At 59.3% G+C, this 56,292-nt stretch carries 55 protein-coding genes, 2 tRNA genes and 2 pseudogenes (1 of these 59 only partly in view); 33 read left to right on the forward strand and 26 right to left on the reverse strand.

Annotated features, from left to right (window positions below; genetic code table 11):
• The first annotated feature begins 176 nt into the window (after positions 1–176).
• Both ACR3FE_RS08855 and ACR3FE_RS08860 read left to right on the forward strand, forming a co-directional pair.
• Positions 177–252: transfer RNA gene (locus tag ACR3FE_RS08855), tRNA-Cys, on the forward strand.
• Between the two features lie 408 nt (positions 253–660).
• Positions 661–1,842: an MFS transporter gene (locus ACR3FE_RS08860; protein ID WP_458206747.1), complete on the forward strand. Its 1,182-nt coding sequence runs from the start codon at positions 661–663 to the stop codon at positions 1,840–1,842.
• On the opposite strand, the gene ACR3FE_RS08865 is transcribed toward ACR3FE_RS08860, so the two are convergent.
• Entirely contained in the window at positions 1,839–2,804 is a 966-nt protein-coding gene (locus tag ACR3FE_RS08865; RefSeq protein WP_458206748.1) for a Gfo/Idh/MocA family protein, read from the reverse strand. The two genes, ACR3FE_RS08860 and ACR3FE_RS08865, sit on opposite strands and share 4 nt — an antisense overlap.
• Positions 2,805–2,895: 91 nt before the next feature.
• On the opposite strand from ACR3FE_RS08865, the gene ACR3FE_RS08870 reads away from it, so the two are divergent.
• Entirely contained in the window at positions 2,896–3,708 is an 813-nt protein-coding gene (locus tag ACR3FE_RS08870; RefSeq protein ID WP_458206749.1) for a hypothetical protein, read from the forward strand.
• Between the two features lie 14 nt (positions 3,709–3,722).
• Here the strand turns inward: ACR3FE_RS08870 and ACR3FE_RS08875 are convergent, their stop codons facing one another.
• The 3 genes from ACR3FE_RS08875 to ACR3FE_RS08885 form a co-directional block, all read right to left on the reverse strand.
• The gene (locus tag ACR3FE_RS08875) at positions 3,723–3,923 is read right to left on the reverse strand and encodes a DUF8123 family protein (protein WP_458206750.1); all 201 of its coding nucleotides are present in this window, start codon (positions 3,921–3,923) and stop codon (positions 3,723–3,725) included.
• Positions 3,924–4,153: 230 nt separating this feature from the next.
• Complete coding sequence (gene eif1A / locus ACR3FE_RS08880; RefSeq protein WP_458206751.1) at positions 4,154–4,438, reverse strand: translation initiation factor eIF-1A; 285 nt, start codon at positions 4,436–4,438, stop codon at positions 4,154–4,156.
• Positions 4,439–4,693: 255 nt separating this feature from the next.
• A tRNA-Lys gene (locus tag ACR3FE_RS08885) sits at positions 4,694–4,767 on the reverse strand.
• A 110-nt stretch (positions 4,768–4,877) separates the two neighbouring features.
• Here ACR3FE_RS08885 and ACR3FE_RS08890 point away from each other — a divergent pair.
• Complete coding sequence (locus ACR3FE_RS08890; protein ID WP_458206752.1) at positions 4,878–6,188, forward strand: M20/M25/M40 family metallo-hydrolase; 1,311 nt, start codon at positions 4,878–4,880, stop codon at positions 6,186–6,188.
• A gap of 6 nt (positions 6,189–6,194) precedes the next feature.
• On the opposite strand, the gene ACR3FE_RS08895 is transcribed toward ACR3FE_RS08890, so the two are convergent.
• Positions 6,195–6,893, reverse strand: a complete 699-nt coding sequence (locus ACR3FE_RS08895; RefSeq protein ID WP_458206753.1) for a DUF7119 family protein — start codon at positions 6,891–6,893, stop codon at positions 6,195–6,197.
• 232 nt (positions 6,894–7,125) lie between these two features.
• Between ACR3FE_RS08895 and ACR3FE_RS08900 the strand changes: the two genes are divergently transcribed.
• The 5 genes from ACR3FE_RS08900 (at position 7,126) to ACR3FE_RS08920 (ending at position 11,069) form a co-directional block, all read left to right on the forward strand.
• Positions 7,126–7,602: a DUF8215 family protein gene (locus ACR3FE_RS08900; protein WP_458206754.1), complete on the forward strand. Its 477-nt coding sequence runs from the start codon at positions 7,126–7,128 to the stop codon at positions 7,600–7,602.
• Between the two features lie 15 nt (positions 7,603–7,617).
• A complete protein-coding gene (locus ACR3FE_RS08905; protein ID WP_458206755.1) occupies positions 7,618–8,433 on the forward strand; it encodes a DUF7983 family protein in 816 nt (271 codons plus the stop codon).
• 354 nt (positions 8,434–8,787) lie between these two features.
• Positions 8,788–9,417: a VOC family protein gene (locus ACR3FE_RS08910; protein WP_458206756.1), complete on the forward strand. Its 630-nt coding sequence runs from the start codon at positions 8,788–8,790 to the stop codon at positions 9,415–9,417.
• 442 nt (positions 9,418–9,859) lie between these two features.
• Positions 9,860–10,243: a hypothetical protein gene (locus tag ACR3FE_RS08915; protein ID WP_458206757.1), complete on the forward strand. Its 384-nt coding sequence runs from the start codon at positions 9,860–9,862 to the stop codon at positions 10,241–10,243.
• Positions 10,236–11,069: a glycosyltransferase family 2 protein gene (locus ACR3FE_RS08920; RefSeq protein ID WP_458206758.1), complete on the forward strand. Its 834-nt coding sequence runs from the start codon at positions 10,236–10,238 to the stop codon at positions 11,067–11,069. The genes ACR3FE_RS08915 and ACR3FE_RS08920 overlap by 8 nt, the downstream gene beginning before the upstream one ends.
• A gap of 594 nt (positions 11,070–11,663) precedes the next feature.
• On the opposite strand, the gene ACR3FE_RS08925 is transcribed toward ACR3FE_RS08920, so the two are convergent.
• Positions 11,664–11,933: a HalOD1 output domain-containing protein gene (locus tag ACR3FE_RS08925; protein ID WP_458206759.1), complete on the reverse strand. Its 270-nt coding sequence runs from the start codon at positions 11,931–11,933 to the stop codon at positions 11,664–11,666.
• 394 nt (positions 11,934–12,327) lie between these two features.
• On the opposite strand from ACR3FE_RS08925, the gene ACR3FE_RS08930 reads away from it, so the two are divergent.
• The gene (locus tag ACR3FE_RS08930) at positions 12,328–12,705 is read left to right on the forward strand and encodes a DUF7344 domain-containing protein (protein WP_458206760.1); all 378 of its coding nucleotides are present in this window, start codon (positions 12,328–12,330) and stop codon (positions 12,703–12,705) included.
• A 41-nt stretch (positions 12,706–12,746) separates the two neighbouring features.
• On the opposite strand, the pseudogene ACR3FE_RS08935 reads toward ACR3FE_RS08930, so the two are convergent.
• Positions 12,747–13,594, reverse strand: a pseudogene (locus tag ACR3FE_RS08935) (IS5 family transposase).
• A 68-nt stretch (positions 13,595–13,662) separates the two neighbouring features.
• Positions 13,663–14,069: pseudogene (locus ACR3FE_RS08940) on the reverse strand (MBL fold metallo-hydrolase RNA specificity domain-containing protein); the annotation flags it as partial.
• A 142-nt stretch (positions 14,070–14,211) separates the two neighbouring features.
• On the opposite strand from ACR3FE_RS08940, the gene ACR3FE_RS08945 reads away from it, so the two are divergent.
• Positions 14,212–15,615 carry a DUF4397 domain-containing protein gene (locus ACR3FE_RS08945; RefSeq protein WP_458206761.1) on the forward strand — a complete coding sequence of 468 codons (1,404 nt, stop codon included), beginning with the start codon at positions 14,212–14,214 and terminating at the stop codon, positions 15,613–15,615.
• A gap of 80 nt (positions 15,616–15,695) precedes the next feature.
• Here ACR3FE_RS08945 and ACR3FE_RS08950 read toward each other — a convergent pair whose 3' ends face one another.
• Both ACR3FE_RS08950 and ACR3FE_RS08955 read right to left on the reverse strand, forming a co-directional pair.
• A complete protein-coding gene (locus ACR3FE_RS08950) occupies positions 15,696–16,931 on the reverse strand; it encodes an MBL fold metallo-hydrolase (protein ID WP_458206762.1) in 1,236 nt (411 codons plus the stop codon).
• Between the two features lie 9 nt (positions 16,932–16,940).
• The gene (locus ACR3FE_RS08955) at positions 16,941–17,252 is read right to left on the reverse strand and encodes a hypothetical protein (RefSeq protein WP_458206763.1); all 312 of its coding nucleotides are present in this window, start codon (positions 17,250–17,252) and stop codon (positions 16,941–16,943) included.
• A 548-nt stretch (positions 17,253–17,800) separates the two neighbouring features.
• Here ACR3FE_RS08955 and ACR3FE_RS08960 point away from each other — a divergent pair.
• From ACR3FE_RS08960 to ACR3FE_RS08970, 3 genes are all read left to right on the forward strand, one after another.
• Positions 17,801–17,926 (forward strand): hypothetical protein, encoded by a 126-nt coding sequence (locus ACR3FE_RS08960; protein WP_458206764.1) that lies wholly within the window; start codon positions 17,801–17,803, stop codon positions 17,924–17,926.
• A 62-nt stretch (positions 17,927–17,988) separates the two neighbouring features.
• The gene (locus ACR3FE_RS08965) at positions 17,989–18,153 is read left to right on the forward strand and encodes a hypothetical protein (protein ID WP_458206765.1); all 165 of its coding nucleotides are present in this window, start codon (positions 17,989–17,991) and stop codon (positions 18,151–18,153) included.
• A 111-nt stretch (positions 18,154–18,264) separates the two neighbouring features.
• Entirely contained in the window at positions 18,265–18,399 is a 135-nt protein-coding gene (locus ACR3FE_RS08970) for a DUF7503 family protein (RefSeq protein WP_458206766.1), read from the forward strand.
• 4 nt (positions 18,400–18,403) lie between these two features.
• Here the strand turns inward: ACR3FE_RS08970 and ACR3FE_RS08975 are convergent, their stop codons facing one another.
• The 4 genes from ACR3FE_RS08975 to ACR3FE_RS08990 all read right to left on the reverse strand — a co-directional run bounded on the left by ACR3FE_RS08975 (position 18,404) and on the right by ACR3FE_RS08990 (position 23,160).
• Positions 18,404–20,482, reverse strand: a complete 2,079-nt coding sequence (locus ACR3FE_RS08975) for a hypothetical protein (RefSeq protein WP_458206767.1) — start codon at positions 20,480–20,482, stop codon at positions 18,404–18,406.
• 27 nt (positions 20,483–20,509) lie between these two features.
• Positions 20,510–21,199: a DUF7504 family protein gene (locus ACR3FE_RS08980; protein WP_458206768.1), complete on the reverse strand. Its 690-nt coding sequence runs from the start codon at positions 21,197–21,199 to the stop codon at positions 20,510–20,512.
• A 107-nt stretch (positions 21,200–21,306) separates the two neighbouring features.
• Positions 21,307–22,131, reverse strand: coding sequence for an undecaprenyl-diphosphate phosphatase (locus tag ACR3FE_RS08985; RefSeq protein ID WP_458206769.1), 825 nt, complete (start codon positions 22,129–22,131; stop codon positions 21,307–21,309).
• Positions 22,132–22,251: 120 nt separating this feature from the next.
• The gene (locus ACR3FE_RS08990) at positions 22,252–23,160 is read right to left on the reverse strand and encodes an alkaline phosphatase family protein (RefSeq protein WP_458206770.1); all 909 of its coding nucleotides are present in this window, start codon (positions 23,158–23,160) and stop codon (positions 22,252–22,254) included.
• Between the two features lie 243 nt (positions 23,161–23,403).
• Here ACR3FE_RS08990 and ACR3FE_RS08995 point away from each other — a divergent pair, with 243 nt between their 5' ends.
• From ACR3FE_RS08995 to ACR3FE_RS09005, 3 genes are all read left to right on the forward strand, one after another.
• Positions 23,404–25,062, forward strand: coding sequence for an O-antigen ligase family protein (locus ACR3FE_RS08995; protein WP_458206771.1), 1,659 nt, complete (start codon positions 23,404–23,406; stop codon positions 25,060–25,062).
• A 495-nt stretch (positions 25,063–25,557) separates the two neighbouring features.
• The gene (locus ACR3FE_RS09000; protein WP_458206772.1) at positions 25,558–27,006 is read left to right on the forward strand and encodes a sugar transferase; all 1,449 of its coding nucleotides are present in this window, start codon (positions 25,558–25,560) and stop codon (positions 27,004–27,006) included.
• Between the two features lie 695 nt (positions 27,007–27,701).
• The gene (locus tag ACR3FE_RS09005) at positions 27,702–28,616 is read left to right on the forward strand and encodes an NAD-dependent epimerase/dehydratase family protein (RefSeq protein WP_458206773.1); all 915 of its coding nucleotides are present in this window, start codon (positions 27,702–27,704) and stop codon (positions 28,614–28,616) included.
• Positions 28,617–28,633: 17 nt separating this feature from the next.
• On the opposite strand, the gene ACR3FE_RS09010 is transcribed toward ACR3FE_RS09005, so the two are convergent.
• The 3 genes from ACR3FE_RS09010 to ACR3FE_RS09020 all read right to left on the reverse strand — a co-directional run bounded on the left by ACR3FE_RS09010 (position 28,634) and on the right by ACR3FE_RS09020 (position 32,215).
• Positions 28,634–29,785 carry a glycosyltransferase family 2 protein gene (locus ACR3FE_RS09010; protein WP_458206774.1) on the reverse strand — a complete coding sequence of 384 codons (1,152 nt, stop codon included), beginning with the start codon at positions 29,783–29,785 and terminating at the stop codon, positions 28,634–28,636.
• A 52-nt stretch (positions 29,786–29,837) separates the two neighbouring features.
• Entirely contained in the window at positions 29,838–30,980 is a 1,143-nt protein-coding gene (locus ACR3FE_RS09015; RefSeq protein ID WP_458206775.1) for a glycosyltransferase family 4 protein, read from the reverse strand.
• Positions 30,981–31,057: 77 nt separating this feature from the next.
• Entirely contained in the window at positions 31,058–32,215 is a 1,158-nt protein-coding gene (locus ACR3FE_RS09020) for a glycosyltransferase family 4 protein (RefSeq protein ID WP_458206776.1), read from the reverse strand.
• Positions 32,216–32,487: 272 nt separating this feature from the next.
• Between ACR3FE_RS09020 and ACR3FE_RS09025 the strand changes: the two genes are divergently transcribed.
• Genes ACR3FE_RS09025 through ACR3FE_RS09035 form a run of 3 tightly spaced genes read left to right on the forward strand, consistent with a single transcriptional unit; the run spans position 32,488 to position 36,179 of the window.
• Complete coding sequence (locus ACR3FE_RS09025; protein ID WP_458206777.1) at positions 32,488–33,270, forward strand: alkaline phosphatase family protein; 783 nt, start codon at positions 32,488–32,490, stop codon at positions 33,268–33,270.
• 15 nt (positions 33,271–33,285) lie between these two features.
• Positions 33,286–34,599, forward strand: coding sequence for a sulfatase-like hydrolase/transferase (locus tag ACR3FE_RS09030; RefSeq protein WP_458206778.1), 1,314 nt, complete (start codon positions 33,286–33,288; stop codon positions 34,597–34,599).
• A gap of 41 nt (positions 34,600–34,640) precedes the next feature.
• Complete coding sequence (locus tag ACR3FE_RS09035; protein WP_458206779.1) at positions 34,641–36,179, forward strand: flippase; 1,539 nt, start codon at positions 34,641–34,643, stop codon at positions 36,177–36,179.
• A 71-nt stretch (positions 36,180–36,250) separates the two neighbouring features.
• On the opposite strand, the gene ACR3FE_RS09040 is transcribed toward ACR3FE_RS09035, so the two are convergent.
• Together ACR3FE_RS09040 and ACR3FE_RS09045 are read right to left on the reverse strand one after the other, a co-directional pair.
• Complete coding sequence (locus tag ACR3FE_RS09040) at positions 36,251–37,693, reverse strand: O-antigen ligase family protein (protein ID WP_458206780.1); 1,443 nt, start codon at positions 37,691–37,693, stop codon at positions 36,251–36,253.
• Between the two features lie 375 nt (positions 37,694–38,068).
• Complete coding sequence (locus ACR3FE_RS09045; RefSeq protein WP_458207182.1) at positions 38,069–39,406, reverse strand: metallophosphoesterase; 1,338 nt, start codon at positions 39,404–39,406, stop codon at positions 38,069–38,071.
• Between the two features lie 105 nt (positions 39,407–39,511).
• Between ACR3FE_RS09045 and ACR3FE_RS09050 the strand changes: the two genes are divergently transcribed.
• The 5 genes from ACR3FE_RS09050 to ACR3FE_RS09070 all read left to right on the forward strand — a co-directional run bounded on the left by ACR3FE_RS09050 (position 39,512) and on the right by ACR3FE_RS09070 (position 42,109).
• Positions 39,512–39,916 carry a 30S ribosomal protein S6e gene (locus ACR3FE_RS09050; protein WP_458206781.1) on the forward strand — a complete coding sequence of 135 codons (405 nt, stop codon included), beginning with the start codon at positions 39,512–39,514 and terminating at the stop codon, positions 39,914–39,916.
• Between the two features lie 42 nt (positions 39,917–39,958).
• Positions 39,959–40,393, forward strand: coding sequence for a DUF7112 family protein (locus tag ACR3FE_RS09055; protein WP_458206782.1), 435 nt, complete (start codon positions 39,959–39,961; stop codon positions 40,391–40,393).
• On the forward strand, positions 40,393–40,806 hold the full coding sequence (locus ACR3FE_RS09060; protein WP_458206783.1) for a DUF5807 family protein: 414 nt from the start codon (positions 40,393–40,395) through the stop codon (positions 40,804–40,806). The genes ACR3FE_RS09055 and ACR3FE_RS09060 overlap by 1 nt, the downstream gene beginning before the upstream one ends.
• An 81-nt stretch (positions 40,807–40,887) precedes the next feature.
• Positions 40,888–41,151: a hypothetical protein gene (locus ACR3FE_RS09065; protein WP_458206784.1), complete on the forward strand. Its 264-nt coding sequence runs from the start codon at positions 40,888–40,890 to the stop codon at positions 41,149–41,151.
• A 37-nt stretch (positions 41,152–41,188) separates the two neighbouring features.
• The gene (locus ACR3FE_RS09070) at positions 41,189–42,109 is read left to right on the forward strand and encodes a carbohydrate kinase family protein (protein WP_458206785.1); all 921 of its coding nucleotides are present in this window, start codon (positions 41,189–41,191) and stop codon (positions 42,107–42,109) included.
• A gap of 138 nt (positions 42,110–42,247) precedes the next feature.
• Here the strand turns inward: ACR3FE_RS09070 and ACR3FE_RS09075 are convergent, their stop codons facing one another.
• Positions 42,248–43,039, reverse strand: coding sequence for a BtpA/SgcQ family protein (locus ACR3FE_RS09075; protein ID WP_458206786.1), 792 nt, complete (start codon positions 43,037–43,039; stop codon positions 42,248–42,250).
• A 136-nt stretch (positions 43,040–43,175) separates the two neighbouring features.
• Between ACR3FE_RS09075 and ACR3FE_RS09080 the strand changes: the two genes are divergently transcribed.
• The gene (locus ACR3FE_RS09080; protein ID WP_458206787.1) at positions 43,176–44,210 is read left to right on the forward strand and encodes a phosphotransferase family protein; all 1,035 of its coding nucleotides are present in this window, start codon (positions 43,176–43,178) and stop codon (positions 44,208–44,210) included.
• Between the two features lie 52 nt (positions 44,211–44,262).
• Here ACR3FE_RS09080 and ACR3FE_RS09085 read toward each other — a convergent pair whose 3' ends face one another.
• From ACR3FE_RS09085 to ACR3FE_RS09100, 4 genes are read right to left on the reverse strand one after another with little or no spacing between them, the layout of a single operon-like run.
• Entirely contained in the window at positions 44,263–45,348 is a 1,086-nt protein-coding gene (locus ACR3FE_RS09085) for a DHH family phosphoesterase (protein WP_458206788.1), read from the reverse strand.
• 36 nt (positions 45,349–45,384) lie between these two features.
• Positions 45,385–46,194, reverse strand: a complete 810-nt coding sequence (locus ACR3FE_RS09090) for an ABC transporter permease subunit (RefSeq protein WP_458206789.1) — start codon at positions 46,192–46,194, stop codon at positions 45,385–45,387.
• The gene (locus ACR3FE_RS09095) at positions 46,191–47,102 is read right to left on the reverse strand and encodes an ABC transporter ATP-binding protein (RefSeq protein WP_458206790.1); all 912 of its coding nucleotides are present in this window, start codon (positions 47,100–47,102) and stop codon (positions 46,191–46,193) included. Before ACR3FE_RS09095 ends, ACR3FE_RS09090 begins: the two co-directional genes overlap by 4 nt.
• A gap of 60 nt (positions 47,103–47,162) precedes the next feature.
• Complete coding sequence (locus ACR3FE_RS09100; RefSeq protein ID WP_458206791.1) at positions 47,163–47,597, reverse strand: universal stress protein; 435 nt, start codon at positions 47,595–47,597, stop codon at positions 47,163–47,165.
• 300 nt (positions 47,598–47,897) lie between these two features.
• On the opposite strand from ACR3FE_RS09100, the gene ACR3FE_RS09105 reads away from it, so the two are divergent.
• Positions 47,898–48,353 (forward strand): universal stress protein, encoded by a 456-nt coding sequence (locus ACR3FE_RS09105; protein WP_458206792.1) that lies wholly within the window; start codon positions 47,898–47,900, stop codon positions 48,351–48,353.
• Positions 48,354–48,384: 31 nt separating this feature from the next.
• Here ACR3FE_RS09105 and ACR3FE_RS09110 read toward each other — a convergent pair whose 3' ends face one another.
• Entirely contained in the window at positions 48,385–48,954 is a 570-nt protein-coding gene (locus ACR3FE_RS09110; protein WP_458206794.1) for a DUF8102 family protein, read from the reverse strand.
• 169 nt (positions 48,955–49,123) lie between these two features.
• On the opposite strand from ACR3FE_RS09110, the gene ACR3FE_RS09115 reads away from it, so the two are divergent.
• Positions 49,124–49,873, forward strand: a complete 750-nt coding sequence (locus ACR3FE_RS09115; protein ID WP_458207183.1) for a DNA polymerase sliding clamp — start codon at positions 49,124–49,126, stop codon at positions 49,871–49,873.
• Between the two features lie 91 nt (positions 49,874–49,964).
• Entirely contained in the window at positions 49,965–50,492 is a 528-nt protein-coding gene (locus ACR3FE_RS09120) for a DUF7529 family protein (RefSeq protein ID WP_458206795.1), read from the forward strand.
• On the opposite strand, the gene ACR3FE_RS09125 is transcribed toward ACR3FE_RS09120, so the two are convergent.
• The gene (locus ACR3FE_RS09125; protein ID WP_458206796.1) at positions 50,493–51,329 is read right to left on the reverse strand and encodes a DUF5806 family protein; all 837 of its coding nucleotides are present in this window, start codon (positions 51,327–51,329) and stop codon (positions 50,493–50,495) included.
• Positions 51,330–51,406: 77 nt separating this feature from the next.
• On the opposite strand from ACR3FE_RS09125, the gene ACR3FE_RS09130 reads away from it, so the two are divergent.
• From ACR3FE_RS09130 to ACR3FE_RS09145, 4 genes are all read left to right on the forward strand, one after another.
• Positions 51,407–51,775, forward strand: a complete 369-nt coding sequence (locus ACR3FE_RS09130) for a universal stress protein (RefSeq protein WP_458206797.1) — start codon at positions 51,407–51,409, stop codon at positions 51,773–51,775.
• The gene (locus tag ACR3FE_RS09135) at positions 51,772–52,293 is read left to right on the forward strand and encodes a GNAT family N-acetyltransferase (RefSeq protein WP_458206799.1); all 522 of its coding nucleotides are present in this window, start codon (positions 51,772–51,774) and stop codon (positions 52,291–52,293) included. Before ACR3FE_RS09130 ends, ACR3FE_RS09135 begins: the two co-directional genes overlap by 4 nt.
• An 86-nt stretch (positions 52,294–52,379) precedes the next feature.
• Complete coding sequence (locus ACR3FE_RS09140) at positions 52,380–54,836, forward strand: ABC transporter ATP-binding protein (RefSeq protein WP_458206800.1); 2,457 nt, start codon at positions 52,380–52,382, stop codon at positions 54,834–54,836.
• A gap of 130 nt (positions 54,837–54,966) precedes the next feature.
• Positions 54,967–56,292 carry the 5' portion of an ABC transporter substrate-binding protein gene (locus tag ACR3FE_RS09145; protein WP_458206801.1) on the forward strand. 345 nt of this gene lie beyond the right edge of the window, so 1,326 of the gene's 1,671 nt are visible here — the first part of the coding sequence; its start codon is at positions 54,967–54,969; its stop codon lies beyond the right edge, outside the window.

Below are 56,292 nucleotides of genomic sequence, written 5' to 3' on the forward strand. Positions count from 1 at the left end.
CCTGCCTGCGTTTCGGTCAGTACTGGAGTGCGCGAGCCTCTGGGAAATCCGATTCGCCGCCTCCATTCATACCTGAACCCCACGTAGAGCATTCGCTCCGCGTGGGGTTTCTCTATTTACGGCGATGTCCCCTACATCGCTATATTTAAAGCAACCGAACCCAAAGAGCAATCTGCGCCAAGGTGGCAGAGTCCGGCCGAACGCAGCGGCCTGCAGAGCCGCCCATCGCCGGTTCAAATCCGGCCCTTGGCTTTTCATCACTACTTCTCGAAGAGACGTTTCCGTACGTTCCGAAGCGGATTCGAACGATCAGTATCTACGTTCGAAGTTGTAACTGACGACTGACACTCCTCGACGATCTCGTAGTACTCACAGTAATACACCGCTCACACCATCCTTCCACAATACGACACTATCGACGAGAGTTTCTGACGGTTAGTTGTCGATTCTGGTGTTTCCATCCAAGAACGAGTATCGAGGTGTAACTTTCCTTGGCCGCATCGACGACCTTGCAGACCACGGTGCTGACCACACAGACGAGACTGTATCGTCGAGAGCAGTGATGCCTTATTGGTTCCCCGCTCTGTCGAAGATGATTCCATTTTGCGGCTGTTGAACCTCGAACGTGGATATATCCTCGTTCCCATCGAGTAAGCTGGCATGACGACCGCAGACGAACGCACTCGGGCGACCGTTCCGTGGCGGTCGACGACGGTTCGGGTCGTGCTCGCCAGCACGGCGCTGGCCCCGTTGGGTGTCCCGCTCGTCAGCCCTGCACTCCCGGTCATCCGCAATACGTTCGGGATCACCGACGCACAGGCGAGCCTGCTCATCTCGGTGTACTTTCTGACGGGCATCGTCCTCTCCCCGTTCATCGGTATCCTGGCCGACCGACTCGGCAGACGACACGTCCTCATCCCATCCCTGTTCGTGTTCAGCCTCGGTGGGGGTGCCCTCGCGCTGTCACCCGATTTCACGACCCTGCTGGTGATCCGTCTCGTCCAGGGAACCGCTGCCGCTGGCATCTTCATCACAACCGTCACACTCATTGGAGACGTATTCGACGGTGTCCAGCGAAACGCAGTCCTCGGTATGAACACGGCGGTGCTGTCGGCAGGTGCGGCACTCTACCCGCTCGTCGGCGGCGTACTCGTCGGCTACTCGTGGAACGCTCCGTTTCTGGCCTATCTCGCGGGACTCCCGGTTGCCCTGTTCGCCCTGCTATTGCTCGACGAACCGATAAGCGAGCGCGAATCTCGGAGCCTCGCGTACGTTAGAGGGGCACTCTCCGCGCTCACGGGGCGACGCACGGCCACCTTTTACGGCTCGGCGTTCTTCACCGAGGTGCTGCTGTTCGGATCGGTGTTCACCGCACTTCCCTTTCTGCTCACCGAGCAGTTCGCACTCTCGCCGGTACTCATCGGTCTCGTCGTGACCGTCGCGGAAGGGGTGTCGGTCGGCGCCGCCGCACAGAATGGTCGATTCGCCCGGTATCTCTCGAACGGTGCTATCGTCACGCTGGGGTTCGTCTCCTACGCCATCGGTCTGTTCGGCATCTGGCTCGCTCCGACCGTCCTTCTGGTCGGACTCAGTGTGATGTTCATCGGTGCTGGTGTCGGCCTGAGCATGCCGTCAGTAGACGCGGCTATCAGCGGCCTCGTCTTGCCGAAATTTCGCGCGGGTGCGCTGAGTATCCGCAACAGTACGACGTTCCTCGGTCGGGCGACCGGCCCGGTGCTGTTCGCGGGGCTCGCGGTAGCCACCGGGTATCGTCCACTGTTGTTCGCTGCGGGTGTAGTCGCACTGGCGTGGAGCGTCGTCGTCTTCGTTTCGACACGCTAGAGCGAGACGGGTCGCCCCTCACGAGCACTCTTGTACAGCGCGTCGATGACGGTCATCGTTCGCACTGCTTCGTCGGCGTCCGTGTCCGGTCGCGTATCGGATTCGACGCAATCGACGAAGTGCTCGACCTCGAGCGCGTACTGGTTCACCGGATCGAACTGTTCCGTGACCTGGCGGCCGTCGATCGCGTATTTGAGTTCGGTTCCCGCATCCCCTCGTGGGACGAACGCTTCCGGGGCTTCGAGCCACCCCTCCGTCGCTTCGACGCGGTAGGATTGCGTATCCATCGTCGTGAATCCCGAGGACAGCTCGGCTGTCGCACCGTCTTTGTATTCGAGTATCGCCGTCAGTTCGGTATCGACGCCACTGTCCATCGTATCTGCCGTCGTCGCGTACACTCGTTCGGGTTCGCCGAGGAACAGGCGCGCCGCGGTGACCGCGTAGCACCCGACATCCATCAAGCTCCCTCCCGCGAGCGATGGGTCGAGGCGCACGTTCTCCGTGTCGCGCATCGGGAACTGGAAGGTGGCTTTCACGGAGCGCACGTCCAGTTCGGTTGCGATCTCGACGGCCCGCCGCGTCCGAGGATGGTAGCGGTACATGAACGCCTCCATAAGGGTGACTCCCTGTCGGTCGCAGTACGTCCCCATCTCGCGGGCTTCGTCGGCATCGACTGCAAGCGGTTTCTCACAGAGAACGTGGAGTCCGTGGTCGGCGGCGCGTTTCGTCCACTCGGCGTGCAGTGCGTTCGGAAGTGGATTGTACACCGCGTCCACGGATTCGTCTTCGAACAACTCCTCGTAGTGGCCGTACGCCCGGGGAATTTCGAGTCGATCTGCGACGTCTTCGGCGCGCGCCTCGTCCCGTGACGCGATAGCGACGACGTCGTGCCCTGCATCTCGAATCGCGGGGACGACCACTTTCGTGCCGATGTTCGCGGTGCTGATAACGCCGAATCTCATACCTAGCGTTCATCTCCCCGTGTGAAGAAAGCGGGTGTCCTGCTATCGGCAAAAAGTAACCATTATACCCCACGCGAACTGGGGCTAGGATATGCAAGGACGAGCAGCGGGCATTTACATCGCCGTCTTTCTCGTTATCGCTGCCGGAGCGTACTCACTCATCGGAGTCGCTCAGGAACCGACGGTTTCGGTCGAGAACCCAGATAAGACCCTCTCCAAGCAGGGACAGAAGCTCAGCGTCGACGGGCGACAGTACAACGTCACCTCTCTGAGCGATGGCTCGGCGAAGGTCGCGTGGACACAGAAGTCCGCCACCTATTCGGCGGAGTTGCAGAACAACTCCACGGTCGAGCGCGGCAACAAGACGTTCCGCCTCCTCATCCCGAACCAGTCGAACCCGAATAAGGCGACGCTTCGTGAGGTGCAGAACCTGAGCAATGGCACGCAGACGGTCCAACAGAGCGGCCAGACCTACGTCGTGGTCAACGAGAGCGGCGGCAACAAATCGCTCGTTCCGGTCGAGCAGTACAAACGCCAGCAGTTCGGCCAACCCGAGACTCGAACTCTCAGAAAAGGCAACGACTTCCAGTACCAGAACAACTCCACGACGGTCTCGAACATCACGAAGGAGTCGGTGATGCTCCAGTGGAAGGGCCCGAAGACGACGGAAACATCCATCTCCGACGGTGGAACGGTCGATCTCGGCCCGAACAACAAGACGTTCGTGGCGCACAGTGAGGGTGGTAAAGTCCTCCTGTCGCAGGACGTGAAAGGCTACAACGAGCAGAAGCAGGAGATCGGACACTTCAACGAGCGCATCGCAGGTCTCTGGGGCGTCTCCATCCTCAGCTTCCTTGCGGCGGCACTGTTGGCGATGTTCGCCTACATGCCGTTCAAGGGATAACCGAAAAACTACTTTTACGTTCGTGCGAGCCACGCCAGAGCGCCGCCGATACCGACCGCAGCGAGCGCGCCGACTATCTGCCCGAGTGCGAGCACGGCGCTGCCGGATTTGTGCGACCACGGCATTCCGACGAGCGTTGCGATTCCGACGAGGACGAGGAATGCGCCGATAGCGATTCCGAGCGGTTCGAGTGAATCCGAGACGTAGCGGTTCATATCCGTGTTCTGTGTTCGGCTAACTTATAATGGCTACTGAACGACGGTGGCTGCCGCACCAGGTGATTACCGCACGGGCGACTGCCGCGCGTGGTGGCTGTCGAACGCGGTGGCTGTCGCACACAGTGGCTACTCGGTCGTACTGATCGATAGCAAATAGATGTCTCTGGACGTCGATCTCGGTACAAATCGATTTTTCGACGCTCGCGCCGTTTCCGGCGAAGCTGGGCTTACTGAATGTGGCCTTCGCGTCGAAGCTGGTCGGCGTCTTGTCCGGTGTAGCGCCACTCGATGTTGGCTTTCTCGTCCTGCCAGTCCCAGGGTTCGACGAGGACGACGTCCCCCTCGTTGATCCAGGTTCGGTATTTCATCCGGCCAGGAATGCGGCCCATCCGGTTCTCGCCGTCTTCACAGCGAACGCGGACGTGGTTCCCGCCATTGTGTTGGGTTACGACACCGAACATCTCGTCACTATTGGGCATCCGAAGGTTTCGACGCTCTGTTTCTTCACTCACGTGTCTTCTTTGGTGCGGACACGGTTAAATCATTGGAGACGCGAGGTATCATTTGACACGGGGTGCGGTTCAGCGAGCACACGCTTCGCGGTGCTCGCCGAGTTGTTCGCAGAAGTGGGCTGGAAGGGATTATGAACCACGCCAAGCGGTTCCTGCTCGTTCGCTCCTTATAGTCGCTCACTGCGCGGGCGTGCCTCTCGTCTAATTCAAATCCCTTCGTGCCGCTTCGCTCGTCTCCTTCGTTCCTCGCAGAAGCGGGCTGGAAGGGATTTGAACCCCTGGCCGTCTGGTTAAAAGCCAGACGCTCTGCCTAACTGAGCTACCAGCCCTCAACTGCTCTTGCGGGTGGTGACGGTTAAACGTTTACCATTCCGTCCCGGAACCTGACCGGGATTTCGATGTCAGCAAGGTTTACCATTCCCACCCCCACTGTCGAATCATGACCGAGTTCGCCGACGCACAGGGCGACGAATTGCGCGAGTTCACCGAACGACTCCTCGCATTCGACACGACCGGAGGGCAGGAAGGCCCCGCACAGGGATGGCTCGCCGACCGACTCACCGAGTTGGGATTCGAGACCTACGAGTGGACCGCCGACGCCCAGCAGTTGGCCGATCACCCCTCGTTTCCCGACGACCCTGCCGATATCGAACACACCGAAGCCAGTGCTGCCGGGCCGACGCTCGCCGAGCGCCCGAGCGTCGCAGGGGTGCTGGAGTTCGGCGACCCAGACGCTGGCCCGACGCTCGTCCTGAACGGCCACATGGACGTCGTGCCGGTGACCCGCGAATCGTGGGACACCGACCCCTTCGAACCGACGTGGGACGGCGACGACCTCACGGCCCGCGGCGCGGCGGACATGAAATCCGGGTTGGCGGCCTGTGTGTTCGCGGCGAAACACCTCGAGGAAGACCATGCCGCGGGCGGTGCCGCGATCGATGGCGGAGAACTGAACGGCAGGATCGTCGTCGAGAGCGTCGTCGGCGAGGAAGAGGGCGGACTGGGTGCGGCGGCGGCAGCCCTCTCGAATCCTTACCCCTTCGAGCGCGACGCGGCCATCGTCGCGGAGCCGACCGATCTCACGGCAGTCGTCGCCACCGAGGGGAGTGTGATGAAGCGCCTCCACCTCACCGGTCGCTCCGCGCACGCGGCCACGCGCTGGCGCGGGAAGAGCGTTCTCCCGCACTTCGAGCGAATCCGGCAGGCTGTCTTCGAACTCGAAGCCGAACGAAGCGAGTCGGTGACCCATCCTCTCTACGACGAGTTCGAGATCCCGTGGCCCGCCGTCGTCGGTACCGTCGAAGCAGGGACGTGGTCGTCTTCGGTTCCCGCGACGCTCACCGCCGAACTGCGTCTCGGCGTCGCCCCGGGAGAGACGGTGGCCGAAGTCGAAGCAGCCTACGAAGAACGACTCGCGGACGTGGTCGCCGAGAGCGAGTGGCTCAGCGAGCATCCCCCCGAGTTCGAGCGATTCTCCATCCAGTTCGAGCCTGCCGAAACCGATGCAGACGAACCTGTCGTGGGCGCGCTCCAGTCGGCGATGGCCGACCACGGACTCGACACTGCCCTCCGCGGCGAGACCTACGGCGCGGATTCGCGCCACTACGTCGCCGCCGGAATCCCGACCGCGCTGTTCGGGCCGGGCACCATCGAGCAGGCGCACTTCCCGAACGAGACGGTTCACTGGTCGGACGTAGAGACGGCAGGTGCAGTGCTGGTCGACGCGGCGCGCGGGTTTCTCGTCGAATGATTCCGCCTACTCGAACTCGCGTTCGAGCGCCCGAACGACCACGTCTTCCGGTTCCTCGCCCGCGAGCGCGGCCTCACGTCGGAGTTCGCGGTACACCTCAGGTGGGAGCGTGAGCGTCATTCGTCCGGGGGTGACACCGTGATTGCGGAGGGCGCGCTCGACGGGAGCTCCATTGTTGATCTCGCTGACGATCGCGCGAACCTCTCGGACGGTCAGCGAATCGTCGAGGATGGCCCACGCGAGCTGGAAGCGGGCGTCGCCACCGACCCGTGCGATGTGCTTCGCCGCCGTCGGCGCGATGTGGCCGACTGCGACGTGGCGGCGAACCGACCGCGGCAGGTCGTGAACCCGCGCCCACTTGCGGATGAAGGCCACCGTCGCGTCCCCACCTGCTCGCTCTGCGGCGCCTTTGTACGACCCTTCGCCGCGGACGAGTGCGGCACAGGCCGCGGCCCCCCGGAGCATGTAGACGTTGTCCTCGCTCCCGGCGCTCCCCTCTGCGAACGCTCGGACGGTCTGTGCCGCCTCTTCGACGCTCTCGGGGTCGTCCGGGTCGAACGCTTTCGCTTCGTCCGCGTGCTCGCCCGTGATCGACCTGTCGCCACGGATGACGGGTTCACCGACCGGTGATTCCCGATCTGCGGGTGGGGTTCGGTCGGTTGGGGAATCGTGCTCGTCGGGCGATTCGTCGGGGTCTTCGGTCATCGTCCGACGATTGGTCTGACACAGCAAAAAGGGATTGCTCACGGAAACGGCTGTGGGCGTTCTGATGACTTTCGCTCCACCGATCTAATGTACTGAAATCTACTGAAACGCACTGAAATGTACTACCCGATTCACCCTGTGCGATACCGGATGCTTACGGTTCTCGCATTCTCCACAGTTCTCGCATCCTTCCACCGTACGTTTATATGCGAAGCCGCCGAAAATGCCTGCCGTGACGGGTCGCAGCACGGACTACGCGATCGAAGAGCGTCAACTGCAACAGCGCGAGGGAAAAGAGGGCGTCGAGAAGTGGATCGAAAACGTGTTCTTCGCCCTCGGAGAGGTGACGTTTCTCGCGCTGCCCGCCTTCGCCGCGCTGATGGACGCCGTCCCGAATGCGCCGACGAAGTTCGTCGCATTGTTCGCGTGGGTGTCGCTCACGCTCACGACGGGAACGCTTCGCGGCGAGCGGTTCGCCACCGAGTGGCCATCCCTGACGCCGCTGTCGTTGATCGCCAGACTGGCGTACTACAACGCGGTGGTGCTGCTGGTAACGGAGGCTGGCGTGCAGGCAGACCTCGCGTTCCACTCGCCGGTCGTGACCGCCGGGGTTGCCGTGGTGCTTTCGGTCGTGGCCGGAGTGGCGTTCCCGCGACTCACCAGCCGAGTCACCGATGGTGTCGGGCGTGCGAGCAGCGACCCCAACTAGGACCAAAACCGACACATGCGAGACGAAGACTACGACCCGACAACCTGCCCAGCCGCCGGATGCGACTACGAGGATTCCATCCGCGCGGTCGCCGCGCACATCAGCGGAACGGATGACGACCGTCACGCGTGGGAGAACCTCGTCTTCGATGGGGCCCGCGACTTCGTGATGGAAGAGAAACGACGCCAGCGCGACGGGACGGGTGAGCCGTCCACGTCTCCTTTGCGGTCGTCTTCGTCAGCTCCGCAGTCATCTCCATCGACTCCACAGTCGTCTCCGTCATCGTCACCGACGTCATCCCCGAACAGAGATCTCGACGCCGACGAGCCGGTCGAACTCGACCTCGATTTCGCTCGGGACGCGCTCTTGTTGCTCGATCTCGTTCGCCGGTACGACGCCGACTCGTTGGACGACCTCGACACGTCCCGACTGGTGAACCTCTATGCGTTGTTGTCCGACGTGTATCGCGGTGCCAACGACGCGAGAAAGCAGGTTCGCGACGTGCTGGCCGACCGCTTGCAGGACGACAGCGAGGTACCTGCTGACTTCGGCTCGGTTCGACGGTACACCAGTCGACGTCGGAACCTGAAAGACGAGGGTGTCGTCCATTCCGAACTGGAACGGGCCGGTATCGACCCCCGCGAGGCGATGAGTTTTGATACCAAGAAACTCAAGCAGTTCGCCGAAGAGCGCGGACTTGACGAATCCGCAGTCTTCGACTTCGAAGATCGAACCTACGTCAAGAAAGCGACTAAGGACGCCGACAGTAGCCGAAACGACGCCTTCGAACGACTCGACTCCGAGATTCGAGAACTGGTCGAATATCTCTGACGATCATCAAGATGGTACTGTCTAGTTAAGCGATTCTGGTGTAGAGTGGCGTTTCAACGTCTCTCCCGTGAGTGGTTAACGAATCCCTCTCGTCTCATTATGACGAGGTTTTCGGCGAAGCAATTGAATTCAGTCTTCTCACGGTGCAGCCGATCTCACCCTCAAAAATCAGTTACTACGAACAGTGCATAAAATCCCCTCCATCTTACCGCTGTCGCTTGGTTTTCCCTATCTAGACAGTGCCATCAAGATCGATCTGGACGGAGGCCGATATCACCTGACATCGATGTAACGTGGTGTCATCGCTGTCCACGAGCGTATAACTTCGTCCGAGACGAACCGCGAAACGATTCCATGCCCGACGACACATCTTTCGACCCACCGATCACAGCTGACCGACCCGACAGTCCGTTTCACGTCACCGGCACCGACCATATCACGCTCATCGGGAGCAACGAGGAGGACACCATCGAATTCTACCGCGACGTACTCGGCATGCCCCTCGTTCTGCGTCAGCCGAATCTCGACGCGCCGAACGTCACACACCTCTTTTTCGACACGGGCGACGGTCGCATCATCACGTTCTTCGTCGAAGAAGGGCGACAGTCGAACCCTGCCCGGCAACGAACCGGAATCGGCGGGGTTCACCACCTCGCGTTCCGGTTCGACCCGGAACGCATGGCCGACGTTCGTGAGGGGCTCGAAGCGCACGGCCACGGGTACAACGAGTTCGACCGGAGTATCTTCTACTCGCTATACACCAGCGACCACAACGGTCTCGTCATCGAGCTGACGACCGACAAGTTCGACATCCCCGACGACAGGCGCGCCGAAGTGCTCGCACTCGCCCAACAGAAGCGCGTCGAAGCGGGTGCCGACTACGCCAAAGAAGAGCACCTCGAAGCCGCGCTCGAAGAACTCGACATTCCCGTCGAATCCGTCGACCTCCCCGACGCACCCACCGGGGCTGGCGGATTGGACTGACGACGAAAATGATGAGGACGGCGATGACGGTGACGACGAGACTCCAAGGTCATCACAGCTGCCGTTCTAGGACGATTACCTGCTGTTCACGCAGGCACCCTGCCTGGTCACTGCTCTCACTGGCGGTCGATATCTTCCCTGGGAAATTGTGAGCACACGCCTGCACGAATCTCGGTGGGAAGCAGTCGAACGACCGTCCGAACGAGGAGATTCACGAAGAAGACTCGATACGGAGAACCCTTGCCGGAGGAACTCTCGCTGTACACGATACTCCGTCTTTATGTACTGCCACCCACCACGACGCCGGTGAATCGCCTCGGGGTCAAGCCCCGGGGCGTTCTCCTAAACCGCCGGTAAAAGATTACTCTCGGCACTTCGCGCCTCGGATTCGAATCGTCTGGGGCCACTATTCTTATGCTCGATACTCGAATGGACAGAAGTAATGTATGCGTCCTCGCAAATCGTCGATGCACTCGGTCATCCGGGGCGCATCGGAACCGAGGTGAACCTCTATCTCCTCCGTCGATTGGTCGGCAACGACGGTGCCGTCGATATCTTCGACGAGGATTGGGACAACCTCGTCATCCTCGACGTCTGTCGCTACGACGCTTTCGCTGTAAGGTCGTCGTTGCCGGGCATGCTCTCCGTCGTCGGCACCGGCCCACGCGAAGAATGGATGCGCGAGCAGGCCGCGAGATTCAGCGTCGAAGACATCGTCGAGTTCTACGGCTTCGTGTCGAACGAGCGATTACCCGAGGTGTACGCGAATCACGACCAGGAGATAACCGACGATCGCCCCCGAAGAACTCAACCTGCCCATGACTGACGAACCGGTCGACGTGGTCATCCCGTACAGCCCTGCGCACACCCCGGAGCAGTTGCGCGACCGAGCAGTCGAGTCTGTGCGGTCGCAGACGGTTCCTGCGGAACCCATCGTCGTCACCGACGACGGACAACGGGACGTCGCATGGGCGCGCAATCAGGGTCTCGACCGGTCGAGCAACCGCTTCGTCGCGTTTCTCGACGCCGACGATTACTGGAAACCAGAGAAGCTCGAAACACAACTGACGGTGCTCCGGGACGCGAGCGCGGCTCTCTGTCTGACGGCGACCGAGCGTTCCGACGGAACCGTGGCCGACGTGGCCGCAGAAACGGCGATCGAGTTCGCTGCGAATGTGTTCCTCGGCACCGTCACCAGTTTCACCTCGTCAATGCTCGTCGATACGGAGCAGACGGACGCCCGATTCGACGAATCGTTCTACCGACTGGAAGACCATCTATTCGCGCTCGAAGTCGCGCATGATGGCGGGTACTGCTTCGTGAACGATGTGCTCACCCACGTCGAAAAACACGACGACGGTTTCTCAGCGACCGAGGACTACCAGCAGAAGTTACGGGCGAAAGAACGGTTCCACGAACAGGCACTCGAACTGTTTCCAGTGCTCGCGCGATTCTCGAAGCGATTTTTGGCACGAGCGTACTACCACCACGGTCGACACTGTTACTTCGACGGCGAGTACCGGACGTCGCTCGTGTTCCTTGCACGGTCGTTCGCTAAACGTCCCCAGTTGAAACCCGCCGGTGCGTTCGGACTCTCGCTCGCTCGCTACTGTGGAATGTATGTTTTGCGTCAGGTCGTGGGGCGCAGGTAGCGTCTTCAGGAGACGAGTTCGGCGAACAGCTTCCTGTCTTCTCGTTCGATGCCCTACGGCGTTCCCACATCGAGGTGATTATCGAGTGTCGCCACTGCGGGACGTCCATTGATCCATGGACGACGGTCTGTCCGGCCTGTAGTTCGACTGACTTCGCTCGCTACGAGATTTCGGAGTGATACACTTCCACAATTCGGAGCGTTACCCATCCATTCGACGAGAACCGGCGTCCGACGCTTGACATCCTCCCCGCTCTGAAGGGCTGTCTCTTACCCACAAGTTGAGCCGGTAGTGTGGGATGCATTCGTCGGCGAGAGAAGCCGAGAGCACCGGTCGTCGTCGGTATTCCCTGCTGAGAGAAGCGATACCAGCTGTGAGCGCGCGTCGATTCAAGCAACCCCATGGCCGATCTCCGTCTCGTGTTCTCTCTCTGCCGGCTCGATCACATCTCAAATCGGCGCTGAAAGCGTCCCATACGCCGCTCTGGACTGTCGCAGACTTATAGGCAAGAGACAGCTCTGAAGGGCGAGGGTTCCTCGAAGAGGATATTAATTCCCCTTCGGGGTATCCCACGACTTTAGTCGTATGAGGATGTCAATCTACTTTCACATGGATCTCGCCGTTTTGCCAGACAGTGACAGTCGCCCCTTTCACCGTGAACTCGACTGACGAAATCGTGGTCCCCTCATGGGCGAACAGGTCGTCGAGGGAATCGGGATCGATACAATCATAGAGTGTCCACTCACCCGAATCGAGCTCAATGCCGTCGTGGTCTTCGAGTGCTTCCACGACGACTTCATGGATTCGGATTTCCCCCCATCGGGACACTTCGGTGTTGTCCTCTCCCACATCATCACACTTCACGTGGAGATGTGGAGAGCGGGTATAATAATGGTACTGACTTCCAAAGACAAGGCGAACCACGATCGCCACTTTCACCTACGTAACTGACAGATTTCATTTGAAATAGGAGAAGAAAAGACACTTGCGGTGAGAAGGGGGCGTTTCGTTCCGTGCTTAGTCGAGGTGGATCACCGCCCACTCCGTAAAACATTGCATCGACTCGGTCGAGACGGATGTGACGGCAGTACGAGAATACCTCATTCTGCACTTATGATGTCAGACCACAACCAAAATATTTATTTATATTTAATTGTAAAATATGCAGTGACAAACGATATCATATGGCATACAGAGAATTCTCGGCACGACAGTGCACGAAATGGCATGTAACCCGACTACTCGACGGAGGTTTCCCATGACTCGATTCACTGGCACAGAGCAGTCCGGGGGGCATCCACCATCGCCCTCACTCGACACGTGTCTCGACCTCTTGGCCGACCAGTGGCGGCGTCACCTGCTGTACTACTTCGCCGATTCCGCGTCCGTCACGGCAACTATCGACGAACTCGTCACCTACCTCATCCAGCAGGATACCACGGCGGCCACTGCCGATGAAACGGAGGTCACAATCAGATTGATGCACAACGACCTCCCGAAGCTGGCTGAGTCCGACGTTATCGAGTGGAATCAGGATCACAACGTCGTGCGCAAAGGCCCCACGTTTGAGGAGTTACAGCCCCTGCTTGAACTGATCGACAAGCATCGGGACGAACGCTCCGATGGATGGATGTGAAACGGTCACCATCTCTCTTCAGCAGCCTATACCTGTCCGTGTCACGGTGATTCGCTATCGTTCTCAGAGGCTGCAAGAGCCCTTGCGATGTTGTGAGCGACGCATTTTATGACGAGTTCGCGGAACTGCTTCCGCCAGGCGCGTGACCGCACGAACACTTCGATTTTCTGTTTGATTGCCGCGTTGGCTGTCTCGTTCATGTTCCGCCGATGGTAGGGATCGCTATTCAGTTGTGCATTTCACGCTTTTGGAGTGAAGTAAATTCGTAGTGCTTGATGAGCGGGCGAACGTCGTGTTTGCGAGCGAACCGCCGAAATTTCTGGTCGTCATACCCCTTGTCGCCCGCCAGCACGGTGATGGCTCCACGTTGCGTTTCACCACCTGTGGGGCGATTTGTGTGTCGTGCTTCCGTGTCGTCGTTACGTGAATATCGAGAACTGCGTTGGTTGCTGTATCGACTAATAGCGTCGTCTTAAACTGTTCTTTCGTGAGATTCGTTCTCTTCGTTTAGAGCCAATGCGTGGGCCCGCTCGAATCCGGACGCATCGATACCAGTGATGCCCTTCAGTGGAAGGGTAGCGAGTGAGACGCTCAACAGGATACGCCAGACGGCCATCTCCAGACGGTCGAATGCCTTACAGAGTATCAATAGAGCGGAGAGCGAATTGAGGTCAAGAGCGTGACGGATGCGGAGCATCTCGATGAGTTCGTCAACGAGGTCGCGGCACGTGGTTCTCTTCTTCACTTTCAGACAGAGCAGGACAACGTGTTGTCGGAGCGTGAATCGCTTCCGCGAATAGTAAGTCGAGAACCGTACAACAGTACGGCGGGTCAGCACGACAGCGCGTTTGACGAATCGGAGGAGGCGTGACTTCGGGAGAGCATCCATCGATACCGAAACTACTCACTCGTCATGTTTGTCGGGAAGGGGTTCAACAAAGCCAGCTTTGTGGACGTTCACTCGTCGGCAACTGCTTCCCCAAGTTCGGCGGCACTCGCCTCGTAACCGTCTTCTTGTAGTTCTTCGGCGAACGACTAACATCGATCACCGTGATTCACGAGAATCTTTGAGTCTCGATACGAATCGAGCAATGCCAGAGCGGTCGGAGTGGGCCGAAAAGTCATATAACTCTACCTGTGCGCTCACCGGCATCACCCGCCCGTTGATTGCTGCACGGCCAGCATCTAAGAGCTCTCGACTTGGTAGCCAATCATCGTAATCTTGCTTACCAGATTTGATTGAATTTCCGGAATATACAATCCTATTAGCCCACCACTCAGCATTCCAGACGCGTCACGATGGCCGTGTTCCGGTCGGCGATCTGTTTTCGTTGCCCATCTCGCACGGTGACGAATCGGGTATCGTCCCGTTCTGTCTTTCGGACACGACGATATAATCGGGGAAAGTTATATGAATGTAAAATCCAATTGCTTTGGACGACCACCCTGACTCGTTAGGCGATTTGACTTTATAAGCAATGGCCTATCTATGAGATGGAGACACCGATGCAAACTAGCCGACGTGATACCATAAAAACCCTCGGCGTAGCGGGCGTGGCAACTATATTCAGCGGTGCTGGTGTAATCGGCCTCGTCGGAGCAGACGGTCACGAAGATGGCGGCGACGAAGCGATGGCGGCCGTTCGCGTGGCACACGCCTCGCCGGACGCGCCGAACGTGGACGTGTACGTGGACGGCACGAAAGTCCTCGCTGACGTACCGTTCAAAGCCATCAGCGACTATCTGATGGTTCCAGCCGGCACTCGGAGTGTCGAGGTCACAGCAGCGGGCGACCCCGAAACCGTCGCCTTCTCCGGGGATCTCCCGGTGGAGGCCAAGACCTACACCGTCGCGGCAGTCGGCGAACTGACCAGCGAGGACACCGAGTTCAAGCCGTGGGTGCTACTGGACGACGACAGCGTCTCGGACGGCATGGCGAAAGTTCGTCTCGCGCACGTCGCGCCGGACGCTCCGACCGTGGACGTGACGGTCATGGACGGCGAGACGACGTTGTTCGACGGCGTGAGCTACGGCGAAGCGAGCGACTACCTCGAAGTCGAACCGGGTGACTACACGCTGGAAGTGCGGGGCGACACTGAAGATAACGACGGTGACGTGGCCGCGACGTTCGACGTGACCCTCGAAGCGGGCACCGTCTACACCGCCTTCGCGGAGGGGTATCTCACACCGGACGACGAACCGGCGAACGAACCGTTCGACCTCGTCGTCACCATGGACGGCGTGGCCAAAGACGACGAAAAGTCGAACAAGGGCAAGAGCGACGAGAAGCGGGCCACCGGCATGATTCGGGTCGGCCACCTCTCGCCAGACGCTCCCAACGTGGACGTGTACGTAGACGACTCGAAAGTTCTCTCGGACGTGCCGTTCAAAGCTATTAGCAACTACCTCGATGTGCCAGTCGGCAAGCGCAAAGTCACGATTACGGCCGCGAGCAAACCCGACACCGTGGCGTTCGAAGGGAACCTCCCGGTCAGGAAGAAAGCCTATACGGTCGCGGCAGTCGGCGAACTGACCGGCGAGGACACCGAATTCAAGCCGTGGGTGCTGGCCGACGACGCCAAATCGATGGACGACAAGGCGCAAGTGCGCCTCGCGCACGCCGCGCCGGACGCCCCGGCCGTAGACGTGACGGTCAAAGGAAACGGGATGACGCTATTCGAAGATGCCGCGTACGGCGAGACGGGCGATTACGTGGCTGTGCCGGGTGGATCCTACACCCTCCAAGTCTGGCCCGCAGATGCGGGTGGCTGTGGCGACCCAGTCGCGGAGTTCGACGTAGAGATGACGGCTGGCTGTGCCTACACCGGATTTGCCGCGGGCTATCTCACACCGGACGACGAACCGGTGAACGAACCGTTCGACCTCGTCGTTGTACGCGACGGAATGTAGAACCGCGTAGCACGCGGCGCGACCATTCTTCATAGACAGACGGCGCCCGACTTCTGGTGGTACGGGATGGACGACGTGGCTCACTCACAAATGACTACGTCGACCAGTTCCGGCGCGCTCGCGTCATAGCCGTCGTCTTTCAGTTCCTCGGCGAAATCCTCGCAGCGGTCGCCATGATTGACCAGAACTTCGGCGTCACGATACGAATCCAAAAATTCCAGTAACCCATCTCTGTCGGCGTGCGCCGAGAAGTCGTACGATTCGACCTGTGCGCTGACAGGCATCACTCTGCCATCGATCGCTGCCCTCCCGGCGTCGAGCAGTTCTCGACCCGGCGTCCCTTCGACCTGGTATCCCGTCATCGTGATCTTGTTCGTCGGGTTCGACCGAATCTCCGGGATGTAGGTCATGGCTGGCCCGCCCGAGAGCATCCCGGAAGTCGTCACGATGGCCGTATTCTGGTCGGCGATCCGCCTTCGTTGTCCATCTCGTCCAGTGACGAATCGGGCGTGGGATCTCGCCCGGTCGAGCGCGTCTGCATCGCGGACGAAATCCGGGTATTGGCGGAGGAATCGAGTCACCTGCGTTCCCATTCCATCCACGTAACACGGGATGTCATGTTGCTCGCAGAGCAGCAGCATCTCCTGCGTGCGCCCGATGGCGAAGGCCGGGACGACCACCGTCCCACCTTCCCAGAGGGTCGTCTTCAGGCTCTCGGCGAATCGGGCTTCGATGGTGCCTCTGTCGTCGTGCGTCACGTCGCTGTACGTGCTCTCGGTGATGACGACGTCGGCGTCGGGGCGAGCGGTCGTCCCGGAGACGAGCTGCTGGTCGTCGGTGTGGAAATCGGCGGTGTAGAGCAAGCGCGTCTCGCCGTCGTCCACGAGCACGTGGGCGCTTCCGGGGATGTGGCCTGCGTTGAAGAAGGTCACCTCGTGGCCTGCGGCCTCGAACGACTCGCGGTAGCCGTGGGTCTGGGAGACCTGCGAGACCCGGCGAATCTCCTCTTCCGTGAAGGGACAGTCGTAGCTCCCGCCGTGCAGTTTGAGCGTATCTCTGGCGAGCAACAGCGTCAATTCGTCGGTCGGCGGCGTCCAGTGGATGGGCGGTCGGGCGTCACCCGAGAGGAGCGAGGGAACCGCCCCGACGTGGTCGAGGTGGCCGTGTGAGACGACGACGGCCTCGGGGTCAGGGTCGCCGACTGGAAACTGGGGTGGGTTTCCGGTCTCCATCCCGTAGTCCAGCAAGAGGGCATCGTTCACGAGGATGGCACTCCGGCCGATCTCGCGCGCCCCGCCGAGGAACTCGATCTTCATTAGCGGGCGCTACTCGCCGAACACCTTTTCCTCCGTCGGTTCAGCGTTCTCGACCGTCGAGCGATTTTCCGGTCGGTAACCACCAGCCATCGTCGTTTGTCGTGGGTGGCGAACCTGTCGACGGTCGCGATTCGAACGGTTAACCGCTCGAAGCACTACCGAGTCGATGTCGAGCGGCGGCGGCATCGAGCGTGGGCGACCGACGTAGACTGGCAGGAGGATGTCGTCCGGCCCGCTCGGAAGTAGTGGAGAGAGACGACCCCGTCGGTTGGACGTTCGTCCGGTACAGGTCCTTCGAAAACCTGCACTGGTGATTTCCATGTCAGAGACACCACCGTCCGTCGAGACCGTCTCACTCCGTCCGAGGCTACAACCACTCTCCTTCAAATAGATGATGTTATATTGACCATTTAGAAGAACAGAGGTGACGATTGGAAGTGGGGTATTTATCGAATTGCAGGCGAGAAAGCCCACGATTTTGGTCGTGGGATGAACCATCGTTCTCATCTGTTCTATCGCCCTATTCGAAAGTCTTAGGTGTTCTTCATTCGTATCGCTCTTTTTCGATTCGATGATCCCCATCGGATTCTGCTAGTCCGAAAACTGGCAGTGGACTGGGTGTTTGCCTTACCAAATAAGTAAGCCCACGGACGGTGGATCGACGTAAAACAACCAAGTAACTCCAAATCTCGTCGCGCGTTTCACGCATGTACATGGATGAGATAGGAGTACCGGGAGCATGGCACTCTCATCGGCGTGTCGGGTCGTGAATATAAGTTCCCAAACCAGCCCAATCAGGCGTGGGAAACCCACGACTTTAGTCGTGGGAGCATGTCACTCGCTTCACCACCGTCATACCAATCGATACGATGTGCGCAAATCACTTCGCCTCCGCCCTCTCGAAGGTCTTCGGTTCCGAGGCCCGAACCGACCCGTTCGCCGTCCTCGCCGAGCGACGCGACGACTGGCTCACCGCCGCCGAACTCTGCGACTAGGCAGACGTGTCACGGTCTAACTTCCACTGCGACAAAAGTCGCTCCTACTGGAGTTCGGCCACGTGAAACGATACGAGGTGGAATGCGACGAGTGGGGATTGCCGAGCCACACGCTCGCCGACTCCGAGCAGGCACGGTTGGTCACCGAACTCCACTACGCGCTCGAATCGAAGCTCGCTGCCACCGAATCCCTCCTTGCCGGTGTTCTCGACGGGTTCATGGAGTGAGAAGTCGTCGCCGTCGAGGTTTTGTCACGCAGTGGCAAGTTTGTTTCTAAATTACAATTGTAATATAAATTAAGAAATATATAAATTTGTATGGATTAAATAAGCATTTGCATGTCAGAAAACACCGCACAAGCGTACTTGGCAGAGAACCCACGAATGATCGGCGTCCTGTTCACCATCTGTGTCCTGTTGATGCAGGCCGGGAATGTAGCAGCGGCGGCGTCTAGTACGACAAACGGGCCGTGAAAGGCTAGAAATCAAATGCAGATAGTTCGTCACTCCAGTAGAGTTTGCCATCGATATTGACGGGGAGTAATTCCAAATCCAAAACAGCATCTAGTTCCTCGTTAGTTAGCTGAAATTCAGTCATTTTACCAGAGCCAAGATAGCGAATTGATGGGTCTCCAATTTCTGACGTACACAGGGTTCCAAGACTGTAGACCGACGTAGGAAACGCGCAGTGTTCGAGTACGAACTTATCGCCAGCGCGTTCGACTCGATACATCATCGGAACACCACTGTCGCTTTGACAAAGCGTCAACCCACCATCTCCAATGGTGATGTATTCGGTTCCGACGACGACTTCGTCTTTCGCGAGTGAGAGCGCTGCACGAAGTGAGAATCCCGAGTTGAGCAGGCGAGCGAGTGCGCGACCGACTTTCGTCGCGGAGGAGTTGATGACCTCCGCCAGCGTCACGACGCCGCCGCGACTGCCCTTTTCGATGAGCGTCGCGCCCTGCTCGTAGGAGTGACAGGCATTCAATAAGAACGCGTCGACGTTCACCTCGTCGAGCGAGCGTGCGTCGAGATAGCCGTCGACACACTGGAATCCGTCTTCGTCGACGTGGCCGATGTAGTGGATGAAATCGGCGTCGGCCGCGAACAGCGCGGCTAGGTCGGCCGCCGTCGTCTCCTCGTGGATCGACACGTCGAAGGTGATGAAATCGCGGAGACCGTAGAATTCGCTGACGACGTTCTCCTCGGCCATCTCGTGGTCGTTGCAGACGACGTGAATCTTTAGCGCCGAGTCGTCGGGTGGCGTTCGTTCGACCTCCCGACGGAGCGAGTCCAGCGTGACTTTGTTGGCACCGATTGGATACCCGTTTCCGACCCACGCGTGTTCGATGGTGTTCGCCGATTCGATCTGGAACATCTCGTCGTCGTCCCACGCCCACGATTCGCTCGCACCACGGGTGAAATCGCCGTCGGCGAGGGCCGACCGCGTGAACTCGTCGAACATCTCCGGTGTCGGCTGTGAGGTGTGTCGCGTCGGGTCCCGGGGCGTTCGCAGGAGCGACAGCTCGTCGGCGAAGTACGGGAGTGCAGGGAGGTTCTCGACGGTCGGGACGACGTCGGTTGTCAGGTGCCAGTCCAGAACGTGCGGGTCGAGCGTCTCGAACGGTACCGAAAGGTACGCCTCCAGTTGTTCGGGGAGCGGTCTTCCGTACAGGTCGGTGAAATCGAGGTCTACCAGCGGTTCGATCTGCGTGCGCTCGTGGAGTCCGACCTTGTAGTAGCCCTCGGTCCGAGTGAGACAGTCGAGGAAGAGCACCTGCTGGAGCACGCGATTGACCGTCGCTTCGTATCCACTCGACGAGTCGAGTGGATATTCGAACTCGTTCGCAACGAGTCGAGGGTCGTCCCCGGCGACGAGTTTCGCGCCGAGGTAGTATGCGAGCGACGCTGTCGGGTAGACGAACTCCCGTTCGGGTGGCAGCACGAGTTCGACACCCGTCTCCGGTCGTTCGATACCGTCTGGAACCGTGAACTCGTCACCACGCTCGATGAGCGGTGGATGTCCACGCAGGGTGGGAAACGATCGCTCGCAAGAGGTCGTTTTCAATGCCGACCCGAGCAGCGAGAGTGCTCGCATCGCATCCTCGACGTCGTCGGTGACGGTTATCGTCCCGACCGGGCGCTCGTGAAACGACCGCGCGCCGATTTGAACTGGATGGAAGCCGTCGAATCGAACCGTAACGGACGTCTCGCCGGGACACAGTTCGAGTGCCCCTTCGACGGCGATGTAGAGTTTCATCGGCGTGCTGCTGAGTTCGAGCAGGTACGCTCCGTTGGAAAGCGTCTGGTTGCCACTCGTCGTCGCGTCGGTAATCATCGTGCCGTCCTGTGTTCTCACGATCGTCGAGACGAGTTTCGGAATCTCGATAACCGCAGCGTCGAACTGAACCCCAGTATCGACAGGGAAGTAGAAATCGGCCGTCGTCGTCGACTTCAGCGTGATGGATTCGGAGGTATAGAGTTCGAACCGGGCGTTTTCGATGGGGTCGAAGATGGCGAGTCCCGGACGCCGGTCGAGTGTGTCGAACTCCATTGCTCGTTCGCTCTATTTCTGTCAGGCTTATAGTTCTACCCACACTGTCGTCACGTCGAGTTCAGGCGCGTGCCAGCGCTGTTCGGGCTTCAACCCCGGTCGCTTCCTGAGTTCGATGCGCGCGTCGAACAGTGGGTCGAGCTCGTCTACGACGTCGTCGTCGTCGGAAACGCGGAGGTGGTAGTGTGCCATCCCGTGAACGCCGCGGACGGTGGCGGTGATGGTTCGCAGCGCCCGCTTGGTTGCCGCCATCTCACGTTGGACGAACGGAAACAGAGAGTCGACGCCGACACGCAACTCTGCGGGTTCCAGTCCACCATCATGATCTTCGAAGAAGCTAATCGCGGTCTGAATCTCGTCGCGGAGTTGATGGATATCGTTTTTCTGCGGTGGGTTGAGATAGGACGTAACTGCCGTCGCCGCAGCGGGAACCGACCGTTCGCCGTGTCGTTGGTCGATGAGCCACGTCGTTGAATCCTCGACTGATGCGTAGTCCGGAAGGCGAGTTTCGGGATCGTGAATCGTCCGGTCGATGAGGGCCAGGATGCGATATCTGCGGTGGACACGTCCGAAGAGAGTTCGCGCGGCCCGAGCCGATACGGTATCCGGAACGTTTCCGGTGACGAGGATATTGCTTCCGCGCTGTTTCAGCTTTCGAAGCCAGGGTTGGAAGGTAACACAGTCGCCATCTTCGCGAAACCGGATCGCTGCAGTCATACGTTATGTGATGACAATGTTGTAAATAAGTGTGCTGGAATACTTGGGACATAATAGTCGGGGGGTCGAAACCTTCGCCAGGGACGAAACCGGCGTCGTGACCCGAATCAGACGACGAGCAGGGCGACCCCGCCGACTACCGCCAACGAACCGAGACCGACGCAGACAGCCCAAAAGGAGACGCGCTCGACGACCCGCATCAGTGCGTCTATCGTCAAGTACCCCACGAATGCACTGGCCGCGAGTGCTACGAGCGCCGAGTCGGGTTCGACGGCCGGAAGCCCGCCGGTTTCCAGGACGACCAGCACACCCGCCCCGGCGGCGGCAGGGATACTGAGGAGAAATGACAGTCGGAACGCGTTCGGACCGTCGTGTCCACGAAAGAGGAGTGCACTTGCGGTCGTTCCGGAACGCGAGACGCCAGGGAGGATGGCCAACCCCTGCATCGCCCCGACGAGCACGGCGTCGACGAGGTCGGGGGAGTCACGGCCACCCATGTCGAGACTATTTACTGTCCGGAGGAGGACGCCGGTGCCGATCAGCAAAACGCCGATGAGCGCGACGAAGCCGCCACCGGCGAGTTCGGTGACGACCGCATCGAGCGTGAAATACGCAAGAAGGCCGACGACGCCCGAGGCCACAGTGGCGACGGCGAAAAACGTGAGATCGGCGCAGTCACCATCGAAGGCCGAGGCGGGCCGCCAATGTGGTAATTCCCGGAGGACAGCCCCGAGTTCCCCCCGATAGTATCCCGCTGCGGCGATGGCGGTTCCGGCGTGCAAGAACAGCGAGAATCGCAGTGCCGCCTCGGGGGCGGTTCCGGTGGCGGTCAGAAAGAGGGTAATGTTCCCTTCGCTGGAGATGGGAAGCCACTCGAAGACACCTTGGAGGATTCCGGCGAGGAGCGCGATCAGGAGAGTGCGGTCGGCCATGTCAAAGCGGGGTCGTGCGGGGCAGAAAGGTGATTCGGTTTTCCAGTCCTCTTGTTAGCGAATCGTCTTCTCGGTGTGTTTACCTGCTCGTTTCGCCAATTCTGGACTTCACATCACTGCTTACATCGTGTAGCCGAGGTCGCGGAGCTGCTGTTCGACGGCGGAATCCTCGTATTCCTCGACCTCCTCGGGCGGTTCCGACCGGATCGTCTTCCGCTCGCCGTTCTGCGTGACGAACCAGGGAACCTTCACGAGTTCGTCCATGTAGACGCCGTCCGGATGACCGTAGGTGCGGATCGGCGTCGGGAACATGCGCTCGCCGAGGAGTTCGCCGTGGTCGGCAGAGATAACCGTCTTCCCCTGTAGTTCGGTCAGGAGCGTCTCGACTTCGTCCAGGACGAGGTCGAGGTTCTCCTCGTAGGCTCGCCGAACCAGTCCGTTTTGGAGGCCGTACTTCTCGCCTATCTCGTGGAGTTCGTCCGTCGCATCGAAGTGTTCTCGACCGAGCGGGCCGATGAACGGGTAGTGTGGCTGGACGTAGTGAATGAGGAGTCGCTTGTCCGGATACTTCTCTGCCGCGTCGAGTGCGGCCTCGGTCAGCGTCTCCGGTCGCGCGATGGTGTTTTCCTCCCCCTCCCGATACTCGTCCTGCCAGACGCCGATGTGGGCGTGTAGTTCGGACTCGATGTCGTCCCGGATGTGGACGTAGTTGCCGTTCGCGGTGACGTAGACCACGTCGTGTAGCTCGCGCCCGGTGAAGTTGGCCCGAACCCACTCGCGGGTCATACTTCCACGGGAGATGCGCGATTCGAGGGTTCCGTCTAACCGCCCTGCTCTGGCGGCAAACGTGTCGTAGCGACAGGCATCGAGGATGACGAGGTTGTCCCAGTCCTCGCCGAACACATCGATTCCGTCGTTGTACTGGCCGTCTGTCTGTAGCGAGTAGTAGAGACGACTGAGCTGCCGACCGAGTGCATATCTATCGGGGATGTCTCCCCGTTTCGCTCGATCCAAAACGCGGCCGATCATATATCGAAAAACGAGTCGATAACATACTTAGCTGTTGTGTCCGTTCGATTGAAAGAATTCGTCGCCGGAACGTTGTCTTCGCGTTTCCACTATCAGTTATCATTACGTTTCTGCTAAGAGTCGCACTTGGTGAACATATTTTTACAACTTAGAATACTCTTATAGCACACCCTCAAGTGTGATATTGGTATGGACGTGATTGCATCGAACGATGCGAGAGCTACTCCTAGCTCGTGGTCTCAAGTGATTCTTCTCACCCTCGTTCTCGTACTGGGTCTCACGTTGTTTGCCCCCCTCTTCCGCACCCTGGTTCAGCTTTCCGGATTGCCCCTCCCACTCCCGTTGCTGTGGGGTGTCGGATTCACCGGGCTCGCCTTCGCGGCGGTCGTCGCTTACGAACGTGCGTGGCTTCTCGGTGGCATCATCGGGCTGGTCGTCCTCGCAACCTTCAACGCCGACGTTCCGTTCATGGCAGCGGCACATCAGTATCCGAAAGACGTGGTCGGTCGGCTCCTCCTCGCCCAACTGCCACTCGCGTATCTCTGCGTGGTAGCGGTCGTGAAGGGCTGGCATCGAGAGTCGGCGAGTCGTCCGATCTACCTGCTGGGCGGGTTCGTCGTGGCGGCCCTGCTCGCGGCCCTCCTCGGTGTCCGGCCAAAACTCGTTCCGGCGGGATTCTTCGTCATCTACGCGGCAGAACTCGCCCTGATCCTCTGGTTCGTCGAGACTGCGATCGCGCGCCGACTCATCACGTCTCGTCAACTTGCAGCGGTCTTCCTTCTCACGATCGTCGGCCACTCGCTCGTCGGTCTCGCACAGTTCGCCCACCAGGATCCGTTCGGGCTGACGTACCTCGGAGAAGGTGGTCCACGCATGCGGACGTGGCTGACACTCCCCCTCCTCGGGCGGTTCAGTATCGGTCCCTTCGTGGCCGGATTCACGGGCATGTCGTTCACGCTCGCCATCTTCTGTACCGCCGCGATGCCACTCGCTGCCGGGATGGCACTTCGAGTGCGCGGCTGGCGGCGGTACGCGCTCGCGGCAGCCCTCGTCCTGCTGGCCGTCATCGTCCGATTCTCGGCTGCCGACTCGGTGCGGGGCGCGCTCTTTCTGACGCTGGTGGTCTTCAGCGGCTTGCTCGCGTACCTCGCGTGGCGGTCTTCGGTCTCGTTCCGCCCGTCGAGGGGAAAGACCATCGGGGCCGTCTGTCTCGTCCTCGTTCTCGTCTCCATCGTCGCCCTGCCGTCGATGGCGTCCGATACGTCGTTCTCCGTTCCAGGCGGCTCCGACCCGTCATCCGAGGGCGCAGCATCCGCACAGATGACGACCGATTCGGTTACGACTACAGAGACCACGACAGAAGAGACATCGACGACGGAATCGACAACGACTGCCACCACGACCTCGAACGAGACGGCTCGGAATGCAGCGGAATCGGATGGTGGCGGTAAAGAGGTCTCGATTCCGTTGTTCTCGACGGCCAATCTGGGGACTCGGTTGCGCCAGTACGCCGTCGCACTCGACGTGTTCGCATCCCACCCCATCTTCGGCATCGGGGGGATGAACTTCGTCCACGTTGCGGGTGAGTACGACCTTCCAGTCCCTGACGGATACGAGTATCCGCGTCTCATCCACAACACCTACCTCGCGTTGCTCACCGAGACCGGCCTGGTCGGCTTCACGATGTACGTGGGGGCGATCACGGCGATCGGCTTCTACGGCTGGCGACTCTTACACGAGCGGTCGTCCGATGCGATCCTCGTCGCTGGCCTTCTCGCTGGTGGGCTCGGCATCGCGGCGTTCTCGTTCTGGAACCCGCAACTCTACAACGCGAAGGTCACCTTCGTCTTCTGGATACTCGCCGCGACCATCTCGGGCGAGTATCGAAAGTACCAGAGATAGCGCACTTTTAACGGGGGGTATTCAGTCTTTCTCGGCAGACAGCGAACTCCATATAAAATCTGCGTCATTTAACCCAAAAGTACTTAAGTACAAATTGATCATTAGTAATGTATAGGGCTGAAATTCAATCGGACGATACCCGAATTTGCCGATCTCTAGAAAGGAATCTGTATCGCGGCTTTTCCTCTCCATACTCGTCTGGAGTATCGTCTTATTGGCACTGTAACAGTATCCCGACCCGCCTACTGCATATTCTTTCACAGTTCGTGACGACGTTCTAACGCTCTGAAACGAACGCGGAGACCAATTTGGTGTGGAGATTGCCGGTGTACGGTCTATATGACGCGGATGCAACTAGGTTGTGATGGATTTTATTGGTTGTATGACCTAAGTTTAGCATAGTAGTTTATTCTACATTTTGAAGGCCATTTCAATATAGTTATTAATATTAACGAGGCACAGCCTTTATGAAGTCTACTCTCCCTTACTCAGCTAATGGTCTCTGGCCTCCGCTATCGACTGGCGAGTATCGGCGGTACGACCTTGACCGCCATGCTCGTCGTCGTTATCGCGAACCTCCCCCCCGTTCAGCAGTCGGTCACGACACTTGTTCCTGTGGTCAGCCAACTTCCGGGACAGGTACTTACCGGAGAGCGCTTTATGTTCACGACGCTGATTACTGCGACGGTCGTGACTGCCAGCCTCGTACCGATATACAAGCCACGGCCGCGGCGCATCCTTGACACCATCTTCCTCACAGAAAAACGGGTGTTGGTAGCGTGTTTCGCGCTCGCGACCATCGGCTACTTCGATTACAGCTACCGCCTGCCGCGTTCGACGCTCATCGTCGTCACGGCGCTATTGGGTCTCGGCCTTCCGCTCCTGTTCATCGTGATTCGCCGGCAACCGATTGACGAGCACGCGCGTGCCGTCGTCGTCGGCGACGATATCGAGGCTATCGACTCCGTTCTCGAAACCACCTCGATCCCAGTGCTAGGGTACGTCTCGCCGCCGATCGGACGCGGAATCAAATCAGAGCACGGCACCCCCCTCGTCGCCGACGGAGGGGGCGAGCAACCGCTGTCCGGAGCCCACCGACTTGGTGGTCTCTCCCGGCTAGAGGAAGTGCTGCTCGAAAACGACATCGATACCGCGATTCTCGCCTTCTCGACCACCGATCGAGCTGAGTTTTTCGGTGCGCTCGACACCTGCCACAAGCACGGTGTGACTGCGCAGGCTCCAAGTCGACATATCGATAGCGTCCTCACCAAAACCGAAGCAACGGCGGACGACAAACTCGTCGAAATCGCATTAGAACCGTGGGATTGGCAGGATTATCTCTTCAAGCGGACGTTCGACGTACTATTCGCAACAGTCAGCCTCCTCGCGCTTGCCCCGCTTCTCGGCGTCATTGCATTGTCTATCAAACTCGACAGTCCTGGTACCGTCTTCTACAGCCAGGCCCGAACTGCAGAATTCGGTGGGACATTCCAAGTGTACAAATTCCGGAGTATGGTTACGGATGCAGAAGCCGAAACTGGAGCGAAGGTGAGCGAGGAAGACAAGGGTGAAGTTGACCCACGCGTGACGCGCGTCGGCCGGATTCTCAGGCGAACCCATTTGGACGAAATACCACAGCTGTGGTCTATCCTCATGGGGGACATGAGCGTTGTCGGGCCACGCCCAGAGCGACCGGAACTGGATTCCGACATCGAAACTGGTGTTGTCGAGTGGCGAAAGCGCTGGTTCATCAAGCCCGGCCTGACCGGCCTCGCCCAAATCAGTGACGCGACCGGCCACGAACCGGCCAAAAAACTGCGGTACGACATCGAGTATATCCGCCGACAATCGTTCTGGTTCGACATCCAGATCGTGACAAGACAAATCTGGCAAGTGGTGCGGGACGTCGGGTATCTCGTCCGCGACGAAGACAAAGTGGAGTAAAGACACCATTTAGCTTGCTCGGCACTGTTTAGTTAAGCGATTCTGGAATATGCTGGCTGTACAGCGCTTCTCCAGCCTTTGTTGATCTGAAAATCTCATGAATTTTTGTGAACTCTTGGTGAGGTCTGCGAATTCGCGGCATTCATAGTTCACCAATCCTTCATTTCACCGAATAGTTACTCGTTCACCTCCTTTGAGACACATTTATCCGACCGCAGTCTGGTGGATTCGCTTATCTAGACAGTGCCGCTTGCTCAATTTTGTAATTTGCGTCAAAACCTACTTCGGAAAATATTACGCTGCTCAAGATAGAGAATGTACCAGACGAATAGGCGTAGATCGGTTGAGATCGATGTGGTCTGTCCATTGCCGGCTCTCGAAACAATCGTTTCAGAAGGCATCTTTGAGAATCTGATTTACTGAAGAGGAATTGTTCAGCGACATGTTGTTAATACCAATTACATTCATAACAACTAGCCGTCTCCATAGTTCTCATTTCAAGATTTCCTGAGGCTGTTGACGAAGCTATTTATCGTGAGAATACGGAGTTAATCGACGATTGAGTCATCGACCCTGATCGTATTCAAGGCCGAATGCGAGAGTGGTCACTATCATGGGTTCGAGAGATTGTAACACACCCAACTATTCCGCCAGTAGAAACAGATTTAATCGAGGGCTCTCCACAAGGAAGACGAATGGTACAAACACCAGTCGCCCAAACAATCCTTGTCACCGGTGGAGCGGGATTCGTCGGAAGTCATCTCGCCGATGTACTCGTCCCGGATAACGATGTTCGAATCCTTGACAATTTTACTACCGGGAAACGTTCAAACGTGAACGAAAACGCGACGGTGATCGAAGGGGATATTTGTGATTCAGAGACCCTAGACCGTGCAACGGCGAACGTAGATCTGATTTTTCACGAGGCAGGTGTCGTAAGTGTCGAAAAATCCGTCGAAGATCCAGTGCGCTCGAACGAAGTCAATCTGGATGCGACGCTCGCACTCTTAGAGAGAGCACGGAACCTCGACGCTCGCGTCGTCTTGGCGTCGAGCTGTGCGATTTACGGACAACCGACTGACGTTCCGATTTCGGAGGACGAACCATTTTCTCCCTCGTCTCCGTATGGGTTACAGAAATCTGCGCTTGACCACTACGCCCACCTCTATGAGGAACTGTACGGACTAGAGACGGTCGCTCTCAGGTACTTCAACATCTATGGCCCTCGGCAATCGAGCGGCGATTACAGTGGCGTTATCAGCATCTTCAAACGCCAAGCAACGAACGACGAGCCGATCACCGTCGACGGCGATGGAAAGCAGACGCGCGATTTCGTCCACATCGACGACGTCGTGCGGGCTAATTTGCTGGCAGCAACGACCGACCACGTTGGAGAAGCATACAACGTCGGTACTGGTGAGAGCGTTACGATAAACGAACTAGCCGAGACGATTCGTGATGTCTCCGGGTCGTCGTCGGAGATCGTCCATACGGATCCCCGCCCGGGGGACATCCAAGAAAGCGAAGCAGACATCTCAAAAGCAAGGAAAAATCTGGGTTATGAGCCGACTATCTCATTGCACGAAGGTTTGCAATCTATCATCAATTGATTCCATCGGATGCGTTCTTAACTGAGGTCTCTGGTAGAGGTCCAGATATCGATAGAAGCACCTGATAAGAACCGCATAAATCCGGATGCGAAAGCAAGGTTCATACTGAGGAAGTATGCCGGAATTCCAAACAGTGTTAACGACCGCGCGCGCGGACTCATCATTCCTACTACTGCTGCGATATAGCACGCGAGTTGTCCGACCAGTAGTGTAGTCACAAGCAAAGACGGCACAAGCAATGCAAGCACTGCGTTCGACAGAAGGACAAGCAATAACACTGCAGGTAAACACCATCTGAGAACTTTGTGTGAGAAAAACTCGAATGCGATCAACCCGTGTCGAGGGGAGAGTAGCGTTCGATACCATACGAGGGACTGATAGTTTCCGGCTCCGATTCTGATCCGTCGTTTGTATTCCTGCCAGAGATCCCCTGTTGTCTGTTCGGTCGCTTTTGCTGAATCAACAAAAACGATCCGACGACCGCTTATTGCCTGCTGTAGTACAACGATAAAATCGTCTGTGAGTGCTGCTTCCGGAATCTGGTCGAAATCCTTCTGTCGTAGCGCGAGCATGCCACCATTGGCGCTCACCGTCGTTCCTAGCTTTGATTCGAGTTTTCGGATTCCCAATTCGTATTTCCAATAAGAACTCTCGGTACTCTTCCCCTCAGCATCTACCAACCGAAGTGACCCTGTTGTCAATCCCACAGTGTCGTCGGCGAGTGGGGCGACCAGTTCGGTTATCGCGTTGGAGTCGTACATTGTGTTTGCATCGGAAAACACGAGTACGTCTCCGGTTGCTTTGGCAACTGCTCGGTTGAGGGCGTAACTCTTTCCTCGTCGTTCTTCTAACGAGAGGAGTCGCGTTCGAGATCCAGCGTATTGCTCGACGAGAGCGTCCGTCGTATCAGTTGAATCCGAGACAACGATGCAATCGAATCGACCGTCGTACTCGATGGCCCGTGTGTTCTCGAGCTTTTCCTTCATAATCGCTTCTTCGTTGTGAGCAGCGACGATCATCGTAACCGATGGACGGAAACCAGAGTAACTCTCCTCATCCTGTTGCATGAATTTCGATAACATGAGAAGGGCGAGCGGATACCCGACGTAGGTGTATAGTATTGTTGATAAGCCGATTATAAAAACGAGTGTCACCAGAAGAGCGATCATCGTTCGACAGTTATCGAGAGAGGAAATAAGAGTTGGTGATAGTGATTTCGATTCAGAACATCGAATCCCAGGTTTCCGCGATCTTCTTTGCCGTCTGTTGCCACGAGAATTCGGTTGCTCGTTCGTACCCGAGTTCTCGATACTCGTCTCGTGCGTGCTCGTTTGTCCACAGTTCGCTGATCTCTTGGCTGATTGAGGATACGTCCTGGGGATCGACCGTTACTGCCGCGTCACCGACCACTTCCGGGAGCGACGAGGTGTTCGATGTAATGACGGGCGTGCCGGACTGTATCGCCTCCAAGACGGGGAGACCAAATCCTTCATAGAGAGATGGAAATACGAAAATGCGGGCCATATTATAGAGCAGCGGGAGGTCTTCTTCCGCAACATAGCCGGTAAACGTGATCTGATCCTTGAAGCGACACTGTTGGTATACCGTTTTAAACGTTTCATCCGCGAGTTGCTCTTTACCAACGATTACGAGCGGGGGTCGCTCCTCTTCGTTTAGCAAGGATAGCGCTTCGATAACCGTTACTAGATTTTTCCGTGGTTCGATGTTTCCGACATAGAGGAGAAACTGGTCGGGTAAATCGTATTCTTCTCGTAGTCGTTCACGTGTATTCGACGAGAGTTTGCGCGGTCGATAGCGCTCGTTGGCTGCACCCGGTGCTACCGAGACTCGTTCGGGTTGCACGTCGCGGTATTTTTGGAGGTCCTGTTCCGAGTGGCTTGAGACAGTAATGATCTGATCTGCCTTCTTGACTGCTCTGCCGAGAAACGCTTGAAGGTAGATACGATACAACCGAGGGTGTGCATCCGGATAAGTTCGATGAATCATATCATGGACGATGATCGCACTCGGTCCATCGAACAAAATGGGCTGAACAAAGTTCGGTCCGAAGAACGCGTCTATCCGGTCTTCTTTTAGCGCCCTTAGCAGGGTTATGTTCACCCACCAAGCCGGTGCAGCAGGCCCAAGCAGGTCGTCTACGAAACTGGGAGAGCGTATTGGTCGCCAAACGAGCGTGGTGCTCTCTGGGGTTTCGATCGATGCAGGGGATTCGTTCGCGCGGTCGTCGTAATATGCGTAAAGCGTATGCCCTGCGAAGGCACCCGACTCTATGATATTCGCAAGATAGTTGCCAACTCCCGAGATATTTCCAACTAGCGTTCGTGCGTCGAGCCCGATCTTCATCAGTTCCCTTTTTCTAATCTGGTTCTATAATAGATTCCGCCTTCAAATCGAAAAGTCAGTAGTTCCTATAGTATGGATTACTTCGCCTTGATCGTACGTGGGGATGTCTCGGCGAGTTTCTCTTCCACAACGGCTCGAATTTCCGTTCGAAAACGATTCCGACTGAATCGCTCGGTAATCGACGGGAGGTTCGTTCGAAGCTCTCGTTCGAGGTCTGGATTCGAGAGAACAGTGTCGATGTTTTCCACGGCCTCCGAAACAGTATCGTAGAGGAGGGTGGACTGATTATTGACGATTTCTCGTTGACCACCGCTATTGGGTACAAAGGGAAGGGCATCTCCGGCAACCATTTCTGCAACGACCATCCCAAAATGCTCGTTGTTCTTCCCATGCAGTCCGTATCGGTGCGTGTTAACCAGTTGAACTAGCTCTTTACGACTAACTTCGTTCTCTATATGAATGAAGTCGTGTTTCTCAGCTCTCGCTTCTATTTGTTGCTGATAGTCGGACATATGTGGTGGTCCGATCAAGTGGAGGTGAACGTCGTGACCACGTTTGTGAAGTCGAGTGATGATTTCGATGTTTCGAAGGATGTTCTTGTCGGGTGCAAAGCGACCGATCGAAACGAAGCCGTTTTCTTGTTCGTCGTGCGGAACGGGGTTGAATTCCTCCGTATCTACCGGAGGGTAGAGTGGCTGCGCGTCGGTGTCGTACACTCGATCGACCAGGTCGGCCATCCACCGAGAGTTGGCGAACACGGCACTCTTCCGGAGGTGGTCGTCGGTCACGCCCGCGACCGCAGCGCAGACGCGCTTGTACGCCCGTCGCCCGCTCGTCTGCTCGCGCGCGTCAAGCGACTCCGCAGGTTGGCGATAGACGGGATGGTGGACGTACATCACGCAGGGGCTATCGACCGCAAGTTCGTTGTACGTCCCGACGACGAGGTCGAACGACTCAGTTTTCGACCGGATCGCGCGATTGAGGAGGGCGTACTTCAGTAGGCCGAGCCCCGACCCGAGGAGTCGCTGTGCGACCACGTTGGCCGTCGGCACCACCACCGAAACGTCGCCGACCTCAGTGTTGTAGTAGGCGTTCAGCGCGTCGAAATCCGGGCGTGCCGTCGTGAAGAGAGTGATGTCGTGTTCGGTCTGGAGGGCTTCGAGGACGTTCATCGAGACGGCTTCCGCACCGCCCTTGACAGAGAAGTCGGGGTGGACGACAGTGATTCGAGCCATGTGGAGTGCAAATTTTCCGTTAGTATAAGTAACCTCCCGGTTCGCCTTCAACAAGTATTATGCTTCTACCCAATCTATCCGAAATAGAATCCAATCCCTTCACCGATATTGTAGAAAATATGAATAAAGTAAAAAAAGTAATTGACGATCCTGCAAAACTAATGTATAAAACTCGACAGTATGTCGGGCGAGTGGAAAACCGGATACTCGGTTGCGACGTAATGGCCGAGGACTGGGACAATCTTCTGATTCTCGATGCGTGTCGGTACGATATGTTCGAACGCTTATCGGATCTCCCCGGCGACCTTCAGTCACGACGGTCGAAGGGGTCGGCGACCCGCGAGTTCGTCACCAACAACTTCGCCGGAAAGGAGTTCTACGATACCGTCTACGTGACGGGGAACCCATTCGTGTCGATGGACGCTGGCGACTCGTTTCACGCCCTCGAAGAGGTGTGGAAGAGCCAGTGGGACGACGAACACGGGACGGTGCTCCCCGGGAGCATCCGGGATGCGACGCTCCGTGCCGTCGACCGATATCCCGACAAGCGATTCGTCGCTCACTTCATGCAACCTCACCACCCCTTCATCGGGCCGACTGCGAAGGAGACGATCGGCACAATGAACGGGAACAATTCCGCTCGACAACGAGCGCTCGGCGAGGACACCGATACGGACGATGCACAGAAGGTCTGGCACCAGGTTCGAAACGGCGACCTCTCCCCAGAGACGCTGAAGCGCGCGTACGACGAGAATTTGGAGATCATTCTTCCCATCATCGAAGAACTGTGCGAACGGCTGGACGGCAAGACGGTCGTCACCTCCGACCACGGAAATCTCCTCGACGAATCGGCGTACGGCGTGCTCTCGGCCAGTCCGCATCGCTACGCCCACCCGAAGTACGCGACCGCCGATCCGCTGGTGAAGGTTCCGTGGCTCGTGTGCCCGTCTCGAAACCGGCGGGCGATCACCAGCGAACCACCGACCGCCCACGAGTACGATGCGGTCGAACAGGAAACGCTCGACGAACGATTGGAATCTCTCGGATACAAGTAACGAGGCAGATACAAAATGACAAACGTTGCACTCGTCGTCCTCGACACGCTGCGAAAAGATGCGTTCGACCGCCACTTCGACTGGCTCCCCGGCAGGCGATTTGACCGGGCGTACTCCACCTCCAACTGGACCGTGCCAGCCCACGCCTCGCTCTTTACCGGCCAGTACGCGAGCGAAGTCGGCGTCCACGCGAAGAACATGTACTTCGACTGTGAGACGCCCGCACTCGCAGAACAGCTCCACGATGCTGGCTACACGACGCGGGCGTTCAGCGCGAACACCAACGTCTCGGGCCATTTCGACTTCGATAGAGGGTTCGATTCGTTCGACGCGCCGAAGGGGATCGAACACTTGAACGACGACGACCAGTTCGACTGGCGGGAGTTCAACCGATCCACTGGCAGCGAAGGCGTCGAGAAGTATCTCAAGGCGCTCGTTGCTTGCCTTCGAGACGATTCCGCGACCATTCCGTCGCTGATGACCGGTCTCAATCTCATCCGGAAGGGTGGCAACCCGACGGAGTACGGTGGGGCCGCCGACGCGCTCGACCTTATCCGTGAGACCCAGTTCGGTGACCAGGAGTTCCTCTTCTTGAACCTCATGGAGGCACACGAACCGTATCGCGTGCCGCCGGAGTATCAAACGGTGGACGAACCCGACCTCACCGACTCCGTCGGGGATATCAGCATCGGAGAGGTCGACGGCGAACAGACGATACAAGCTTACAAAGATTGTTCCCGGTATCTCTCGGACATTTACCGAAAGATATTCGACCGCCTTGAAGCGAAGTTCGATTACGTCATCACCCTCTCCGACCACGGCGAACTCCTCGGCGAATACGACGCGTGGGGCCACGAGCACGGCGTCTATCCCGAGTTGACCCACGTTCCTCTCATCATTTCCGGCGATGGGTTGTCGGGCAGCAGTTCGAACGCTGTGAGTCTTCTCGACGTGCATCGGACGATACAGGCCATGGCGGGCATCGACGGGAGATCGCGCGGGCGGAACCTCCTCGAAAACCCATCGGGCGAGGAGTTCCTCGCGGAGTATCGGGGTCTCACCTCGTGGAGCGAGAGTAAACTCCGGGAGAACGGCTACGAGAGGGAGGCCGAGACGTACGACCGGAAGCTATACGGCTACGTCGCTCGCCGCGATTACTACGGGTACGAAACGGTAGACGGCATCGAGAGTGTCGGTTCCGAGGACGTACCGGACGTCACCGACCGAATCCAGCGGCTTCAGGACGACCTTGACACGCGCGACGTCGAGCGGAACAACGACGTTCCGGACGAGATCAAAGACCGACTGGAAGATCTGGGCTACGCATAACCCGCCTGCAAGCAACTGCCGCCTACTCCATCTCCATATAAATGTCAGAAAAAGCTAAGAAGTTCTCGCAGACGCTCGCGTCGTCGGGGGCGATCCTCTTCGGCGGGATGGTTCTCCAGCTCGGGATCAACTTCGGCTCGAAGCTCCTCATCGCTCGTACCCTCGGGAAAGTGGATTACGGCGGTGTCTCGCTCGGCATCACGATGATGACGATGCTCTCGGTGCTCACGCTGGTCGGCACCGACACGGGTATCGGTCGGTATCTCCCTCGATTCGAAGAGCAGGAACGCAGGCGCGGTGTGCTCATCTCCGCGTTCCAGATCGTCGTTCCGATCGCCCTCGCGGTCGGTATCGGCATCGCCCTCCTCGCCGACCCGATAGCGACCGTGGTGTTCAGCGACTCCTCGCTCACACCCATCATCCGTATCTTCGGACTCGGCGTGCCGTTCATGGCGTTCGTCAAACTCACCATCGGTGGTATCCGGGGAATGGAAGATTCGCTTCCGAAAGTGTATCTCCAGAACATCGCCGTCCCCGTCTCGCGGTTCGCGTTCATCGCCGGGGCACTCGTTCTCGGCCTCGGAACGACCGGTGTCGCGTGGGCATACGCCATCTCCTATGGAATCGCGGCGCTGCTCGGCCTCTACTATCTCGCTCGTCACACGCCGCTCTTAGAGCGCGTCGAACCGGTACGGATGCACGGCGAACTGCTCGCATTCTCGGCACCGATCATGATCACCGCGACGATGAACATGATTCTGGGGAACATCGACATCTTCATGCTCGGCGTGTTCTCCGACGGAACCGGTGGTATCGGTATCTACAATTCGGTGTATCCGCTCGCCGCCATGCTGACGGTCGTGCTTACGTCGTTCGGTTTCATCTTCATGCCCGTCATCTCGAAGCTCCACTCGAACGACGAACACGGCGAGATGCGGCGGATGTACCAGCTCGTCTCCAAATGGGTGTTTCTGGCGACGGTTCCCGTCTTCCTCGTCGTCGTGCTCTTCCCCGACATCGTGATTCGAAACACGTTCGGCGCGGAGTACTCCGCAGGTGCGTTCACCCTCTCGCTCCTCGCGGTCGGATTCCTCGCACACGCCATCGCCGGTCCATCCGGAAATACGCTCACGTCGGTCGGGAAAACGAAGCTCATCATGTACGACAACGTGGCCGTCGCCATCGTGAACGTCGCACTCAACCTCGTTTTGATCCCTCGCTACTCGTACGTCGGTGCTGCCGTCGCAACCACCGTCGGCTATCTGCTGATGAACACCCTGTATCTCACACAGCTCTACCGCACCGTCGGCATCCACCCGTTCAGAGGAACGTTCTTCCGGACTGCGGCCGCAGCAGCCATCGCCGCCGGAGTCGCTTACGGTGGCACGTCGCTTCTGATAGACGTCACCATCGTCTCCCTTATCGGCGCGTTCGCGCTGTTCTGTGCCATCTACGTCGCGATGATACTCGCACTCGGTGGCATCGAGGAAGAGGAACTCGCACTCGTCGAGAGCTTCGAAGACCGATTCGGCATCGACCTCGAAGGCGCGAAGCAGGTCGCGCGTCGGGTTGCGAAGTAATCGACGGTTCGAGAACGACGATTCGAGAGCTTTCACCGCTGGCCTGTCGTCGGTGGTCTGTCGTCGCTGGCCTACTGTCGATAGCCGTTGATGAGATAACCGAAGACCAGCGCGGAGATGATCGTTGCGATAGCGATATTGAACATCGTGTACTTTTCGAACATGTGGTGAACCGAGAAGCCAAACGCAAAAGCAAGCATTGGAACGTCGACGGTTTCGTATCTGAACAACCCTTCAGCAATGCTTCCAAGCGTCAACACGAGGTACGCGAGCCCACCGACAATTCCGACGTTAATGAATATCTCCACGTAGGAATTATGGGGTGAATACCCACGTAATTGTGGATCTGGCACGAACGGCGCGATGACCTTGTCTTCAGAGACAACGCCATAGCCGAACGATCCTGGGGCGTTTAGTATAGCTCGAAAACCACCCTCCCAGAGTGCGAACCGGCCGTGGGGGTTGATCGGAACGATCGAAAAGAACATTCCAACGAAAAAGAGTACAGTCAGTCCACCAAGTGCGATGGTGGTGTAGGCGGCAGCTCGTCGACCTAATCCGACGTAGGTGACGTATACCGTCGCTGCGAGCGCTAGAGCGAGCCAACTCGCCCGAGAGTAACTCGCATACACACCGATGCTGTTCAACACGAACATCGCGCCTGCAAACGGAACGAGCAGGAACGACCGCCGCCGTAAGGCCTCACCTGTGAGTACGAGTGCCGCAAACGCACCTGCAAACGCGAGCCCGCCAAGCGTGTTTGGATTCGCGAAGATCGATTGTAGAAAGTGGAGCTTTGTACCGAGTAGTGGTAGACTGAATTGAGCTCCAAACAACCGTATCTGGAACCACGAGATCTGATACTCCCCGAGCACGTACGCCAGGAGCCCAAGTCCGACTGCGAACGTCGACGCGAGGCTCGCTCCCCAGAGGAAAATGTCACGGGAGACGTGTCGCGGGATGAAAAACAGATTCATCCCGAAGAGTAGCCCGACAAAAACGACGAAACTTGCTCTTCCCGATCCGGCAGCCATCCCATCCACATGGAAAAAGTACACGCCGAGAACGGTCGCGTACGCCGCGATGTAGACTGCCCGTTCCCGGAGGAATTCGACGAGGTTGTATCCGAGCAGCGGGTACGCCAGATAGTAGAGGTAGACGATAGCGACGTGGACGGTACGCCCCTCGTCGGCGGGCGGGATGTACTTGTACTCCTGACGTAGCAGAGCGAACGTCAGCAGTATCATGATTGCCAGCTGTGCGACGTGGAGCCAGAGGTTCCGGTCCCTGCGGTAGTAGCCGTGGGCGAACAGGAGAACCGGGGCGAAGATGACGTACAGGAGATTGATGTGAAACGCGGTGAACCATTCGGGGCTGTTCGTCGCACGAAGGAGTACGTCGGAGAAGAGGAGAGGGATCAGAAGGAGCTGTACGAGCGCAAGTGGGAAGTAACCGTGCTGGAACGGGTTTACCGGAAGCGTCGTGGAGGACGCCCGACGGTCTTCCAGCGTCATCGTTTCTCAACCCTCATGTCGGTAGTGTACTCCTTACCCCGTCATAGAACCTTTTCATCGTAATGTGAAAATTAAAGCAATATTACTAAAACCGATGCTGATTTGAAACTCGTTATATTGTCGCTTCTTCATACCTCAAGAAAGATTCCGAACGATGCGACTCCGGAGTCTGACCGGGCTTGTGAGGACGACGACGGTCAACAGGCGGCCAGTTGTGTTCTGCTCGTGGTCGGAAACGAACGGTATCGGACACGTGTTTGAACTGTCTGTCAGCCGAATCCATAACCTTGCTGTCGCTCTCGTTTGAATGTACATTTCTCGTCCCTTCGAAGCGATGGCGATGATTCACGCACCACGTCTCGGAAACTACCCCCGCTATTCTCCACCATCCACGTGCGACGGCGATTCGACGACCTCCTTCTCCGGCGTCTCGATGATGGTTCGGTCTGGAATCTCGGGGTCGAGTGTCGGTCGGCGGGTCAGCAGTCGCTGGAGCAGTGTGAGTTCCTTCGGCGGAGCCTTCTCGATGGTGTGATATTCGACAAGGACGTTCCCCGCCTCCTCGCTGATTCGAAAGTAGTTCAGTCGGAACGAGGGGTAGTACACCGGGGGAAAGATGCCGACCCATGTCGGCGTCCGGTGCAGTCGCTTGAGCCACGTGCCGGTGTTGATGATGACGCGCTTGCCCACCCTTGATAGTGACACGCGATGGGTGTGACCGTAGACGAACACTGCGACGTCCAGTTCGGTTTCGAACACCTCGAGTGCGGCCTCGACATAGGGTGTGTCCGGCGGTTTCGTGTCCCGTTCTGACGAGACGATATCGAACCTTTCGAGGGTTCGTCGCACGTCGCGCACGAAGAAATAGAGCGGGATCGAGAGGACGAACAGCAGTCCGACGATGACGAGGTTGACGTATATGACGAACTCGACGAGGTCGCCGACGAGTCCGAACTGACGAAGGAACGCCGCGGTGAGGTTCGAGACGACGCTCGTCCCGAGGACGCCCGTCGCCTCCAGCACGAGGACGACCAGATAGACGAGGCTCATCTGGAACAGCAACAGAAACGGGAGCGCGGCGTACCGGAGGAAGGGACTCATCTCCCGGTAGAAGTAGTTCGAGGCGATCCAGTCCGGAATCTCTTCGAGTGGCGTCACAGACTGGATATCTTTGAGCCAGTTGTACTTACCGCGTCCCGAGAGCTGTCCGGCCTTGCTCGTGACGTGACGGTTCACGAAATAACCCAGCGGGTTCGCCCGTGGATTGCCGAAATCTGGCATCCGGTTGTTTGCATCACGCTGCATCCCGTGCTCGATCCAGATCTCGCGCCCGGCAACGTGTCTGACCAGCGAGAGCGTCGAGTCGAGTTCGACGTTGTACTCGCGCAGGCGCTCGACGTACTCCGAATATCCCGCGAGTTCAGCGTCGTGGTTGCCGGGGATGAGCGTGATGGTGACGTTCTCGCCGGTCGCGCGGAACTGCTCGAACAGCTTCGGATGGTGCTCGACGAGAAGGTCGAACTTCTCCATCCCCTCTGATTCGGTGAACTCCCAGAGGCCGAATGCATCACCGAGGATTATCAGCTCTGCGTCTTCGTCCGTCGTTTCAAGCCCCTCGAGAAACTCGACAAACTCGTCTTCGAACTCGCACGTCTGTAACTGCTCGTCGCCACCGACGTGAAGGTCGCTAACGAAGTAGTACACCTCGGCCATTCCCTTCCCCTTTGCTGACAGCACGGTTGCGTAGGCGAAAGTGGTTTCGTCCGGAAGACGGTCGCTTTCGATGTCCTTTTAGGGAGCGCCCGATATTTTCCCCGTATGGCAAACTTTCAGGTCGTCGTCGCGGATCCAGACTCCGGGACGGCGTATCAGCGCGAGATCGAAGGACAGGATGCGAACCGCTTCCTCGGTAGGTCTATCGGAGACGACGTAGACGCTGGTGCCGTCGGTCTCGACGGCTACACGGTCGAGATCACGGGCGGTTCCGACAAGGCCGGTCGCCCAATGCGCAGCGACGTCGCTGGCCCGAACCTCAAAGACGTGCTCCTCGAAGGCGGCACGGGTTACAACCCGAAGCGAGACGGCGAGCGACGCCGAATCTCGGTTCGCGGCAAGGAAGTCAGCGAAGAGGTCGCGCAACTGAACGTCACGATCACCGAGCGCGGTGACCAGTCGGTCGAAGAATTGTACGGCGAAGGCGACGAAAGCGAAGACGACGAGTAACGCTACACAGCATTCAAACACGTTCATAGTCTTTTCATCATCATGACCCAGCGGGTTTCGAGCGACACCACTGACACTGTCCGTGCGACGGTAGCGCAGGCAGGCGCGACAAATCGCCCACGTATCGAGATCGCGGCGGACGACGCAGACGCTTTTCCGGCGGACGAACTCGTCCGACTCGTCATCGGCGACACGGAGTACCGCGCCCAGATCGAGCGCCCACTGACCGGCGACGGTCGGCTCATCCGCGGCGCGTACGACACGCCACGACTCGCCCGCAATCCGGGCGAGGGCGAGAATCGGCTCTCCGGGTGGTTCGCCGGGAGCAACCGCGAGTTCGGCCAGTCGGTGCTCATCGACGTGGTCGAGGAGGGATTCCAGTACGGACTCCGCGCACCCGGCGAGCGCGCGGTGTACGTGGTGACCGAGAAACCGAGCGAGAGCCTCGCCGACATCGCAAAACAGGTGGAAGACTGATGAGCAAGCGAGACGAGTTCCTGGCCGGTGAGCGCCCGGACGACGTCGCACTGTTCCTCGCCGATTCGTTCGTCTCCGGTGACACGCTGGCCGACTACGGCGATTCGGTTCCCGGCGGCACCCTCCTCGTCGTCTCCGGCGAGACGGGGCGAAGCGTTTTCAAGAAGGCGACCGGGATGGATGCGATGGGCTTCGCCAAGCAAGCGATGGACACCGAGGGTGAGATCGCATCCGATCTTTCGGGCGGCGACTGTCCCAAAGGCGACCACGACGTGGAGTTCGTCTTCGCGTTCGCCGAGGAACAGAACGAAGAGGTGGGCGGTCTCTACGCCGAGGGCGACGTTATCCACGCCTACGCCTACTGCGAGTGCGGAACCGCCTTCACGCAGAAGTGGGTCGTCGGCGACCGCTAACGGATTCAAACGTCGCCGAGTGCTGACTGCACGAACGTTCTGACCGTCACTGCTTTGCTCGCTCCCGGCGAGGATTTCTGTATGGTAGAGCGCGTGCCTCTCTCCGATTGGGATGCCGTCGAGTCGCATCTCCGCCGATTCGCCGGGAACGTCGATGCGTCCGATTCGAAACTCGTCTCCAGGATGGGTGTGGCCCGGTTCGCCGTCACGCGCGATGGCCGGGTGACCGCCGGGATGCCTCTGCACGATTTCGACGGGCGCGCCGACTCACTGATCTTCGACCACAACCGGGGCGCGATTCGAATCGAACGAGCGGGCTCGACCTACGTGTTCCGCAGACCGTAGCGCAAGCGACTTCTGCGCTCCCTTCGAGCGTCTGGCAATGGCATTCGATGCGGTGACGGTCGGGAGCGCGCTGGTCGATCACGTCTACTCGCTCTCGAACCTCCCGGAACCCGATGGCGGGGCGTTCGTCCACGGTGAATCCAGGTCCGCGGGCGGCGTGGCCGCCAACGTCGCCACCGCGTTGACGCGCCTCGGACGCGAGACGGGAGTGGTCGCCCGAGTCGGCGACGACGAGGACGGGAAGTTCGTCACCCGCGACCTCCGAGAGCGCGGCATCGACACCGCCCGCGTCCGCAGGGGTGACGAGGACTCTTCGTACTGTCTCATCCTCCGCGATCCCGACGGCGAGCGCATGATAATCGCGGGCGGCGATAGTGTTCCCGCGCTCCGCCTCTCCGACGCCGACATGGACTTCCTTCGACAGGCCCGCGTCGTCTTCACGAGCGCGTACGCCCCCGACCCGGTCGTCTCGCGGCTTGTCGTCGCCCGCCGCGCTGGCGACCTCCCACCGCTCGTCTTCGACCTCACCGGGCCGCTCTCGGAACTCGACGGCCGGGCCGTCACCCGCGAGACGCTGGACGACGCGCTCCCCGCGTTCGACCTGTTCGTCACGAGCGAGGTGCCCGCCCGGTCGTACCTCGGTGTCGGACCGCGCGAGGCGGTCGCCGAACTGCGCGAGCGGGGCCTCGAGCGCGGAGCGGTCACGCGGGGCGCGGACGGTGCATTCCTGTTCGACCGGTCGGGCGTCACCGAGGTTCCGGCGTTCGACGTTCCAGCGGTCGATACCACCGGTGCGGGGGACGCACACACCGCCGGACTGATCCACGAGTGGCTCCTTCGAGGGAGCGACCCTGCGGAGGCCGGGGAGTTCGCCGCCGCTGTGGCGGCGCTGAACTGCACGGAAGAAGGTGCGAGAGGCGGGCTTCCGATGAGCGAGGAAGTCGAAGCGTTCAGATGACGGATGGCCCTCACCGACACGCTTTGGCGGTGGGCGCACCCCATCGAGGGCAGTACAAAACAGTATATTTCAGTACAAAACAGTACATTCAGAGAACTCGGGACGATACACGCGATTCGGCCTCTCGTCGTACTCCTCCTACACCCGCGAAACGAGTTTTGCGACCCGCGATTCGTCCACTGGGTTCGTCGTCTCGCCGCCGTCTTTCAACGCAGTGCCGACGATTGCCCCATCCGCCACGTTGAGCAGGTCGGTGACGTTCTCGGGGGTCGTGCCGCTGCCGACAAGCACGGGGGCGTCCGATTCGAGGTCGTCCCGGCAGGCGACGACCGATTCGAGCAGGTCGGTATCGACTTCGTGGCCGGTTCCGACGCCGCTGACGACGAGGCTGTCTGCCCGCCCGCGTTCGAGGGTTTCGGCGACCAGTTCGGTAGTGGGTCGGTCGGCGAGCGGGGCGGAGTGTTTCACGTCCACGTCGGCGAGGATTGCCACGTCGGAATCGAGTTCGTCGCGGAGGCGGAGCGTCTCGTGTGCTCTCCCTTCGACGATCCCCTGATCGGTCAGGCGCGCGCCTGTGTGGACGTTCACGCGCACGAACTCGGCTCCGGCGGCGGTCGCAATCGACAGGGCCGCCGCGGCATCGTTCCGGAGGACGTTCACACCGAGCGGGCAGTCCACCGCCTGTCGGAGTTCGGTCGTGATGCGGGTCATCGACGCGACGACGTGCTTCGGCACGTCGTCGCGATAGAACGGCGAATCACCGAAGTTCTCCACCATGATAGCGTCCACGCCCCCTGTTTCGAGCGCGTGCGCGTCGGTGAGCGCGCGAGTGCGTAGGACGTCGAAGTTCCCGTCGTAGCCAGGTGCGCCCGGCAGGGCTGGCAGGTGAACCATGCCGACGATGGCGTCGTCGGTGCCGAAGATGTTCATAGAGGGATGTCGGTGCGCCCCGAATTAAGCGACCCGAGTCGGCGCGCTGGTGTAACCCGAATCGTCGCACCGTATTGTCTCCTATTCGACACCACAAAACTTCTATCACCGTGTCGAAAAGTGACTCACCGTTGCTATGACCGGCACGAGTCTGGACGACGAGTTGGCTGTCGAGTGCGTTCCGCGAATGGTTCGAGAGATCGTCGGAGACCGAACGGCCGCGGACGTGACTCGGGTGGACGAGGGCACTGACGACGTTTTCTTCGTCACTGTCGAGATGCCCGATGGAGATCAAGATTGTGTCTTGAAAGCGTGTTCGTTCGTGAACCCGCCGTCGTTTCGGGTCGAACCGCGTGCCCTCGACCTCGTCGGTCGCCGAACCGACATCCCCGTTCCGGACGTTCTCGGCTACGTGGACGATCACGAGGACCTGCCCGCGCCGTTCTTCCTGATGGAGCGCGCGTCCGGCGAGCAGATCACCGACATGGATTCGCTCGACGACGCCGCCCTCGAACGCACTGCTCACGACGCGGGCCGCCATCTCGGCGAACTCCACGCCGCTGCCTCGTTCGCGGAGTGTGGGGGACTTCGCGCAGACCCGGATGTGGACTGCGAGCCAACCGTCGGCGACCTCGCCGTCCCCGACCCCGATGCCGATTGGCCGTCGCAACTCCGCGCTCGCGCCGAATTCGAGTTCGATCTCATCGCCGACACGCGATTCGCTGAGATGCTCGACGAACTCCGCGCCGGTCTCGATACCCACCTCGAAGCGGTTCCCTCGTCTCCTGACCCCGTCATCGTTCACGGGGACTATCGATTCGGGAACCTCCTCGCCGATGCCGAGACGGGTGCCGTTCGGACGGTTCTCGACTGGGGCAACCTTCACACCGGTCACGGTGAGTTCGACCTTGCAGCGACCGAACACTATCTCTGTGGTCGCCGCCGCCTCGACGCCGACCGTCGCCACCTCGTTCGCGACGCACTGCTGGCGGGCTATTCGGAGACCAACGACCTGACTCGGGACGATGCGTTTCGCCGCCGCCGACAGGCGTACCTCTTCGTCGCACAACTGTCACCGCTCGCGTGGTTCGACCTCTGGTACGGCGAGAGCGACAACCCAGAGAAGATAGCGAGTCGGCAGAAAGAACTCGTTCGGTCGCTTCTGCCGTAATCGTTCTATTCGCGATCGCTAGCCGCTCTCGACCGCCTATTCGTCCTCGTTGCTATTCGCTCTCGTCGGCTTCCTCGCGTGCCAGTTTCTGGAAGCCGTCGAGAATGACCTGCTTCGCCACCGCGCCCTGCGTCGTCCAGTGGTAGGCGTAGTCGAGCATGTCGTCGTAGATGTCGGGTTTGCACCCCGCGGCTTTCGGGTGGCCGCCACCGTTGACTTGCCGGGCGACCTCGTGGCAGCGTTCGAACTCGTCGGTGCCGCGGATGCTCGCGCTTCCGGCGGGTTTGACGACGACGGAGGCGTCCGCGCCCTGTTCACGCATCGCTTCGGCGACTTCGTTCTGGGAACAGCGCCCGTAGGTGACGCCGACCGTCCAGTCGCCGATCTTCTTCAGGTCGGCGCGCTCGACTGCCCGCTCGATGAGTGCATCTTTCTCGACGCGCTGTTCGGCGAGGAACGTCTGTACTTCCTCGGGGAGGTCTGCGCCGTGTTCCTGGATGACTTCCATGTACTCCTCGGGTTCGGACCAGTAGGAGTAGTCCGCGAGGTCGTCGCTCCGCGGGTCTTCGCGGAGCCAGAGGTCGTGGTCGCGCGTGACGGCGGCGAGTTCGACGAGGTAGTCCGGGAAATCGTAATCGAGCGACCGCGCCACCACGTCGGCGGTACACTCTTCGTCCGACTCGCCGACGACGAGTTCGACGCCAGCATCACGGACTGCGTCGGCCACGGTGTCGTCCCACTGGTGGTGGTCGAACCAGTGCACTTCGTCCGCCTCGGCGACGAGGGTCGTCAGTTCTTCGGCGATCGGTTCGTAGGCATCCGGGCAGAGGTCACAGACGAAGACCGTCGCACCGGGTTCGCTGTAGGCGACGACGCGCTCCAGCGCATCGTCCAGGTCGTGCGGGCCTGCGTCGATGAGTGCGCCTTCGCCGTATGCTTCGCGGATGAGTGCCGTCGCGGCCAGTCCGTCGGAGTCGGGGTCGGCGACGACCGCCACGTCCGCACCGGTGAGCGTCTCCTGTGCTTCCTGTTCTTCTTTCTGCTCTTCGACGGAATCGGGGATGAAGAAGCCCTCGCCCGGCAACAACGATTTTCGTTCGATCGAGAGATTATCGTCGTCGATGACCCAATCTTTCATACGTCTACTCCGGCGTCGGTGGCAAAGAGGCCTCGGTTACAAATCGACGCTTCGAAAGCGACGATAGCCGAGTGTCACCGGCACCACGGCCCAGCAGACGAGGACGACGATGGCGAACCAGCCGGAGTAGTAGAAGGCGTCGCCCGGCGGCACCCACATCCCGCCCGACTCCATCAACGCGTTCGTCGCGGTCTGGTACGCTTTTACCGGGCCGAGTCTGTCGATGAAGATGACCCACTCGGGTTGTGCCCCTTGAGGCATCGAGAAGCCGTTGAGCACGTACTGGAAAGTGGTCGGGATGGCGAACCACCCCACGACCGTCATGAGGTAGAAGACGACGCTCCCGACCATCGCGCGATTTTTCGTCTTCGACGCGGCGGAGATACCGACACCAGCCCCGGCATAGGCCCCTCCGAGGAGGACGGCGAGCACGAGGAAGACGGCGAAATCGGCTGGCGGAACCAATCCACCGAACGCGATGAAGACGAGTGCTGCGACGAGAATCCCCGTCACCGTCGCCACACTGATAAGCGTCACCCGTCCAACCGCCATCCCCATCACTACGTCGCGCCGGGTGTAGGGCAGCCCAAGCAGGAGTTTCAGGCTTCCCAGTTCGCGCTCCCCGGCGATGGCGTCGTAGCTCTGCAACAGTCCGACCAGCGGAACGAGAAAGAGCACGAGTCCCATCCCGGCGAAGAAGTCGACGGTGGCGGTGTCGACGACGTTGCTGACCCGGAAGTAGGTAGGGACGCCGAAAAAGAGGACGAAGAAGACAATGATGGTTCCGAGCGTCCACTTTCGGTAGGCGTCGAGCAGATCCTTCTTCGCCATCACGCGCCAGTTCATGCTGGCACCTCCGTCGTGTAGGTGGCGAACAGTTCTTCGAGCGAGGTCTCGTCGGTGTCGAAGTCCTCGATGGTCGCGCCTGCCCGTTCGACCGCGTCGAGGGCGGCCTTCTTCGCCCGGTCGGAGCAGGCGACAGTGATGGTCGCTCCGTTTGCGGAGGCGTAGGCGACCCCCTCGACCGACCGAACGCGGTCGAGTATCCCCGACGGAGTCCGGTTTACTCGAACCGTCAGCGTGGAACCGGCCCCGGCGGTCTCTCGGAGGCCATCGATGGAATCGACGGCGACGAGCTCGCCATCGCTGAGGATGCCGACGCGGTCACAGACGGCTTCGACCTGCTCTAAGATGTGACTGGAGAAGAAGACGGTCGTGCCGCGGTCGCGCTCCTGGTGGATGATTTCGCGCATCGCCAGTGCGCCGTTCGGGTCGAGTCCCGTCGTTGGTTCGTCAAGTACGAGCAGGTCGGGGTCACCGACGAGTGCCATCCCGAGGACGAGGCGCTGGCGCATCCCCTTCGAGAACCCCTCTACACGTCTGTCTGCGGCGTCGAGGATACCGACACGCTGGAGGAGTTCGTCGGGGTCGTCGTCCGCGCCACGGGATTCGACGACGAACGCGATATGCTGGCGGGCAGTCAGGTGGTCGTAGGCGTGGTAGGCGTCGGGGAGCACCCCGACGTGCTCGTGGACGGTACGCGTCTCACGCTGTACGTCGTGCCCGAAGACGCGGGCGGTTCCGGTCGTCGGACGAACGTAATCGAGCAGGATGTCGATGGTCGTCGACTTGCCCGCTCCGTTCGGGCCGAGGAAGCCGAACACTTCGCCTTCCTCGACCTGCAACGAGATGTTGCGGAGGGCGACGACGCTTCCAAAACGCTTGGTTACGCCGTCCAGTTCGATGGCGGCCATGCCGGAAACATCGTAGTGGATTGATATATGCTTTCTTCCCCGCGAGTAGTGAAATCTTTTTCACATCTCGTCTGTGTCGAGTTGCCGCACCGTCAGCACGGGCGTCGGGCACGTCCGAACGACGCGCTCTGCGACGCTTCCGATGAGGAATCGATTCTCGCCGTGGCGACCTCGGGTACCGGTTGCGACGACGTCGGCATCGTGTTCGCGGGCGTACTCTCGAATCTCGGCTGCCGGGTCGCCTTCGCAGACGGCGGTGACGACATCGCGGTCGGCGTGCTCGCGGACTGCTTCGAGTGCCTTCTCACCCTGCGATTCGAGGGCTGCGTGCAGTTCCTCGCGGAGTTTCTCGGGTGAGGATTCGACCTCGCCACTGTCCACGACGTAGAGGGCGTGTACTTCGGCGTCGAACCGGCGCGCGAGGTCGAGCGAGATGGTGACCGCGCGCGTGACGCTCTCGGAGCCATCGGTTGCGATGACGACGGTATCTAGCATCGTTCTCCTTTCTCGTTCCATCGGTCTTAAACTCTAAGGGGTGAGCGTCCCAGTCGTCGAGGTGAGCGTCCATGTCGTCGCCATCATCGATTGGGTTCGCTCGTACCGATGGGAGATTTACACACTGGTTTTTTTTTGCTTCGATAGCAAATTGCGGCAATCCAAACGGCTAAGTCCCTATGGTGTATGTTATCAAGATGCCCGACGGGGCAAGGTTGCACCCAGACCGCAATCATCCCGATTGCGGTTTGTCGAAGCGACGGGAGAAGGTTTTTTGCTCATCTCCGCACACCCACGCATATGACCCAGTCGCCAGTCGAAGTGAATACGGTGCTCGTTCCGATCGACGGAAGTGACGAATCGGCACGGGCTATCGAGTACGCGGTCGGCATCGCGGAGAAGTACGGCGCCGACGTCCATGCGCTCTATGTCCTCGGCGAGGAGATGTCCCGTGCGATAGAGACGGGTGCCGTCGATGAAGAGGATGTCGTCGTCGATACCGAATCGTTCATCGAAAACGCCCGCGCCATCGCGGACGAGGCGGACGTCGAACTACGAAACTCCATCGCCTACGGTTTCTCGACCGTTCGAAAGCTCCAGCATCCCGGCAGCGCCGTCCTCGATTGTGCGGAGGAGATCGACGCCGACTTCATCGTCATCCCGAGAGAACCGCTCTCCGGCGAACCCGGCGAGGTGCTGGAGAAGGCGGCGGAGTACGTCCTGTTGTACGCGAGCCAACCCGTGCTTTCGGTCTGAGTCGTCTCACTGCGTTTTCTATCTGTTGTTCTCAGAAATTAGTCACTTTTGATTGAATCCGTCCGTCGTCGATCTCCGAGGTCGCTTCTTCGGCATCTCTGAAATATCGAGCCAACTCGTTCATCCGCACCTCGTCGCTGTCGTGTAGGTACGCGATCTCGGTGAGCGAGAGCGTTTCACCCGACTCTAATTTGTACAGCATCTGCTCTGCGGTGAGCGACTGGAAGGTCAGATCGAGCTGCACGGTCGCGGCTCGGTCGTCTTTCACCTCGGCCACGTTGATCCCTTCGTTCAGCACCGTCTCGAATTCGAGGCTCGTGTCTCTGGTCGCTCGATAGAGGAAGGAAACCGCAGAGACGAGGGCATCGAACGCTTCGGTACCGTCTATCTCCTCGAATCGCTTCTCGAAGACGAGTTCGCGGTCGTGATCCGAGAGACACTCGACGAGGAGTTCGAAATCGAGAATCGAGTTGTAGATCCGGTCACGAATTCGTGCCCGAGTGTTTCGCTCCGATTGCGTGCTCGCGAGGTTCGTCTCGCCACGAAGGTACGCTCGGTCTGCCTGACTCAGAATTCCACGTGGTCGTTCGTCACTCGACATAACTTGTAACAGGTTATGTTTTACTCTTATCGTATATAGCTGTAACCCATTTTGGGTTATCTATCTGCTTTCTTAACAAAATGCTTATGAGATTGATACCTGATAGGTTACTTGGAAAACAATGAGTGAATCAGGTTCGGCAGTCCGTTCCAACGGTGCCGGAAACCAGTTGTTCGAAGCAGTGGTGAACGCTGACGCGATCCAGACGACCGTCGATCTCGTCGATGCGGTGGTCGACGAGTGTCATCTCTATCTCGATGAGGACGGGATTCGAATTCCGGCGATGGATCCTGCGACCGTCGCGGCGGTCGAACTGACGTTGGACGGTGGTGCGTTCGAGTCGTACGAGGCAAACGATGCCCACGTCGGTGTCGACCTTTCACGGCTCGGTGATATCGTGGGGATGGCCGATCGCGACCAGCTCGTATCCTTCGCGCTCGATTCCGAGACGCGTAAACTCGAGATCCGTATCGGCGAACTCACGTACACGCTCGCACTCCTCGACCCGGACACGGTTCGGTCACCCCCCGACCAGACGAAGCTCGATTTCGAATTTCCGGGTGGACTCGTCACCGACGCCGCAGATTTCGATCGCGCAGTGAAAGCGGCGGATATGGTCTCGGATCACGTCACGCTCGGCATCGACGAAGACGAAGAGGTGTTCTACGTCGAGGCGGCGGGCGACACCGACGACGTCTCGCTCGCGTTGTCCGCGGACGAACTCGTCGAATTCACGTCCGGTGAGGCACATTCACTGTTCTCGATCGACTATCTGAAAGCGATCGACAGGGCGATGCCCCGCGACATCGAGATCGACCTCGAACTCGGAACCGACCTGCCGCTCGCACTTCGCTACGAGTTTGCCGAGGGTGCGGGGTCTGTCGAGTATATCGTCTCCCCCCGTATCGCCAGAAATTGAGGAGTTCGAGAGACGATGGGTTCGGCTATCATAGGTCTCGGCGAATCGTGATGACACAACGCTTTTACCCGAAAAGGCCGCCTGTCAGTGTATGGACGGGACGACGCCGAATGCCACGGCACACTCACGCGCGATGCCGTTTTGGGAGGACGTACTCTCCGATATGGAAGCGACCGCGGTGGAGTACGAGGAGTCGGGATGGGCCACGTTGCAACTCCATCCGGGCGACGTGACCCCTCTCTGGACAGACGAAGACGACGAGTTCGGACTAGACGTGCTCGTACCGGACAACGAGTTCGAAGAGGTCGAAGCACTGCTGGACGACGGTATCGAGTTCGATGCTTTCGAAGCCTACCGGGCGATGGGAGACCGTATCGTCTTCGTCGTCGTCGTCATGGAAGACCACGACACCGAGACGGCGGTCTGCTACCCGGCGTACTACGACGTGCAAGGTGCCGAGAAGATGCTGGAAGACGCGATGGACGAAGGGATGATGTACACCTACATCCGGACGCTGAGCGAAGACCGCATCCAGTTTGCTCACGACGACCCGGCGGTGTTCCAGCCACCGGAACCGGAGGATTCGGACACAGACGAAACGAACGTCGAAGACGAATAACTACTCTTCGTCGCCGATCTCGCGCCCGCAGTGGGGACACTCCATCTCGTCGTGGCGCAACTGTTCGCTCGATTCGCGCACCTCGCGCATCACGTTCGAGATCCTGTCTTCCGCGGCGAGTTCTTCGTCGACGGAGAGATCGACGCCTTCCACTTCGAGCAGGAATTTGGCCACTTCGGTTACCTCGTACATCACGTCGTCGAGTTCCTCGGCGGTGAAGAAACTGGACATCGCGCCATAGAGGAAGGTCGCACCCGCTTTTCGAACCTTCTCCTCGAACGCAGATCGCGCCTGATTGACCGCCTGTGGCGTGTAGGTGTCGGTCATGAACGGGATGAGATAGGGAAGGTTGTCACCGATCTTCGTCATCTCGACGCCAGTCTCGGTTCGGAAGTCTGCACAGAGTCGGGCGATCGCCCACTCGCGGGCGGTGATGTACGTGCGGTCGCGCAGGAACTCGTTGACGCGCTCGTACTGCGCGCCGTCCATCTTCTTGAAACGGGCGTACTTCTGCACGTCCGGCGGAAGTTCGGGCACGGAGTCGGCGGCATCCGAGGCGGAGCCGGGTTCGTTCGAAGTGGAATCGGCTGTGTCCGATGTGGCATCGGGCGCGTTCGAAGTAGGATCGTGTGTTTCTGACGCGCGGTCGGCGGTATCCGGTGTCCTCTCTTGTGCGTCCGGAGCGGGTTCGGGGGCGTCATATGGAGCGTCGGTCGCTTCCTGTCGCGTGCCGACGGACATGTCAGAATCGTCGCTCGGCGTGTCGTGTTCGTTGCTCGGCGTGTCGTCTCGTTCGTCCTCCGTCTCTGGCTCAGGCGGGGAGGGGTCGTTCGACATACGCCGTCGTTACCAAGGGGAGTGCAAAAGCGTATCGCACCCAACCGTTTTTCACATCCGGCGGGAATAGGGGTGGTATGAAAGTACTGCTGGGAATCGGTGGGAGCGACGACTCCCTCACGGCGCTCGAACAGACCGTTTCGCGCGCACTGGCGGCCGAGGACGACCTGACAGTCGCGATCCTCGATAACCCCGAGAGCGACCGGTCGAAAGACGACATCGGCGAGAAAGTAGAGGACGTGCTGGCGGAGGCGGGTCTCGACGCGGGCGTTCGGGACGTCTCCGGTGACCCCGGAAGCCGACTGCTCGACATCGCCGAAAGTGAAGGATTCGACCAGATCGTCCTCGGTGGCGGCCAGCGCAGTCCGATGGGGAAGATTCGACTCGGTCACATCGCCGAGTTCGTCCTGTTGAACTCACACGTCACGGTGAAGCTGGTACGATGAGCGAGCATCGACGTTTCCCGGACGAACCTGCGGGTCCGTTTCCGGAACCGCCGCTTTCGTTCACCGACCGCGAAGACCGCGAGATAGAGATTCGCCCCTACGAGGACGACGACGAGGAACCTCTCGTCTCGATGTACGTCGATTTCGACCCCGCCGACCGCGCACAGGGGATTCCGCCAGCCACGGAGCCACGGGTGCGCGACTGGGTGGACACCTTGACCGAGGGGCTGAACGTCGTCGCGTGGCACGGCGACCACGTCGCAGGCCACGCGACGCTCGTCCCGGACGGCAACGACTCCTCCGAACTCGCCATCTTCGTCCATCAGGATTACCAGCGGGCCGGTATCGGTTCACATCTCATCCGCACCTTGCTCGGCTACGGTCGGGAAGAGGGTATCGAGAAGGTGTGGTTGACCGTCGAACGGTGGAACCGTGCCGCAGTGAACCTCTATCGAAATGTCGGCTTCGAGACAGCTGACGCGGAGAGCTTCGAACTGGAGATGGTGCTGCGGTTGTGACCGACCGTTGAAGTCGATTTTTCCGTGTCTCGTGCTCCATCCGACCGAACGATTTTTGCTCACGCGCCTATCATTGCCGCGTAATCGTGACCGATCTACTGTCCATCTCGAATCTCAAGACGCAGTTCCACACCGAACGGGGAACTGTCAAGGCGGTGGACGACTTCGACCTGTCTATCCGAGAAGGTGAGACCGTCGGACTCGTCGGCGAATCCGGCTCCGGGAAAAGCGTCACCGCACTCTCGGCGATGCAGCTCATCGACAATCCAGGTGAAGTCGCCGCCGGAGATATCGAGTTCCACCACGACGACGTCGCAGCACAGTTCGCCGAGAAATACCCGAAGGGCGTCGGAAAGTACGTCTTCCCCGACGAGGGCTACGTCGACCTCATGTCGGCACCGGAATCCGTCATGCGGGACATCCGCGGCGGCGAGATGGGGATGATCTTCCAGGATCCGATGACCTCGCTCAATCCCGCGCTCACGGTCGGCGAACAGGTTTCGGAGAGCCTGCGTCTCCACCAGTACGGTGGGAAGAAGAAGGACAACTGGTGGAACGCGGTGCGAGAGATCGCCCCGAAGGTCGGCGGTGGCGAGATCGACGGGGAGCTTCTCCAGGACACCATCGACATCTTGGAAGAGGTCGGCATCTCGGAGCCGGAATCCCGCGTCGATGAGTACCCCCACGAGTTCTCCGGCGGGATGCGCCAGCGCGTGCTCATCGCCATCGCACTGGCCTGCCGCCCGAAACTGCTCATCGCGGACGAGCCGACGACCGCGCTCGACGTGACGATCCAGGCGCAGATCCTCGACCTCATCAACGACCTGCAAGAGGAGATGGGCATGTCCGTCTTCATGATCACGCACGATCTCGGCGTCGTCGCCGAAACCTGCGACCGGGTCGCCGTGATGTACGCGGGCGACCTCGTGGAGGTTGGGCCGGTGGACGAGATCTTCCACAATCCGAGCCACCCCTACACCTACGCCCTGCTCGAATCCATCCCGCGTGAGGACAAAGAGCGACTGACGCCGATCAAGGGGAACGTCCCCGACCTCATCGACATGCCCGAGGGATGCCACTTCGCATCGCGGTGTCCGTGGGCGCAACCGGAGTGTACGGAGGGGGCGATCCCGAACCTCCAGCACGGCCCCGAGGACGTCGATCACCGTGCGAAATGTATCCTCGAAGACTTCGACGAGAGCGAGTACGTCGAGGAGTACGAGGGTGTCACGATCATCGACCACGATATCGGCGAGACGCTGGTGGCCGTCGACGAACTGAAAAAGCACTACTCACGTGCCGACGACCTCCTCGACAAGTGGCTCTCCGAGGAGGAACAGAGCGTGAAAGCGGTCGATGGCATCTCGTTCGATATCTACGAAGGCGAGACGCTCGGACTCGTCGGTGAATCCGGCTGTGGAAAATCGACCGCCGGTCGCTCGCTCCTCCGTCTCGAACAACTGACCGACGGAAAAGTCGTCTTCGCCGGAACCGATCTCGGTGGCCTGGACGACGACGAACTCCGGGAGTTGCGCAAGGACATGCAGATGATCTTTCAGGATCCACTATCGAGTCTCGATCCCCGGATGACCGTCGAGCAGATCATTACCGAACCACTGAAGGTTCACGGACTGTCGAAGGGGAACCGACGCGAGCGCGTCACGGAGTTGATGGAGGCGGTCGGTCTCGAACCCGGTCAGCGCGACCGCTATCCCCACGAGATCTCGGGTGGCCAGCGTCAGCGCGTGGGTATCGCCCGCGCACTGGCGGTGGATCCCGACTTCATCGTCGCCGACGAACCCGTGTCGGCGCTGGACGTGTCCGTGCAGGCTCAGATCATCAACCTGCTCGAAGACCTGCAGGACGAGTTCGGCCTGACGTTCCTGTTCATCGCCCACGACCTCTCTGTCGTGCGGCACATCTCCGATAGAATCGCGGTGATGTACCTCGGCGAGATCGTCGAGGTCGCGGACACGGACGAACTGTTCGCCGACCCGAAACACCCCTACACGCAGGCGCTCCTCTCGGCGATTCCGGAACCCGACCCCAGAGCGGACACCGATGACCGCATCATCCTCGAAGGTGACGTGCCGTCGCCCATCGACCCGCCGAGTGGCTGTCACTTCCGGACTCGCTGTCCGAAGATCATTCCGCCCGAGGGGATGGAGATCGACCAGCGAGCCTTCCGCGAAGTGATGGACTACCGCGAACGCGTCGAAGACCGCGCCATCAACCTCGAATCGGTGCGCGAGGAGGCCATGGAAGCTGATGCGCCGGCACAGGAGGCGACCGCCGCGGATGGCGGAACGCCGCCCAGCAACGCGTTCCGCGCCACGCTCTGGAATCGTCTGTTCGAGACGGACCCGACCGGCGAACCCCGCGAGATCGTCGCGCAGTCGTTCGACCACCTCGCAGACGACGACTGGGAGGGTGCCGAGTCGCTCCTCCGCGAACACTTCACGAGCGTCTGTGAACGGAAAGACCCCGTTCTGCAGGACACAGCGCATCCGTCCGCCTGCCATCTCTACGACCAGCCCGAATAGTACTCTCCACCTACCGCTATTTCTATCTGCCCGAGAAATGTTCCTGACAGATACTGTTGTTGAACCAAATCCACAGGACAGCGGTTCCGTCCGGCAGTATTATCACTATAATCGTTGACGTTTCTGCGTGATGTCATCAAACGACACGACCGTTTCCAGACGAACGTTCCTGAAGGCGGCAGGTGGGGCGACCGCCGCCGCCACGATCGCCGACCCAGTTTCGGGGGTGGGGTCGAACGAAGCACAGCAGAACCAGCAAGGCGGCTTACTCACTTACGCCCGTGGTAACGATTCGGGTACCCTCGACCCGCAGAACACGACCAGCGGTGAGGACGTGAAGGTCACGAACCAGGTGTACGACACCCTCATCGCGTTCAAACCGGGCGAAACGTCGCTCACGCAGGGGCTCGCCACCGAGTGGAATCTGGAGGGGACGACGACGACGCTGACGCTCCGTGAAGGCGTGCAGTTCCACAACGGCGACCAGTTCACTGCGGACGACTTCATCGCCACGTATCGGCGGTTCACGGATTCGGATTACCAGTACTATCCCGGAGACGATTACGTCTCCGCGTACGGGCCGTTCACGCTCGGGAACTGGGTGCAAAACGTCAGCAAAGATGGGGATTTCAACCTCACCATCGAGTTACAGCAACGCTACGCTCCGTTCCTGCGTAACCTCGCGATGTTCGCATCGAGCGTGCTCTCTGAGCAGGCCATCCAGAACCTCGGTCAGGATCTGTCGAGTCAGCCGGTGGGCACCGGCCCGTTCCAGTTCGAGAACTGGGATCAGGGGAACCAGCGCATCCGGCTCTCGGCGAACCAAAACTACTGGGGTGACGGGCCACAGGTAGACGAAGTCCTGTTCACGGCAATCGGTTCGAACTCGACACGCGCACAGACGCTCGATGCAGGTGACGCCGACATCATCGACGGTCTCGGTGCGCAATCGTCGCAGATCGTCCGCCAGTCGAACAACGCCGAACTCCTCGAAAAGGAGGGTATCAACGTCGGCTACATGGCGTTCAACATGGCGAAGGTCGAAGCGTTCCGCGACCGGCGCGTGCGCCGGGCTATCAGTCACGCCATCAACACGAAAGCCATCGTGGATACGATCTTCGAGGGGATCGCTGAGCAAGCGAGTCAGCCGATTCCGTCGAACGTGCTGGGGTACAACGACAACCTCGATCCGTATCCGTACAATCCGGATCGCGCACGGCAACTGCTGAACGAGGCTGGCGTTGGTGACGGCTTCTCGTTCGAACTGGCGACGTTCCAGAATCCACGCACCTACAACCCGAGTCCGTTGCAGGCGGCACAGGTCGTGCAGTCGAACCTGAACGACGTCGGCATCGACGTGTCCATCAACCAGATGCCGTTCAACCCGTTCCTCGATTACACCGACCAGGGGAATCACGACGCGTGTTTCCTCGGCTGGATGACGGACAACGCCGAC

The organism is Haladaptatus rarus (assembly GCF_054177585.1).

Coding starts and splice junctions, on each gene's coding strand:
- ACR3FE_RS09090 (WP_458206789.1), bottom strand. CDS start 46,194: ATGAACTGGCGCGTGATGGCGAAGAAGGATCTGCTCGACGCCTACCGA.
- ACR3FE_RS08915 (WP_458206757.1), top strand. CDS start 9,860: ATGTATGCGTCCTCGCAAATCGTCGATGCACTCGGTCATCCGGGGCGC.
- ACR3FE_RS09085 (WP_458206788.1), bottom strand. CDS start 45,348: ATGAAAGATTGGGTCATCGACGACGATAATCTCTCGATCGAACGAAAA.
- ACR3FE_RS09060 (WP_458206783.1), top strand. CDS start 40,393: ATGAGCAAGCGAGACGAGTTCCTGGCCGGTGAGCGCCCGGACGACGTC.
- ACR3FE_RS08875 (WP_458206750.1), bottom strand. CDS start 3,923: ATGAACCGCTACGTCTCGGATTCACTCGAACCGCTCGGAATCGCTATC.
- ACR3FE_RS09105 (WP_458206792.1), top strand. CDS start 47,898: ATGACCCAGTCGCCAGTCGAAGTGAATACGGTGCTCGTTCCGATCGAC.
- ACR3FE_RS09030 (WP_458206778.1), top strand. CDS start 33,286: ATGACAAACGTTGCACTCGTCGTCCTCGACACGCTGCGAAAAGATGCG.
- ACR3FE_RS08955 (WP_458206763.1), bottom strand. CDS start 17,252: ATGGAAATCACCAGTGCAGGTTTTCGAAGGACCTGTACCGGACGAACG.
- ACR3FE_RS08930 (WP_458206760.1), top strand. CDS start 12,328: ATGACTCGATTCACTGGCACAGAGCAGTCCGGGGGGCATCCACCATCG.
- ACR3FE_RS09015 (WP_458206775.1), bottom strand. CDS start 30,980: ATGAAGATCGGGCTCGACGCACGAACGCTAGTTGGAAATATCTCGGGA.
- ACR3FE_RS09065 (WP_458206784.1), top strand. CDS start 40,888: ATGGTAGAGCGCGTGCCTCTCTCCGATTGGGATGCCGTCGAGTCGCAT.
- ACR3FE_RS08865 (WP_458206748.1), bottom strand. CDS start 2,804: ATGAGATTCGGCGTTATCAGCACCGCGAACATCGGCACGAAAGTGGTC.
- ACR3FE_RS08970 (WP_458206766.1), top strand. CDS start 18,265: ATGTCAGAAAACACCGCACAAGCGTACTTGGCAGAGAACCCACGAATG.
- ACR3FE_RS08950 (WP_458206762.1), bottom strand. CDS start 16,931: ATGAAGATCGAGTTCCTCGGCGGGGCGCGCGAGATCGGCCGGAGTGCC.
- ACR3FE_RS08920 (WP_458206758.1), top strand. CDS start 10,236: ATGACTGACGAACCGGTCGACGTGGTCATCCCGTACAGCCCTGCGCAC.
- ACR3FE_RS08960 (WP_458206764.1), top strand. CDS start 17,801: ATGTGCGCAAATCACTTCGCCTCCGCCCTCTCGAAGGTCTTCGGTTCC.
- ACR3FE_RS09035 (WP_458206779.1), top strand. CDS start 34,641: ATGTCAGAAAAAGCTAAGAAGTTCTCGCAGACGCTCGCGTCGTCGGGG.
- ACR3FE_RS08910 (WP_458206756.1), top strand. CDS start 8,788: ATGCCCGACGACACATCTTTCGACCCACCGATCACAGCTGACCGACCC.
- ACR3FE_RS08975 (WP_458206767.1), bottom strand. CDS start 20,482: ATGGAGTTCGACACACTCGACCGGCGTCCGGGACTCGCCATCTTCGAC.
- ACR3FE_RS08890 (WP_458206752.1), top strand. CDS start 4,878: ATGACCGAGTTCGCCGACGCACAGGGCGACGAATTGCGCGAGTTCACC.
- ACR3FE_RS09080 (WP_458206787.1), top strand. CDS start 43,176: ATGACCGGCACGAGTCTGGACGACGAGTTGGCTGTCGAGTGCGTTCCG.
- ACR3FE_RS08905 (WP_458206755.1), top strand. CDS start 7,618: ATGCGAGACGAAGACTACGACCCGACAACCTGCCCAGCCGCCGGATGC.
- ACR3FE_RS09120 (WP_458206795.1), top strand. CDS start 49,965: ATGGACGGGACGACGCCGAATGCCACGGCACACTCACGCGCGATGCCG.
- ACR3FE_RS08945 (WP_458206761.1), top strand. CDS start 14,212: ATGCAAACTAGCCGACGTGATACCATAAAAACCCTCGGCGTAGCGGGC.
- ACR3FE_RS09025 (WP_458206777.1), top strand. CDS start 32,488: ATGTTCGAACGCTTATCGGATCTCCCCGGCGACCTTCAGTCACGACGG.
- ACR3FE_RS09000 (WP_458206772.1), top strand. CDS start 25,558: ATGGTCTCTGGCCTCCGCTATCGACTGGCGAGTATCGGCGGTACGACC.
- ACR3FE_RS08990 (WP_458206770.1), bottom strand. CDS start 23,160: ATGATCGGCCGCGTTTTGGATCGAGCGAAACGGGGAGACATCCCCGAT.
- ACR3FE_RS09055 (WP_458206782.1), top strand. CDS start 39,959: ATGACCCAGCGGGTTTCGAGCGACACCACTGACACTGTCCGTGCGACG.
- ACR3FE_RS09135 (WP_458206799.1), top strand. CDS start 51,772: ATGAGCGAGCATCGACGTTTCCCGGACGAACCTGCGGGTCCGTTTCCG.
- ACR3FE_RS08895 (WP_458206753.1), bottom strand. CDS start 6,893: ATGACCGAAGACCCCGACGAATCGCCCGACGAGCACGATTCCCCAACC.
- ACR3FE_RS09010 (WP_458206774.1), bottom strand. CDS start 29,785: ATGATCGCTCTTCTGGTGACACTCGTTTTTATAATCGGCTTATCAACA.
- ACR3FE_RS08870 (WP_458206749.1), top strand. CDS start 2,896: ATGCAAGGACGAGCAGCGGGCATTTACATCGCCGTCTTTCTCGTTATC.
- ACR3FE_RS09070 (WP_458206785.1), top strand. CDS start 41,189: ATGGCATTCGATGCGGTGACGGTCGGGAGCGCGCTGGTCGATCACGTC.
- ACR3FE_RS09040 (WP_458206780.1), bottom strand. CDS start 37,693: ATGACGCTGGAAGACCGTCGGGCGTCCTCCACGACGCTTCCGGTAAAC.
- ACR3FE_RS09100 (WP_458206791.1), bottom strand. CDS start 47,597: ATGCTAGATACCGTCGTCATCGCAACCGATGGCTCCGAGAGCGTCACG.
- ACR3FE_RS09110 (WP_458206794.1), bottom strand. CDS start 48,954: ATGTCGAGTGACGAACGACCACGTGGAATTCTGAGTCAGGCAGACCGA.
- ACR3FE_RS09005 (WP_458206773.1), top strand. CDS start 27,702: ATGGTACAAACACCAGTCGCCCAAACAATCCTTGTCACCGGTGGAGCG.
- ACR3FE_RS08980 (WP_458206768.1), bottom strand. CDS start 21,199: ATGACTGCAGCGATCCGGTTTCGCGAAGATGGCGACTGTGTTACCTTC.
- ACR3FE_RS09050 (WP_458206781.1), top strand. CDS start 39,512: ATGGCAAACTTTCAGGTCGTCGTCGCGGATCCAGACTCCGGGACGGCG.
- ACR3FE_RS09075 (WP_458206786.1), bottom strand. CDS start 43,039: ATGAACATCTTCGGCACCGACGACGCCATCGTCGGCATGGTTCACCTG.
- ACR3FE_RS09095 (WP_458206790.1), bottom strand. CDS start 47,102: ATGGCCGCCATCGAACTGGACGGCGTAACCAAGCGTTTTGGAAGCGTC.
- ACR3FE_RS08985 (WP_458206769.1), bottom strand. CDS start 22,131: ATGGCCGACCGCACTCTCCTGATCGCGCTCCTCGCCGGAATCCTCCAA.
- ACR3FE_RS09125 (WP_458206796.1), bottom strand. CDS start 51,329: ATGTCGAACGACCCCTCCCCGCCTGAGCCAGAGACGGAGGACGAACGA.
- ACR3FE_RS09020 (WP_458206776.1), bottom strand. CDS start 32,215: ATGGCTCGAATCACTGTCGTCCACCCCGACTTCTCTGTCAAGGGCGGT.
- ACR3FE_RS08860 (WP_458206747.1), top strand. CDS start 661: ATGACGACCGCAGACGAACGCACTCGGGCGACCGTTCCGTGGCGGTCG.
- ACR3FE_RS09045 (WP_458207182.1), bottom strand. CDS start 39,406: ATGGCCGAGGTGTACTACTTCGTTAGCGACCTTCACGTCGGTGGCGAC.
- ACR3FE_RS09130 (WP_458206797.1), top strand. CDS start 51,407: ATGAAAGTACTGCTGGGAATCGGTGGGAGCGACGACTCCCTCACGGCG.